A 53490-nucleotide genomic window follows, 5' to 3' on the forward strand; every position below is an offset into this window, starting at 1 on the left:
CGCTTTATCGTCGAGCTCGAAGGCCTGGCCGGCCACGCCGGCACGGTGCCGATGGACATGCGCCGCGACGCCGCCATGGCCGGGGCCGAGATCGGCCTGTATATCGAGAAGCGCTGCGGCGGCAAGCCGGGCCTGGTCGGCACGGTCGGCCAGTTCAATGTGCCCAATGGCGCCACCAACGTGGTGCCGGGCCACGCGGTGTTCTCCATCGACATTCGCTCGGGCATCGACGCCGAGCGCGAGGCCGCCGTCAACGACGTGCTGTCCGAGATCGAACGCGTGTGCGCGCGCCGCAACGTGCGCGTGCAAGTGCGCAAGACCCACGAGGCGAACAGCGTGCCGTGCGCCCAGTGGCTGCAAGAGCAATGGGCCGCCGCCATCGCCCGCCAGGGCGTGCCGGTGCGTCATCTGCCCTCCGGTGCCGGCCATGACGCCATGGCCATTGCCGCCATCGCCGACGTCGCCATGCTGTTTGTGCGCTGCGGCAACGGCGGCATCAGCCACCATCCCACCGAAATCATGACCGCCGAGGATGCCGCCCTGTCCGCGCGCGTGTTCAGCGATTTCGTCGAGCACTTCCGCCTGCCGCAGTAAGCCAGCGCAGATTCCCCGGAACCCACCCGCACCCTCCTCCGTAGTTAAGAGAACAAGTCATGACCGCACGAGACAATATGAACCCCACTGAAACCACGCTGACGCAATTCATCGACCAGCACCGTCCGGAACAGGAAGCCTTCCTGGCCGAACTGGTCAAGGTGCCCTCGGACAACCCCGCAGGCGACTGCGACGCCCATGGCAAGCGCGCCAAGGAACTGCTGGAGGGCCTGGGTTTCACGGTGGAGGCGCACCAAGTGCCGGACGAACTGGTGAAGGCAGCCGGCATGATCAGCGCCACCAACCTGATCGTGCGCAAGCAGTTCGGCACGGGCGGCCCGACCATCGCCATGAACGCCCACGGCGACGTGGTGCCCCCGGGCCTGGGCTGGACCAAGGACCCGTACGGCGGCGAAGTGGCAGACAGCGAGCACGGCCCGGTCATGTACGGCCGCGGCGTGGCGGTGTCCAAGTCGGACTTCGCCACCTACACCTACGCCGTGCTGGCGCTGATGGAAGCCGAGAAGCAGGGTGCGAAGATCAACGGCGCGGTCGAGCTGCAGTTCACCTATGACGAGGAAACCGGCGGCGACATCGGTCCCAAGTTCCTGCTCGATAACAACCTGAGCAAGGCCGACTACGCCATCTCGGCCGGCTTCTCGTACGGCATCACCTCGTCGCACAACGGCTGCCTGCACGTCGAAGTGACGGTCAAGGGCAAGCAGGGCCACGCCGCCATGCCGCACACCGGCGTGGACGCGATCGAAGCCGCCACCCACATCCTGCAGGCCATCTACGGCCTGCGTGCCGAGCTGGCCACGCGCAAGTCCAAGGTGCCTGGCATCGACACCGCCACGCTGAACGTGGGCCTGATCAAGGGCGGCATCAACACCAACGTGGTGCCTGACCTGGTGACCTTCCGCGTCGACCGCCGCATGATCCCCGAGGAAATCGGCTTCGACGCCGAAGGCGAGATCCGCGCGGTCGTGGAAAAGGCCGCCAAGGACCGTCCGGGCATCGAAGTTAAGGTCGAGCGCATCATCCTGGCCGAGCCGCTGTCGGAACTGCCGGGCGTGGAAAAGCTGATCGGCGCCCTGAAGAGCCGTGCCGAGTCGGTGTTCGGCGTGGAGATCCCGGTGCAAGGCGTGCCGCTCTACACCGACGCCCGCCACTACACCAAGCGCGGCATCCCGACCGTGCTGTACGGCGCCGGCCCGCGCACGCTGATGGAAGCCCGCGGCCATAACTCGGACGAGAACCTGCGCCTGAACGACCTGAACCGTGCGACCAAGGTGGTGGCGCTGGCGCTGTCGGACCTGATGAAGTAAGTCATCTCAATTGAGCCGGATCGCCAACAGGCGATTGGCCAATGCAAAAGTGCCACGGAGACCCCGTGGCACTTTGCTATTCTCGACCTGCCGTGCAGGTTGCCAACATCATGTTGCACCCCAGGAAGGACGCCGCGACGTGTGCGCGATCCCCACAATCCAGATCACGCCGTCGTTGAGTTCATAAATCAGTCTGTAGTGCTCGTGCGCCACGAATTCACGAGCGCTCGGCGAGCGGCCTGCCGTCCCAAGTTCAGGAAACTTCTGCAGCCGCGCAGCCGCCTCATTGAACCGCTTTTCCATCCAGACAGCGGCAACCGGATCATGCTGTGCGATGAAGCTCCGGATGGCTGTACGTTGTCGCAGTGCCTGTGGCGCCCATATAAGCCTCAAGCTTTCCGCAATATCGCTGAACACCACTCAGCGGACTCGGCTTCCACCTGCTCGTTTGGAATGCCGATGCCGGCACGCATTGAAGCCCTGCCTTCCTCAACCATCTGCTGGAAAAGGGCCTCGTCGTCGCGGGCTTGCTGGCGCCGCGCCAGATACTCGCGCATCAGCGCCTCAGCAACTTGCGAGGCGGTAAGGCCTTCAGCTGTGGCCTCGGCTATGAATGCGTCACGCAATTGCGGGTTCAGCGTGAGAATGAACGTGGTTTCTTCCGACCCAAGCATGTCCCAAGTCCTTGTAATGACAAAGTATAGGCATTGTCGATACCAGGACACCTTCGCGCCTATAAGACACGTCTGAACTTGCCGCAGCCGATTCCGCCTATGCCGGCAGCGTCCTCGCCCCCGCCCCAAGCATCCGCTGCATCAGCACTGTGTCGATCCACTGCCCGTGCTTGAGCCCCACCGCCTCCAGCCGGCCGACGGTGCGGAAGCCCAGCCGCTCATGCACGGCCAACGAACCGGCGCCTTCGCCGCCTGCGGTGCAGGCGATCACGGCGACCATCTGGCGCCACGGCCCGGTCTCGCAGCGGGCGACCAGTTCGGCCAGCAGGGCCTGGCCCAGGCCCTCGCCGACGCGGCGGTGGTCGATATAGATCGAGTCCTCGATGGCAAAGCGGTACGCGCTGCGCGCGCGGTAGGACGATGCATAGGCGTAGCCCAGCACCTCGCCGTCACGCACTGCGACCAGGTAGGGCAGGCCCTTGCCGTGCACTTCGGCAAAACGCAGCTGCATCTCGTCCAGGCTCGGCGGCGTTTCTTCGAACGAGGCGCGGCCGTGCAGCACATGGTGCGCGTAGATGGCGTGGATGGCGGGAACGTCGGCGGGCGTGGCGTCGCGCAGGGTGAAGGGTTTGCGCGCGCCGGCGGACGGCGTCGTGGCGGAAAGGATGGTGGAAGTCATCGGGAATGGCGCCCTGTGCAAGGACTTGGGGCAACGCAGGATGCGTGCCGGGCACATGCACCAGCCTGATGCTGCGCGAGGCCCGGTGTCTTGTATATAGTGCGGATTGATTTGCACCGCATTAGTGCCAACGCCCCGGGGCTGGGCACAGCAACGACAAGAAAGGACCCTGCCATGATCACCATCTACCACAACCCCCGCTGCTCCAAGTCGCGCGAAACGCTCGCCCTGGTCCAGGCCGCCAGCGAGCGGCTGGGCGAGCCTGTGGAAATCGTGGAATACCTGAAAGAGCCGCCGTCGCTGGCCACGCTGCGCCAGTTGCACACCATGCTGGGCGTGCCCGTGCGCGAGATGCTGCGCGACAACGAAGCGCCGTATGCCGAACTGGGGCTGGCCGATCCCGGCCTGACCGAGGCCGAGCTGCTGGCCGCCGTGGCCGACAACCCGATCCTGTTGCAGCGTCCGGTGGTGGTGCGCGACCGCCGCGCCGCGATCGGCCGCCCACCCGAGAACGTGGCGCCGCTGCTGGCCTGAGCCAGCCTGATACAGCGCCAAATAAAACCGGCCCCCACGGCTGTGGGGGCCGGCCGGTGCTTGAGGCAAACAGCTTCAGGCGGGTCGTCTAATGAACACCCAGCCAGTGCATGGCCTCCTGACCGAAAGCAATGGCCGCCAGCACGACCAGCAGCACCACCAGCGTCACCGTGCTGACGTATAGCGTGGCCTTGGCGACTTCGGCGTCCTCATCCGAGGTGTGTCGATGGGTAATGGGCGTGTCGCCCCGCGTGGCATGCGGCCAATGGATCCGGCCGGCCAGGTCTCTCAAGTGCAGGTCGGTATGAAAACGCATGATCGACACCTCCTCGGCAGGCGCCGCGCGATCCGGGCAACATGGCTCAAACGGCATATGGCGTGGCTGCGCAAGTGCGCCGGATGATCTGTGGCTCGTTTCGCCCGGTACGCCATATCCGCTTCTACTATAGGCGCGCTGGCGTCAGAAGCGAACGCAAGTCTGCAAGGGGCGTGCCGCCCCGATTGCCGCAATGCAGCAACCGGTTCAGGGTTGTCCGGACGGAGGTGAGGGCTCGCTAGCGTTCGTTGGCGCTTCGGGTGCCAGGCTGGCCAGTGCGGCCTCGCGCTCGCGCAGCGTAGCCAGCATGTTGCAGAACAGCGCACCCTGTTCGAGTGCATCGTCCAGCGCCACATGGGTATGCGGCAGCGGATCCATCCAGGCCGCCGGGAAGGCCGCCTTGACAGTCTTGCGATAGGGGCGCCCGGTCAGCGCAAAGCCCAGCGTCTTGATGTCGAGGGCGGCCCAGCCAAAGGGCGAGCGCCCGGCGAACCGCATCATGTACCAGAACATCCAGGTGAAATCGAAGCCGGCCGGGAAGGCCACGAAGACCGGCTTGCCGGGCAGGCTCTCGACCCATTCGACATAGCGGACCATGGCGTCCTCGGGGCGCTGCAGGTCGCGCCGGCAGGCGCTCCAGGCTTCGGGCTGGGTTTGCCACCACTGCATCTGTACCGGGTGGCCGGCGGCGCCGGGCAGGGTTTCGAGGTTGGCGGAGAACGTGCCCACCACGGTCTTGTCCGCCAGCATCGCCGCGGACGCGAAAGACAGCATCGAATGCGGGCCCGGGATCGGGCCGTCGGCCTCCACGTCGGTGCTGACGTAGATTTCCGGGCGGGTGTCGGGCGCCTGTCGCTTGGCCACGGCCTCAGCCCACGTCGATCAGGTGATCGGCCACGAACGGGTTGTTGCGGCGTTCCTCGCCGAAGGTGGAGACCGGGCCGTGCCCGGGGATGAAGGTCACGTCCTCGCCCAGCGGCCACAGCCGCGTGCGGATCGAGCGGATCAGGTCGGCGTGGTTGCCGCGCGGAAAGTCGGTGCGGCCGATCGAGCCGGCGAACAGCACGTCGCCCACCACGGCCAGCCGGCTGGCGCGCGAGAAGAACACCACGTGGCCGGGCGTGTGGCCGGGGCAGTGGTAGACCTCCAGGGTCTCGTTGCCGAACTGCACGGTGTCGCCGTTCTCCAGCCAGCGGTCTGGCTCGAAGCTCTCGGCGTGGCCGAAGCCGAAGCGGCGCGTCTGCTCGGGCAGCTGCTCGATCCAGAAGCGCTCGTCCTGCTGCGGGCCTTCGATCGGGATGCCCAGCTCGCGCGCGAGCGCCGCGGCGCCGGCGCAGTGATCGACATGGCCATGTGTCAGGAAGATCTTTTCCAGCGTGACGCCTTGCTCCCTGACTGCCTCGCGGATGCGATCCAGGTCGCCGCCGGGATCGCAGACGGCGGCGCGGCCGGTGCTTTCATCGATCAGCAGCGAACAGTTTTGCTGGAAGGGCGTGACAGGAATGAGCAGGGCTTTCATGGAAGATTTCTTGTGCGCCAGGCGCCTTCTGGCCGGGCGCCACGGACTGGCCCGCACGGACGCCGGGCAGTGCCCAGCATTGTAGCGCCGGGCGGCGATACACCGCCCCGATGCAAGTTGTGTGCATCATGCATTACCCGCACAAAAGCCCCGTCTCGGGCGGGAATCCCTTGCCACAAGCGGGATTCCGGGCAGATAGGCCACGATGGTGCGAAATCGTACAGATTTCGTAACAAAATGAAAGGGATAGTCGTATAGGGTCAATGTTAGACTGCCGCCCATGTTACGGATCTCCGCTCTCGTTAAGCGCTGGCAACGGCTGGCCAAGCTCGGCGCATGCACCGCGTGCGCCGTGGTGCTGGCTGCCTGTGCCACGCCCCCTGAAGGCGACCACGCAAGCAACGATAACGCTGGCGCCGTGCCCACGCGCGCGGCAAAGAACGGCAAGGCCGGCAAGACCGATCGCACCGACGCCGACAAGTCCGCGCGTGCCTCGGACAGCGGCAGCTGGAACCTGTTCGGCTATGACGCGGACGAAGGCCGCAGCGGCAGCTCGCTGGAGGGCCTGCGCGCAGACGTCGGCACGTTCGAGCAGCGCGGCGTCGCGTCCTGGTACGGCAAGGGATTCCACGGCCGCAAGACCGCCAACGGCGAACGCTTCGACATGCGCGCCATGACCGCCGCCCATCCTTCGCTGCCGCTCGACAGCTGGGTGCTGGTGCGCAACCTGCGCAATAACAAGGTAGCAGTGCTTCGCATCAATGACCGCGGGCCGTACCACGGCAACCGTGTACTGGACGTGTCCTTCGGCGCTGCACGCCGCCTCGGCTTTGTCGAACGCGGCGCGACGAACGTCGAAATCCGCCGCCTGACGCGCACTGAAGTGGCCGCGCTGGGTCCGCAGGTCGATGCCGGCGGCACCGAGGCCGGCGACGGCAGCGGCGACGACGACGTATCCGTGCCGGAACTGGCCAACTCGCTGGCGCCCGCCAAGGCGCGCAAGTCGACCAGGGCCAGCGGCAAGACCGTCAAGCGCACACGGCGCTGACAAGGGCAGCGCCGCCGCATGCCGCCGCGCGCTGACACCTCTGCTTCACCTTCCTCCTCCCAACCCCGGGACCATGCACGGGCCGCGTCAGTCCTCTGCCCGCCCCGCGCGCTGTGCCAGCGCCAGCTGGTAGAGCGCATCGGTGCCGGCCCCGGTAATCGCGGCCGCCAGCTTGGCGGCGCGCTTGGCCGGCAACTCCGCCAGCAGCAGCGCCAGCACGCGCTGGGCTTCGGCATCCGGCAAGCCATCCGCGGCAGTTGCCGCGCCAGCGCCTTCCACCACCAGCACGAATTCCCCCTTGGCCCGGTTCGGGTCGGCGGCCAGCCAGGCCGGCGCCTGCGCCACCGGCAGCACCGCGATGTCCTCGAACAGCTTGGTCAGTTCACGCCCGACCAGCAGCCGGCGCTCGCCTGGCAGGCCCGCGGCCAGCGCGGCCAGCGTGTCGGCGATGCGGTGCGGCGCCTCGTAGCAGACCCAGGCGTGGTCCAGCGCCGCCAGCCGGGCGATGGCCTCGGTGCGCGCCCTGGGCTTGCTGGGCAGGAAGCCGGCAAAGGTGAAGCGGCCCTCGCCGGCATCGAGCATGTCGCCCGCCACCGACAGCGCGGCCACCGCGGCACTGGGGCCGGGCAGCGGCACCACCGGATGGCCGGCGCCGCGCACCGCCTCGACCAGGCGCGCACCCGGGTCGGAGATGCCCGGCGTGCCGGCGTCCGAGACGTAGGCGATGCGCTCGCCGGCCGCCAGGCGCGCCGCGATGCGGCCCGCAGCCTCGCGCTCGTTGTGCTCGTGCACGGCCATCAGCGGCCGATGCAAGCCCACGCGCGACAGCAGCTGGCCGGTATTGCGGGTGTCTTCGCAGGCCACGGCGTCGGCCAGGCCGAGCACATGCAGCGCGCGCAGCGACAGGTCGGCGACGTTGCCGATGGGCGTGGCCACCACATAAAGGGTGCCGGCCGGGTAGGACTGGCTGGCCGCCAGGGAGATCCAGTCACTCATGCTTGAGAACTTCCGTTGATGCGATCATTCAAATCCACCACGCAGTTGCAAACCACACAGCTACGCGGTGCGCAGGCGGAGGACCGGGCCCTGGCATACCTGCGGCGCCAGGGCCTGGAGCCCGTGGTTCGCAATTATCGCTGCAAAGGCGGCGAGATCGACCTGGTCATGCGCGCGCCGGACGGCACGCTGGTGTTCGTGGAGGTGCGCCAGCGCAGCGGCCAGGGCTTCGGCGGCGCGGCCGCCAGCGTCACGCCGGCCAAGCAACGCCGCGTGCTGCTGGCGGCCGCGCACTACCTGGCCACGCTGGCGCAGGTGCCGCCATGCCGCTTCGACGTGGTGGCCCTGGAACCCGGCCGGCTGGACTGGCTGCAGCATGCCTTTGACCAGGATGCCGCCGGGGCTGGTTCATAATGCGCGGCAGACCCTAAGGTACGATCCGCGGATCGCAATGGCAACAACAAGGCCCCCAGAGCCATGAGTATCGACAGTATCCAGCAACAGTTTCTAGACAGCGCCGAAACCAAGCGACAGGCCGCGGCGGTGATGGCCCCTTATATCAACGCCGCCGTGGAACGCATGGTCGGCGCGCTGACCAGCGGCAACAAGATCCTGGCCTGCGGCAACGGCGGCTCCGCAGCCGATGCGCAGCACTTTGCCGCCGAACTGGTCGGGCGCTTCGAGCGCGAGCGCCCGGGCCTGGCCGCGATCGCACTGACCACCGACAGCTCGATCCTGACCGCGATCGGCAACGACTATGACTTCAGCAAGGTGTTTTCCAAGCAGGTCGAGGCGCTGGGCCAGCCCGGCGACATCCTGCTGGCGCTTTCCACCTCGGGCAATTCGGCCAACGTGATCGCCGCCATGGAAGCCGCGCGCCAGCGCGAGATGGCCGTGGTCGCGCTGACCGGCAAGGGCGGCGGCACCATCGCCGGCCTGCTCGATGAATTCGATATCCACCTGTGCGTGCCGAGCGAGCGCACCGCGCGCATCCAGGAAGTGCACCTGCTGACCCTGCACTGCCTGTGCGACGGCATCGACGAGGCACTGCTCGGGGAAGCCTGATCCTGCCCTTCCAACCATTCCCAACATCCAGCCACAGCAAGGACCGCATGACGAACCTGCCCACTACGCAAGCCCCCCGGAACGGCGCCGGCGCGCGCCATCCTTCCCGCACCGCCGGCCTTGGCCGCGCCAGCCTGGCCGCGGCGGCCGTGCTGGTCTGCGCCACCCAGCTGGCCGGCTGCTTCCCCGTGATCGCCGGCGCCATGGGGACCGGCGTGGCCATGGCCACCGACCGCCGCCCGGCCGCCACCCAGACCGTGGACCGCGGCCTGCAGCTCGAGGCCGAGAACACCATCAACTCGCGCTACAGTGGCCAGGCCCGCGTCAACGTGACCGTGTTCAACCGCAAGGTGCTGCTGACCGGCGAAGCCAGCAACGACACCGTCAAGCAGCAGGTCGAGCAGTATGTGCGCGGCCTGCAGAATGCGCGCGTGGTGATCAATGAGCTGGAGGTCGTCAACTCGCCGGGCTTCATGACCCAGAGCCAGGACGCCTACCTGACCAGCAAGGTCAAGACCCTGCTGATGACCGCCGAGGGCGTGCCGTCCAACTCGATCAAGGTCACCACCGAGAAGAGCGTGGTCTACCTGCTGGGCGTGGTCACCGCCGCCGAGGGCGACCGCGCCACCGACGTGGCGCGCAATGCCTCGGGCGTGACCAAGGTGGTCAAGGCCTTCGACTACGTCAACGACACCGAGCGCGCGCGCCTGGACTCAGCTTCCTCTTCGCAAAACCCGTCGTTCGACGGCAATGTCGGCACGCCGGCGCCGGTGCAGTCGGTGCCGGGCGTGGGCGGTCCGGTCGATGCGCCGGCCGGTGCCGCCGCTGGCACCACGGCGACCACCAGCCCGGTCGCCGCGCCGGTGACTGCGCCGGTGACGCTGCCGCCGGGGCGCAGCCTGCCCTGAGCCCGCGCCCCGTCCGGCGTCCGGGGTCGATCTCGACGGCGTCCGCTCATGCGGACGCCGTTTGTCCTTCTGCGGTTTTCAGCGCACACCGTCCCCGCCCGATGTGCTACGGTTGCCACGCCGGCCGCCCCCCAGCGGAATCCAGCGCCGGCCCCCACACGGAACGAGACCATGACAATCTTCCCCCGGCCCGCTGTGTTGCTGCGGCTGGCGCTGCTGGCCGCGGCGCTGTGCGGCGTCCAGCCGTCGCTGTCGGCAGACCGCGCCGCCCCTGCCACCGATGCCGCGCTGCGCGCGCGCAGCCAGGCCGCCGCCTGCACCAGCTGCCACGGCCCTGCCGGGCGTGCGCCGGCGGGCAGCACAATCCCGCCGCTGGCCGGCCGCCCGCAAGCGGAACTGGCCGGGCAGATGCAGGCCTTCAAGGCCGGCGCGCGGCCCGCCACGGTGATGCACCAGATTGCCAAGGGCTACAGCGACGACCAGATCGCGGCCATCACGGCGTGGTTCGCCGCGGTGCGCTGACAGCAGGGGACGACCAATGCAAAGACGAAGCTTCCTGGGCGCCGCGGGCGCCGCAGTACTGGGCTCGGTCGGGGTCAGGGCGGCACGCGCCGCGGCGCCGGCCAAGGTGGTGGTGGTGGGTGGCGGCTACGGCGGCGCCACCGCTGCGCGCTACCTGCGCGAGTGGAGCGGGCAGGCGATCGAGGTCACGCTGGTCGAACCCAATCCGGCCTTTATCTCCTGCCCGCTGTCGAACCTGGTGCTCGGCGGCAGCCGGCAGCTGGCGGACCTGACCTTGCCGTACGACGCCCTGGTGCGCCGCCACGGCGTGCGGCTGGTGCGCGATACCGCCGTGGCCATCGACCCGGCCAAACGGACCGTGCGCCTCGCGGGCGGCTCCACGCTGCCGTACGACCGCCTGCTGCTGTCGCCCGGCGTCGAAATGATGAGCGATGCGCTGCCCGGACTGACGCAGCCCGGCGGCGACCAGATCCTGCACGCCTGGAAGGCCGGCCCGCAGACCGTGGCGCTGCGCCGCCAGCTGGAGGCCATGCCGGACGGCGGCACCTATGCCATCAGCATCCCGCTGGCGCCGTACCGCTGCCCGCCGGGACCGTACGAGCGCGCCTGCCAGGTGGCGTACTACTTCAGGCAGCACAAGCCGCGCAGCAAGGTGCTGATCCTCGATGCCAACCCGGACATCACCTCCAAGGCCGGGCTGTTCCGCAAGGTGTGGGCGTCGCAGTACCCGGGCCTGGTGGAATACCGGCCGCAGTTCAACGCGGTGGATGTGGACCCCGCCACGCGCACGCTCAAGTTCGAGGTGCAGGACGACGAGCGCGCCGATGTGCTCAATGTGCTGCCGCCCCAGCGCGCCGGCGCGATCGCGGTATCGGCGGGGCTGGCCACGGCCAATGGCAAGTGGTGCGAAGTGGATTTCGTCACCTTCGAGTCGCGCGCCGCGTCCAATATCCACGTGATCGGCGATGCCATCCAGATCGCGCCGCTGATGCCCAAGTCGGGCCATATGGCCAACCAGCATGGCAAGGTCGCGGCCGCGGCCATGGTCGCGCTGCTGTCGGGCCGGGCACCCGACCCGCAGCCGCTCTACAACAACACCTGCTACAGCTTCACCTCCGACCGCGAGGCGGTGCACGTGGCCAGCGTGCATCGCTATGACGCGGCGCAGAAGACCATGGTCACGGTGCCGGGATCGGGCGGGCTGTCGGAGGCGCCGAACCAGCTCGAAGGCGACTACGCACTGGCGTGGGCAAAGGGCATCTGGGCGGAGATGCTGGGGTAGGGGCAGGACGGCTCGCCCCGCCGCGCGGCAGGGGCGAGCCTCGAAGGCCGCGGGCTGCTACCCTATGGGTTTCGTCCGGCACTCCGCCGGGCCGTCCCCCAGCCCCCTCATGCAAGCCAGAGACCGTCTCCTCGCCCTCGCCATTGTCTGTGTCTGGGGCGTCAACTTCGTCGTCATCAAAGTTGGCCTGGCGGGCGTGCCGCCGATGCTGCTGGGTGCGCTGCGCTTCCTGCTGGTGGCGTTTCCGGCGATCTTCTTCGTGCCACGCCCGCGCGTGCCGTGGCGGCTGCTGCTGGCCTACGGCGTCACCATCAGCCTGGGCCAGTTCGCCTTCCTGTTCTACGCCATGGCGGTCGGCATGCCGGCCGGACTGGCCTCGCTGGTGCTGCAGTCGCAGGCCTTCTTCACGCTGGCCATTGCGGCGATGTGGCTGGGCGAGCCGGTGCGCTGGCACAACATTGCGGGCATGGCGGTGGCGGCGGGCGGGCTCGCCTTGATCGGGGCCGGCGCCGGCAGCGCGGGCGGCATGAGCGTGGCGGGCTTTGTATTGACGCTGTGCGCGGCCTTTTGCTGGGCCAGCGGCAATATCGTCAGCAAGACGATCGGCCCGGTCGACCTGCTGGGGTTGGTGATCTGGGGCGCGCTGATCCCGATCGTGCCCTTCGCGCTGCTGTCGCTGTGGGTCGAGGGCCCGGCGCGCATCGCGCAGAGCCTCACCCACGTGTCGGGCATGGCCGTGTTTGCCGTGGCCTACCTGGCCTTTGCGGCGACGGTGTTTGGCTACACCATGTGGGGCCGGCTGCTGACGCGCTACCCGGCCAGCCAGGTGGCGCCGCTGACGCTGCTGGTGCCGGTGGTGGGGCTGGTGTCGGCGCATGTGCTGCTGGGCGAAGACCTTTCCGGCGCGCAGTGGGCGGGCGCGGCAGTGGTGATGGCCGGGCTGCTGGTCAATGTGTACGGCCAGCGCCTGTGGACGGGCAGGGCGCTGGCGCGCCGCTGATCCGACCGAACATCCATATGCTGTGCTGCATCAGTGGGTAAACACTATATGCGCATTCACGCATATACGAATATATTAGACGCCATGGAAGAGCTGGATCGCGTATTCGAAAAGGTATCGGGCTACTTCAGCCTGTTGGCGGAGCCGACGCGGCTGAAGATCCTGCACGCCTTGTGCGATGGCGAGAAACCGGTCAGCACGGTGGTCGAGACGGTGGGTTCGTCGCAGACCAATGTGTCGCGGCATCTCAACGCGATGTACCGCTCGGGCGTGCTGTCGCGCCGCAAGGAGGCGAACCTGGTGTTCTACGCCATTGCGGACGAAAGCGTGATCGAGCTGTGCCGCACGGTCTGCGTGCAGGTGGCGAGCCGGCTGGAGGACAGCGCCTTGTCCTCCGGCGTGGTCGACCGCTTCATGGCACAGCCGGCACCCGAAGCCCCGGCGCGCAGGCGGCGCACGGCAGGCTAGCTCAGCTCTTCCGGCAAACGGAACGCTGCCGCACCCGCTGCAGCGGCCCGACAACAGGCACGCCGACCGGTCCGGGGGACCGTGGCGAGCGCGCCGGAGGAGACCGATTTGCAGGAACGGAACCGGCCCGGGCGCATCGTGCCCGCGCCCGAGCACTTCGTCAGCGCATCGCTGCAGCAGGACATCGGCCGGCACGGCCTGGATGCGCCGCGGCGCGACTTCCTGCGCAAGAGCTTCCTGGGCGCGGCCGCGGGGATTGCCGCCGCCACGGCGGGCCGCCAGGCGTTGGCGGCCGACGGCGATCCTGCCATCCTGCAGCCGCAGCCATGGGCCACCTCGCTCGGCCAGCCGGTGGCGGCACGCCCGTACGGGCAGCCCTCCGTGCATGAGAAGAACCTGGTGCGGCGCGAGTCGCCGGGCCTGACGCGCGTCTCCGCTGCTTCGGTTGCCTTCGCGCCGCTGCAGGGCTTCTTCGGCATCATCACGCCCAACGGCCTGCATTTCGAGCGTCACCACCAGGGCTGGCACGATATCGACCCGGCTCGTCACCGCCTGATGCTCAATGGCCTGGTGCGCACGCCGCGGGTCTACACCATGGACGACCTGATGCGCCTGCCGGCGGTGTCGCGCATGCATTTCATCGAATGCGGCGCCAATACCGGCATGGAATGGGGCAACGTGGCCGTGCCCACCGTCCAGTACACCCACGGCATGCTGTCGTGCTGCGAGTTCACCGGCGTGCCGCTGCGGGTGCTGCTGGACGATGCCGGCGCCGACCTGCGCCGCGGCCGCTACCTGCTGGCCGAAGGCGGCGATGGCTCGTCGATGACGCGCACCATCCCGATGGAACTGGCCGACGAGATCCTCGTTGCCTGGGGCATGAACGGCGAGATGCTGCGCCCCGAGAACGGCTATCCGCTGCGGCTGGTGGTGCCGGGCGTGCAGGGGGTGTCGTGGGTCAAGTGGCTGCGCCGGCTCGAACTGGGCGACCAGCCCTGGAACGCCAAGGACGAGACCATCCACTACGTGGACATGATGCCGGACGGCAAGCTGCGCCAGTACACCTCGATCCAGGAGTGCAAGTCGGTCATCACCACGCCTTCGGGCGGGCAGCAACTGGTGGGCAAGGGCTTCTACAACATCAGCGGGCTGGCGTGGTCGGGGCGCGGGCGCATCAGGCGTGTCGATGTCTCGACCGACGGCGGGCGCAACTGGCGCAGCGCGCGGCTGGAGGCGCCGGTGCTGTCCAAGTGCCTGACGCGCTTCAACCTGGACTGGGTCTGGGACGGCGGCCCCGCCATCCTGCAAAGCCGCGCGATCGACGACACCGGCTACGTGCAGCCGAAGCTGGGGCAGCTGCGCGCGGTGCGCGGCACGCGCTCGATCTACCACAACAACGCGATCCAGAGCTGGCAGGTGGCGGCAGGCGGCGAGGTGTCCAATGTCCACGTGGGCTGAGCTCAGGACCGCCGCCGCCTTCATGCTGGCAGCCATCAGCGCCGCCCCGGCGTGGGCGGGCACGGCCGACGCGCGTGCGGCACTTGGCCGCACCGCGACGCCCGCGGAAGTCGCCGCGTGGGACATCGACGTGCGCCCGGACTTCCAGGGCCTGCCCAGGGGCAGCGGCACGGTGGCGCAGGGGCAGAAGGTCTGGGACGGCAAGTGCGCGTCGTGCCACGGCGACTTCGGCGAATCCAACGAGGTGTTCACGCCGCTGGTCGGCGGCACCACCGCCGAAGACATCAAGCGCGGCCGCGTGGCCGGCATGACCGGCAACCAGCCGTACCGCACCACGTTGATGAAGGTCAGCACCGTCAGCACGCTATGGGACTACATCCACCGCGCCATGCCGTGGAACGCGCCCAAGAGCCTGAGCCCTGACGACGTCTACGCGGTCACCGCCTACCTGCTCAACCTGGGCGAGATCGTCACGGCCGACTTCACGCTGTCTGACGCCAATATCGCCGAGGTCCAGCGGCGCATGCCCAACCGCGACGGCATGACCACCGGCCACGGTCTGTGGCCGGGGCGCGGCCGCCCGGACACGCGCAATACGGCCTGCATGAAGGACTGCGCCAGCAAGGTGGTGATTGCCTCGTCGATACCGGACTATGCCCGCGATGCCCATGGCGAGCTGGCGCAGCAGCAGCGGACCTTCGGCCCGGTGCGCGGCGTGGCCGCGGGCAATGCCGCATCAAAAAGGGCTGCATCAGCATCTTCCGGACCGGCCGCGCCAGGCGCGCGGCTCACCAGCCAGTACCAGTGCATGGCCTGCCACGCGATGGACCGCAAGCTGGTGGGGCCGTCCTTTGCCGACATCGCCGGCAAGTACAAGGGCCAGGACGCGCATGCCGCGCTGGCGCGCAAGGTCAAGGCGGGCGGGCAGGGCGCATGGGGCAGCGTGCCGATGCCGCCGCAGCCGCAGATCCCGGATTCGGACCTGCAGGCCATGGTGGGCTGGATTCTTGAGGCAAAATAGCGGACTGGCCACCGCAGTGCCCCCAGGCGGCGGCCAGTGTGTGCCGCGAGGCAGTTGCAGTTGTGCCCAGCGGCCTTTGCCGTCCCCACGGCTTTACAGAGTTTGGAGAGCTTAACAATGAAGCAGTTTGTCATCGCAGCGCTGATGCTCGGCGCCGCCGCATCGGCCCACGCGGTCGATGCCGCCAAGGCACAGGAGATCGCCAACAAGAACGCCTGCATGGGTTGCCACCAGGTCGACAAGAAGCTGGTTGGTCCTTCCTACAAGGACGTGGCCGCCAAGTACAAGGGCGACAAGAACGCCCTGGCGACCCTGACCAAGAAGGTCAAGAGCGGTGGCTCGGGCGTCTGGGGCCCGGTGCCGATGCCCGCCAACGCGGCGGTCAGCGACGCCGACCTGAAGACCGTGGTCGAGTGGGTGCTGGCTGGCGCCCCCGCCAAATAAGACCGACTGCCAGGGCGGGCAGTCCGCCGATGCACCGGGCCGGGCGGCGAACGCCGCGCGGCCTGGGACAATCAGCGGCCGGCCATGTACCGGTCGCATGCAACACCCCTGAAGCGGTCATCGACCGACTGGAACGGAGTAGCCGGAGAGCAGAAACATGAATTCCAAACGACGAGAAGTGCTGCGGGTCACCGCTGTCCTGTCCCTGATGGCCGCCACCGGCCTGATCAGCGAAGCGCAGGCGGCCGAGTGGAACAAGAACGCCTTTGACGGCAAGAGCGTTGCCGACGTGATCAAGGCGCTCGGCGGCAGCGGCACCGAGAAAAGCACCGCCATCACCTTCACCGCGCCCGATATCGCCGAGAACGGCGCCGTGGTGCCGGTGGCCGTGACCAGCACCATCCCGGATACCGAGCAGATCGCGATCCTGGTGGAAAAGAACCCCAACACGCTGGCCGCCGACTTCGTCATCCCGGCCGGCACCGAGCCGTTCGTCTCCACGCGCGTGAAGATGGGCCAGACCTCGGTCGTGCATGCCGCGGTCAAGGCCGGCGGCAAGTGGTACGTGGCATCGAAGGAAATCAAGGTCACGCTGGGCGGCTGCGGCGGCTGACGCCGCGCCCCGGATCGAGATTCCCAGACTGCAACAGGAGAAACACATGGCAGACCCGATGCGCGTACGCGCCACCGAAAACGGCGGCGTGGTTGACGTCAAGATTCTGATGAAGCACGACATGGAAACCGGCCAGCGCAAGGATACGTCCGGCAAGGTCGTCCCGGCCTGGCATATCCAGACCGTGACCGCACAGTGCAAGGGCAAGGAAGTGTTCCGCGCCCAGTTCGGCCCGGCGGTGTCGAAGGACCCGTTCCTGAACTTCAAGTTCAAGGGCGGCGCCAAGGGCGACAAGGTCGCCGTGACCTGGATCGACAACAAGGGCGACAAGCGCACCGACGAAGCGACCATCGCCTGACAGCCGTTCCGCGGCCGGCAGGCCACGCCGTCCTCTGCTAAGGTTCGGGACGGATGCCGGGACTGGCCCGGCGGGAAGGAACAACATGCGGCGAGCATTTATTCGAGCATCGGCGGCGCTGGCCGCCATCGGCCTGAGCGCCAGGGCGGCGGCGCAGGCTGCCCCGGCTGCTGGCAAGGGCGGGCGCGTGAAGGTGGTATACCAGCTGTCCGAAGGCATCGACCAGGCGGTGCGCGCGATGGGCAACCTGCGCAACCACCTGAGCGGCGCGCCGGGCACCAGGATCGTGGTGGTGGCGCTAGGCTACGGCATCGATTTCCTGGTCGAAGGCGCCAAGGATGGGCGCGGCAACACCTTTGACGGCCCGGTGGGCGCGCTGGCCTCGGCCGGGGTGGAGTTCCGCGTGTGCCGCAATACACTGACGGCGCGCAAGATATCGGAATCGAGCCTGTTGATGGACGCCAAGGTGGTACCGGCCGGCGTGGTCGAGATTGCGCGCCTGCAGGCCGAAGAAGGCTACGCGTATATCAAGCCCTGAGCCGGGCGGCGTAGCTTCCGGCAACAAAAGAGAGAACGGCCCGCCACGGTGCGAGGCCGCGAGGAGATGCCCCATGAACACCATCCGAAGCCTGGCCCGGCGCGCGGCGCTGGCCGCGGCGGCCACCGCTGCGGTGGCCTCCGCTGCCGCCGTGCATGCGCAGGGCAGCACCGCCGAAGAAATCGCCAAGTACCGCCAGATGCTGGCTGAAGGCAATCCCGCCGAGCTGTGGGAAGCCGCCGGGGAAGAACTGTGGAAGAAGCCGGCCGGCCCGAAGAACGCCTCGCTGGAACAGTGCGACCTGGGCAAGGGCCCGGGCGTGACCAAGGGCGCCTACGCCGAGCTGCCGCGCTACTTCAAGGACGCCAGCAAGGTGATGGACCTGGAGCAGCGGCTGGCTTACTGCCGCATGACGCTGCAGGGGCTGACCAAGGATGAGGCAACGAAGAACCCGTTCTCGTCGTCGGGCAAGCCGTCGGAGATCGAGCGCCTGGTGGCCTACCTGACCGGCGAGTCGCGCGGCGTGAAGATGAACGTGCAGCTCAGCCATCCCGAAGAAAAGCGCACCTATGCGCTGGGCGAGAAGATGTTCTTCTACCGCGGCGGCGCCTATGACTTTGCCTGCGCCACCTGCCATGCGGTGGACGGCCAGCGCATCCGCCTGCAGGACCTACCCAACCTGCTGACCGACAAGGGCGCGCAGGCGGCCTACACCACCTGGCCCGCCTACCGCGTCTCGCAGGGCGAAGTCCGCACCATGCAGCACCGGCTGTACGACTGCCTGCGCCAGCAGCGCTTTCCCGAACCCGCCTATGGCTCGGACGTGATCACCGCGCTGACCCTGTTCCTGGCGAAGAACGCCAACGGCGGGACCTACGACGGCCCGGCGATGAAGCGCTGACCAGTACGGGAGAGACAACATGCAACGACAACACCAGGCACTGGCCGTCGCGGCCCTGGCCACCCTGCTGGCAACCGGCGCCCACGCGCAGGACAGCACCAAGGCCCGCGCGCCCAAGGGCAAGCCCGCCGCCGTCAGCGGCGCCGACATGAAGCACCTGATTGAGGACTCGTTCTCGTCGCGCGGCCCGGTCACGGTCGAGGGCGTGCTGAACCAGGACGGCATGCAGCAGGCCTGCAGCCAGTACCCGGACCGCACCAGGGTGCCGGCGAAGGTGGCGAAGAAGATCGAGGCCGCCGAGCTCAAGCAGATCAAGTACCCGGCCGACGACAAATGGCTGGGCGACTGGAAGGAAGGCGAAAAGGTCGCCCAGAACGGGCGCGGCATGCAGTTCACCGACCAGGTCGGCGCCACCAACGGCGGCAACTGCTACGCCTGCCACCAGATGACCAAGGCCGAGATCTCGTTCGGCAATATCGGTCCGTCGCTGTACCAGTACGGCAAGCTGCGCGGCAATTCGCAGGACGTCATCAAATACACCTGGGGCAAGATCTGGGACTCCAGCGCCTATGCCGCCTGCTCCAACATGCCGCGCTTCGGCCACAAGGGCATCCTGACCGAGGCCCAGATCCGCGACGTGATGGCGCTGCTGCTCGACCCGGCCTCGCCGGTCAACCAGTAAGGCCGATGCGCGCGCCTGCCGTGCTGCTGCGCTGGCTGCTGGCCTTCAGCCTGGCCGGCGCTGCAGCCGGCGCGGCGGCGCTGGAGGTGGGCGACACCGTGCGCCTGCCCGCTGTGCGCACGCTCGACGGCCGCACACTCAGCGCGGCCGCGCTGGCCGGCAAGCCGCTGGTGGTCGAATACTGGGCTTCGTGGTGCCCGTTCTGCGCGATGCAGAACCCGCGCCTGCAGAAGCTTTATGAACGCACGCGCGGCACGCCGCTGCAGGTGCTGACCATCAGCGTCGACAAGGGCCCGCGGGAAGCCGCCGACTACATGCGCAAGCGCGGCTACGCCTTCCCGGCGACGATGGATTCGCCCGCGCTTCAGGCCGTGTTCGGCAAGCCCAAGGGACTGCCCGAGCTGTACGTGATCGACGCGCGCGGGCGCGTGGTGCAGAAGGAAGTGGGCGAAATGCTCGAAGACGAGGTGGCCGCGCTGGAGCGGTACGCGAAGCCATAGCCATGCGATGCCGGACGCCACGCGCCGACCGGCACGCACTTATCCACAGGTAGAGACATGAACCGACGCGAGTTCCTGCAGGTGCTGGCCATTGCCGGCGCCGGCGGCATGACGTTCCCCCATCAAGACGCGCACGCCGCGCAGGCCGCCGAGGCCATGTACGACCTGCCGCGCTTCGGCAACGTCCACCTGCTGCATTTCACCGACTGCCATGCGCAGCTGCGGCCGGTGTACTTCCGCGAACCCAATGTCAACCTCGGCATCGGCGACTATGCAGGCAAGCCCCCGCACCTGGTCGGCGACGCGCTGCTGCGCCACTACGGCATCCGCCCCGGCACGCCGCAGGCGCATGCGTTCACCTGCCTGGATTTCAACGAGGCCGCGCGCCGCTATGGCAAGGTCGGCGGGTTTGCGCACCTGGCCACGCTGGTGAAACGGCTGAAGGCGGGCCGGCCGGGGGCCTTGCTGCTCGATGGCGGGGATACGTGGCAGGGCTCGGCCACCGCGCTGTGGACCAAGGGCCAGGACATGGTCGATGCCGCGCTGGCGCTGGGCGTGGACGTGATGACGCCGCACTGGGAGATGACCCTGGGCGCGGACCGCGTCAAGGAGATCGTCGACAAGGACTTCAAGGGCAAGGTCGCCTTCCTGGCGCAGAACATCAAGACCAATGATTTCGGCGATCCGGTGTTCGATCCGTACGTGATCCGCGAGATCAACGGCGTGCCGGTGGCCATCATCGGCCAGGCCTTCCCGTACACGCCCATCGCCAACCCGCGCTATTTCGTGCCGGACTGGACCTTCGGCATCCAGGAAGAGAACCTGCAGCAGGTCATCGACGCAGCGCGCGGCAAGGGCGCGCAGGCGGTGGTGCTGCTGTCCCACAACGGCATGGATGTGGACCTGAAACTGGCCTCGCGCGTGCGCGGGCTCGACGCCATCCTGGGCGGCCATACCCATGACGGCATGCCTGCGCCGGTGCCGGTGAAGAATGCCGGCGGCACCACGCTGGTGACCAATGCCGGCTCCAACGGCAAGTTCCTCGGCGTGCTCGACTTTGACGTGAAGGGCGGCAAGGTAGCCGACTTCCGCTACCGGCTGCTGCCGGTGTTCGCCAACTACCTGCCGGCCGACCCGGCCATGGACGCGCTCATCAGGAAAGTCCGCGCGCCCTATGAGCAGAAGCTGGGCGAAGTGCTGGCCGTCAACCGCGGCCTGCTGTACCGCCGCGGCAATTTCAACGGCACCTTCGACCAGCTGATCCTGGATGGCCTGATGCAGGCCCAGGGCGCGCAGATCGCGTTCTCGCCGGGCTTCCGCTGGGGCACCACGCTGCTGCCGGGCGAGGCCATCACCATGGAACACCTGATGGACCAGACCGCCATCACCTACCCGTACACCACGGTGACGCAGATGAGCGGCGAGACCATCAAGACCATCCTGGAAGACGTGGCCGACAACCTGTTCAACCCCGACCCGTACTACCAGCAGGGCGGCGACATGGTGCGCGTGGGCGGGCTGCAGTACACCATCGATCCTGCCGCCGGCATGGGCAAGCGCATCAGCGACATGCGCCTGGCCGGCAAGCCGCTGGAAGCCGGCAAGACCTACAAGGTGGCGGGCTGGGCCCCGGTGGCCGAAGAGGCGCGCCAGGCCGGCGGCGCCCCGATCTGGGACGTGATGGCACAGTGGCTGCGCAGCACCAGGGAAGTCAGCGCCCGCCCGCTGAACCTGCCGCGCGTGCGCGGCATGGACGGCAATCCGGGCATGGCAGCCTGATGTTGCCCAGCCCCCTCATGCGCCGCCGCGAGGATTGAAGGGCGCTGCCGTATTACGCTACAATCAACCGCCACGGGCCGATAGCTCAGCTGGGAGAGCGCTGCGTTCGCAATGCAGAGGTCGGGAGTTCGATCCTCCTTCGGTCCACCAGATATCACCCGCAAAAGCCCCGGAAAGCCAACGCTTTCCGGGGCTTTTGTGTTTTTGCTGCCTGCGCCGGGCAAGGGCGGCCGCATGGTCCGCCATCTCGCGCTGGCAGCCGCCATACGCTATCGTTAAGCCCTCGGCCCAGGCGGGCGCGCCTTGTACCGCCGCCAACCCACACCCGCCGGGGCCTAGTTCTTCGACTCCTTGCAAGCCAACAGGTCGATGCGCCGGACAGCGCGGCGGCCGCTCGCGCCACGCCTGCCGCCGGCCAGCACCCCTGAATCTCAAGAGGCATCCATGAGCCACATCCTGCTGATCAACCCGAATACGTCGAGCGCCACCACGCAGATGATGGTCGAGATCGCGCGCGCCTGGTTCGCGCAGACCATGGCCGCGCCGCCGACCGTGGTCGGCGCGACGGTCACGCGCGGGGCGCCGATGATCATCGATGAAGACGACCTTGCCGTGGCCGCTGAGGCCATCTGCGATGCAGACATGCTGCGCCTGGCGGGCCGCGCCGACGGCGTGATCGTCGGCGCCTTCGGCGACCCCGGCATCGAGGCCCTGCGCGCGCACTTGTCGGTGCCGGTGGTGGGCATCGGCGAAGCCTCGATGCACGCGGCCGCGGCCGGGCGGCGGCGCTTCGGCATCGCCACCACCACGCCGCGGCTGGCGGCGTCGATCAGCGCCAGCGTGCGCCGGCACGGGTTGGGCGAGCTCTTCACGGGCGCGCGCTTCACCGAGGGCGATCCGCGCGCGCTGGGCGGCACGCCGCAGCAGCAGGAAGACCTGCTGGCGGGCGCGGTCGATACCTGCATCCGCGCCGATGGGGCGCAAGCCGTGATCATCGGCGGCGGCCCGCTGGGCGAGGCCGCCCGGGCGCTGGGCCTGCGCTTTCCGATCCCCGTCATCGGCCCGGTGCCGGCCGCGTGCGAAGCCATGGCGCAGGCGCTGCGCTATTGCCCGGCGGCGTGAGCCGGCCCGTGGGGACAACAAGGAGCGCGAGCGATCTGCCCGGCCGTGTGGATCGCGCCAGCGTGCAGGCGCGGGCAGGCTACGCCACCCGGGTCGGCCTGCGGGCCTTCATCGCCGAGGGCCGTACCTGTTGCAGCGCGCGCAGCGACTGCAGCGCGTCCTCGACCGCCTCGATGCCGTCGCGCAGGCGGCCGATGGCATAGCCAAGGCGGCTTTGTGCGTCGGCGTCAGCGGTGGAAAGGTTCTCTAATGCATCGACTTCCGCCTGCATCTGTCCGACCAGGCGGCGCAGCTGGGATGTGCTGTGCGAGGCAAGTGACCGAATCGCCATCGTTGGGTCCTCCTTGCAGTGTCCGGTGTGCCCGTCCTGTGTAACGGTAAAGGCGACACTAAAAGTTCGCCAGCGCTGTTACGAAATCGGCACGGCAGCGGCGCGATAGCCCGGTCCGCCCATCGCGGATGTTGGGCTATAGTCACCCGATGGAATCGGAACACAACCCTCTGCGGCCAGCATCCGCCGGCCTTCCGGACGACGCCACCGCCGCCAGCCCGGCCGAGGCCGACGCGCGCCACCGGGCCGGCCGGCGCAGTACGCTGGTCAGCGTGGCCGTCAATATCGGCCTGACCGCCGTGCAGGCGGTGGCCGGCGTCATCTCTGGCTCGCAGGCGCTGATCGCCGACGCCGCGCATTCCCTCTCAGACCTGCTCTCCGACTTCGTGGTGCTGCTGGCCGGCTGGCAGAGCCGCAAGGACCCGGACGCCGACCACCAGTACGGCCACCTGCGCTTCGAGACCGCGGCGTCGCTGGCACTCGGTGGGCTGCTGCTGGCGGTGGGGGCGGGCATGCTGTGGGCGTCGGTGGACAAATTGCAGCATCCGGCCAGCCTGCAGCCGGTGCAGCCGGTGGCCTTGTGGGTGGCGCTGGCCGCGCTGGTGTCCAAGGAGCTGCTGTTCCGCTACATGCTGGCGGTGGCGCGGCGCGTGCGCTCGGGCATGCTGGTTGCCAATGCGTGGCATGCGCGCTCGGATGCGGCCTCGTCGCTGGTGGTGGCGCTGGGCATTGGCGGCAACCTGCTGGGCTACCACATGCTCGATCCTGTAGCGGCCATCGTGGTCGGGCTGATGGTGGCGCGCATGGGCTTGCGTTTCGGCTGGGATGCGCTCGACGACCTGATGGACCGCGCGGCCGACGAGGAGACCGTCGCGGTGATCCGCGCGACCATGCTGGGCACGCCCGGCGTGCTGGGCCTGCACGACCTGCGCACCCGCAAGATGGGCGACCAGGTGCTGGTGGACGTGCACCTGGAGATCGATGCCGCGCTGACGGTGGCGCAGGGCCATGCCATCGCAGTCGAAGCCCGGCGCCGCACCCTGGAACATCATCACGTGCTCAACGTGATGACGCACGTCGACCCCGTATACATGAGCAGCCAGGCCAGCGCTGCCTGAGCCCGGCTGTGGACATCTTCGCCGGTTGCTGGGGATAACCGCCCGGACAAGCTGTGCCCCGCCTGGGGGTGCCTTGTGGGACGTATACGGATAACTGCGGCGCCTGCGTCGCCGACGTATACGTGACTGCCGGGCTATCCCGGCGATTCAGGGTTATCCCGCAGTGGTTATCTTTGCCGCAAGTCCCTGAGCCGAAAGGGAAAAGGTGACTTATCCACGGCCCGAAGCCCGGTTTACCTACTACTACTATGTTTACATACGTAAACAATATTAAAGACATAGGCAGGACCATTGCGCTGTTCGCGGTGGCCTGACGTTTACGCGGGCATCGCCGCGCCGGCATTTACCGTTGCCGCCAGCCGGCGCAGGCGGACGTATACCTGCATGCGCCAGGTATACGTCCGCGCAACGCTAGCGCGGCACCTTGAACACCTTGCGCGCAGCCAGCACCTCGGCACGGGTCGTGCAGCCTTCCTGGTGGTCATTGACCAGGCCCATCGCCTGCATCAGCGCGTACATGGTGGTGGGACCGACAAAGCGCCAGCCGCGCTTCTTCAGGTCCTTTGACAGCGCCGTGGATTCCGCCGAGATCGCCATGGTGCGCAGCACCTCCGGTGTCAGCACCTTGGGCCGGCTGGCCGGATCGGGCTCGAAGCGCCAGAAGTAGGCGGCCAGCGACGATTCCGTCTCCAGCAGTTCGCGGGCCCGCTGCGCATTGTTAATGGCTGCCTCGATCTTGCCGCGGTGGCGCACAATGCCGGCGTCGCCCAGCAGGCGCGCGATATCGCGCTCGCTGAAGCGCGCCACCTTTTCGATGTCGAAATTGGCGAACGCCTTGCGGAAGGCCTCGCGCTTGCGCAGTATGGTCAGCCAGCTCAGGCCGGACTGGAAGCCTTCCAGGCACAGCTTCTCGAACAGCCGGCGGTCTTCGGCGACCGGGAAGCCCCACTCGGTGTCGTGGTAGTGGCAATAGTCCTCCAGCGTGCCGCACCAGCCGCAGCGCACCGCGGCTTCCTTCTTGCTTGTCATGGGTACCAGTTCCTGTTGAAAGTCCCGGACGCGGGCCAGGCTCTCGCCGGCCGGCGCATTTGCTGCGATCATGCCCGCACCCGAGAGATTGCGGAAGGCTGAAAATGGACATGCGATTGACAACCCTGGACGAAGACGGATGGGAGCTCGACGACGCCGAGCCCATCGCCGCCGCCCATCCCGACACCTTCTGGATGCCGCCGCGCGAGGAACGTGATGCACTCGCACCCGGCCAGCTGGTCAAGCTGATCTTCCGCATCCTGGTCGCCGACGAGACGTGCAGCGAAGAGGTCCACGTCGAACGGATGTGGGTGATCGTCACCGGCCGGGAGGGCAGCCTTTACACCGGCGAACTCGACAACCAGCCGTATTGCACCGAGGAGATGAACCCGGGCATGCCGCTGTGCTTCGAGGCGCGGCATGTGATCAATATCCACCGGGATGAGGACGAAGCCGGCTAGGCGGCCTGTCAGCGGGCAACAAAAAAGCCAGCCTCGCAGCTGGCTTTTTTGCCTGGAACTGGCGCGGACTGCTCAGGCCAGCTTCTTGCCCGTGCGGTCGTGCATGAACACCAGCGCGATAAAACTCACCACGGCAGCGGCGATCACGTAGTAAGCCGGCGCCAGCTTGTTCTGCGTCGACTCGATCAGCCAGGTGACGATCAGCGGCGCAAAGCCGCCGAAGATGGTCACGGCGAAGTTGTAGGCCAGCGACAGCCCGGTGGAGCGCACCTCGGTCGGGAACTGCTCGGCCAGCACCGCCGGGGCCGGACCGGTGAAGGCCGCCAGCAGGATGCCCAGCACGATCTGCACTTGCAGCAGGGTCTGCGTGCTTGGCGACACATTGAGCCAGTGGAACAGCGGATAGGCCAGCACGCCGATCAGCAGCGCCACGATGCCCAGCATGCGCTTGCGGCCCATGCGGTCCGACAGCATGCCCATCAGCGGGCACAGCACCAGGATGATGGCGCCGCACAGCGCGGTCGACTTGAAGGTCGCGCCCAGCGGCAGGCCCAGCTGCTGCTTGGCGTATGACGGCATGTAGAACACCAGCACGTAGGTGCACACCGTCCACAGGATGGTCACGCCCAGGCCGGCCAGCACTTCGCGCGGGTGGTCGCGCAGCACCTGCGCGAGCGGCGAGAACTTGACCTTGGCGGCCTTGCGGGCGGCCTGGCGCGCTTCGAACTCGGGCGGCTCGTCCAGGTGCGAGCGGATATACATGCCGACCGGGCCGATCAGCAGGCCGAACAGGAACGGGATGCGCCAGCCCCAGGCATCGATCTGCTCGGGCGACAGGCCGTTGGTGACCAGCGCGCCCATGGCCGCGCCCAGCATGAAGGAGATGCCCTGGCTGGCCTGCTGCCAGCTGGCGTAGGCGCCGCGTTCGGCGTCGGGCGCGTGCTCGATCAGGAAGGCGGTGGCGCCGCCCACCTCGCCGCCGGCGGAGAAGCCCTGGATCAGGCGCGCCAGCACGATCAGCGCCGGTGCCCACAGGCCGATCTGGCCGTAGGTCGGGGCCAGGCCGATGATGGCCGTGCCCAGCGCCATCAGCAGGATGGTCAGCGTCAGCGCCGCCTTGCGGCCCACGCGGTCGGCGTAGACGCCGAGCACGATGGCGCCGACCGGGCGCATGAAGAAGCCCACGCCGAAGGTGGCGACGGTCAGCAGGAACGAGGTCAGGTCATTGCCGGTCGGGAAGAACAGCTTGGCGATGATGACGGCAAAGAAGCTGTAGACGGTGAAGTCAAACCATTCCAGGCCGTTGCCGATGGTGGCGGCGATGATCGCCTTTCGTCGGGTGGCGGCGGAAATGTCGGGGATTGGGGCGGTAGTCGCAGTCATGAAACGTCGGAAATGCAGGGAAACCGCAATGTTAAGCGATTCCTTAACTTCCGATCCGCCCCGGATCCGCTGCGAACGGGCTCAGAAGCTGGCCGCCAGCCCCAGCGAGACGCCCGACACGTTGTTGCCGAACACATAGCGCACCACCGCCCGGATCCGCGTGACGAAGACTTCGTGTGCGCTGGTGTCCAGTTCCAGCCCGGTGCCGAGCGTGGTCAGGTAATTGAAGCCGAGGATGCCGGCCTGGCTGCCAAGGTAGTGCGAATGTGATAGTTCAAGCACGTAACGTACCGGCCGGTCGAACGCATGCATCCCGGTTGGCGCCCGCCAGCGCGCCCACAGGTTGGCGGTCTGCGCCGTGGCCGTGCCGGTCACCGAGCTGGTGGTGCCGCCGAAGCTCTGCAGGTGGATATTGGTGTAGCGCAGTTCCACGTCGATCTCGTAGTCCTCGCGGTAGTGCTCCCAGTCCAGCATCACCGAGCCGCCCAGCCCGTAGGCGTTCAGGCTGCCGCCGTCGAGGAAGTTGATCTGGCGGTCGGTGACCTGCTCGACCACGGACTTGCCGACCGACAGGTCGCTGGAGACATTGCCCAGCGAGGCGTTGAAGATTGGCCGGAACACCAGTTCCTTGTTGGCCGTCAGCGGGAAGTCCCAGCCCACGCCGATGGTGCCGGAAAAGGTGTTCCAGCGGGTCGGGATGGCGCGGGAGTCGGCGCCATTGGTGGCAACGAAGGTGGGATCGTAGCGGCTGTAGGCGATGGCGCCTTCCAGGTAGAGCGGGAACGACTTGCTGATGGTGAAGCCGCCGCCCAGCTGCGACATGACGATGCCGGGATCGTCGGTGCTGGCGTTATTGATCGACAGCGAGCTGGAGGTAAGGTCCGGCACCACCGAGTACGCCATCAGCGACAGCACCGCGTTGGCGTGCCGCTGCACATTGGCCCCGGGCAGGCGCAGTCCGGGCGCGCCCTGGGCATGTGCCGCGCCGGCGGCCAGCAGCGCCGCCGCGCCCACGGCGGCCAGGGCCGCCCGCCAAAGGGGCCGCGCGCGATGGCTTGGCGCGGGGTGGAACCGGCGGTGTCGCTGGCGTGCGGACATGGACAATCTCTGTGCGGTCGGTGCCGGTGCCGGTGCGCGCTGCAGCGCGGCATGCGGCTCTCCCGCGCATTCTAGCGACGCAGGATAGGGTGGGAGCGTCGCGCGAAATCTTTCAGATCGGACTGTTGCCGCCTTATATCGGCGCGGCGGCGCCGGTCAGCCGGCCGGATGCCGCCGGGTCGACGGCCTGGAGGGCGAGGCGGGCGGGAAGGGCGGCGTAGCCGGCATGGCCGGATCGGTGGTCGCCGGCCGGCGGCGCGTGAGCCACAGCAGCAGGGCACTGGCGGCCCAGCCGGTCACGAACACGGTGTCGCCGGCATGGTTCAGCCAGGTTGCCGCCGCGGGCGTCCCGGCCAGGGATGCCAGCACGCCGGCCGGCAGGCGTGCCAGGATCCACAGGGCGACGGCGGGCACGCTGCCGTAGACGCCCGCTTGCCACCAGTGGGCCAGGAAGGGAGGGTGCCGCCCGGGGCGGCGCGGGATGCGCGGGACCACCGAAGTCTCCGGCCACGCATGGCGCGCGGGGCGTGCCGGTGGCATCAAGGCGTTGCAGACGCCTCGCCGGATGACACCGCCGGCGGGCTCACGGTTGCATCATAGGCTGATCGCCCCTGGCAACGGTGCCGGTTCCCGAGGCGCTGTGTGCGCCACGCCACGCTGCGCCCGGCGATTCAACTTTTTTGCACGATGTGTCCGCAAATTGCGCCCGTGCCCGGCGCGGATCTTTGCCAAACTGGATACAGGTACACAAACAGTTTGAAGGTGGTCCTGCCATGCTTCCCTCGCTTTATATTTCCCATGGTTCCCCGATGCTCGCCATCGATCCCGGCCCCACCGGCGCCGCCTTCGACGCGCTGGGCGGGCAGTTGCGCGCCCGGCGCCCGCGCGCGGTGCTGGTGATCTCGGCGCACTGGATCTACAGCACGCTGGCGGTCACCAGCCGCGAGCGCCAGGAAGCCTGGCACGACTTCGGCGGCTTCCCGCGCGAGCTGTACGCACTGCGCTATGACGCCCCGGGCTCGCCGGCGCTGGCCGAGCGGGTCAAGGCCCTGGTCGAGGCGGCAGCGGTCCCTGGCGCCGGGTTTGTCGGCCAGGACGATGAACGACCGCTGGACCACGGCGCCTGGATGCCGATGCGCCACTTCTTCCCGGATGCCGACGTGCCGGTGGTGCAGTTGGCGCTGAACCCCTATCTGCCGCCCGCCACGCAGATCGAGATCGGCCGCGCGCTGGCCCCGCTGCGCGACGAGGGCGTGCTGGTGCTGGCGTCCGGCAGCTTCACGCACAACCTGCAGGAAGTATTTGGCGGTGGCCGGCGCGACCAGCATGGGCCGCAGGCCGAGCCGTATGTGGAAGCCTTCCGCGGCTGGATGGCGGGTGCCCTGGACGAGGCCCTGGCCACCGGCGATACCGGCCGCATTGCCGATTACCGCGCCCAGGCGCCGTATGCGCGCCGCGCGCACCCGACCGACGAGCACCTGCTGCCGTTCTTCGTGGCGCTGGGTGCGGCGTTGGGGCCGCAGGCTGCCAGTGGCGCGGGAGCGGCGCCGGCCAGCGTGTCGCGGGTTGCCGATGAAGTGACCTATGGCGTGCTTGCCATGGACAGCTTCGTGTTCGAGGGCCTGGGCGCCGGCGCGCCGCTGCGCGCGGCCGCCTGACGCCTTACCGCTCGGCCGGGGCCTGCGCCGCCGGCGTGCCGGCGCGCGCCGGCAGGTAGCGCCGTGCCGAGTGCGCGCCCGCCAGTGCGATCCAGCCCATGGTCAGCGCCACCAGCGCCAGCCCGATGCGCAGGTTGGCCAGGTGCGCCAACCCGCCGATCAGCACCGGCCCCAGCAGCAGCCCCAGGTAGGCAAAGCGCGCCACGCGCGAAATCGCTTCGGCCGGCGCCACGCCCGGCAGGCGCGACGCGGCAACGAAGAAGATCGGCACCATATTGGCCGCGCCCAGCCCCATCAGCGTAAAGCCCGCCAGCGCGGCCAGCGGCAGCGGCACCAGCAGCGCCAGCGCGATGCCGCCAAAGCCCAGCCAGGCACTGCCAGTCAGCGTGGCGCCGTCGCCCAGGCGCGCGCGCAGGCGGTCGCCGCCGAAGCGTCCGCACGCCATTCCGCCCGAGAACGCGGCGTAGCCCAGGCTGATCCAGCCATCGGGCGCCTGCGCCACGTCGCGCATATAGACGCTGGTCCAGTCGTACATCGCGCCTTCGCCGACCAGGCCCAGGAACGCCAGCAGGCCCAGCAGCCACAGTGCGCGCACCGCGTGGTCGCGATGGTGGGCCGCCGACGGCAGCACCGGATGGTCCGCCAGCAGCCCGGGCAGCGTACCGAGCGCCACCGCTGCGGTCACGCCCGCCATCATCGCCGCATGCGCCAGCGGCGCCACACCCAGCGACAGCATCAGGCCGCCCGCGCCCGCACCCGCCATGCCGCCCAGGCTGAACATGCCGTGCAGCGCCGACATCACGGGCCGCGTGCGGCTGGCCTCGATCGTCGCGGCCTGCGCGTTCATGGCGACATCGAAGGCCGCATTGGCCATGCCGAACGCCACCAGCGCGGGCAGCAGCAGCCAGAACGACGGCATCGCCAGGATCGCCACCGTGGCCAGCGCGAACAGCAGCCCGCCCGTCATCGACGCCCGTGCGCTGCCCGCGCGCGCCACCCAGCGCCCGACCGGGCCCATCGCCAGGAGGGCACCGCCCGCCACGGCCAGCATCGCCAGCGACAGCATCGCGTCGGACAGGCCGAAGCGTGCCTTGATGGTGGGAATATGCACGCCCCACGTGGCAAAGGTGGCGCCATTGACGAAGAACAGCGCCATGGTGCCGCGCGTGGCGCGCGACACCGCGGCCGGCAAGGGCGTGGAGGCGGTCGGGGAATGCGGATCAGGCATGGGAGGGTGCGGCAGGCGGGGCAGCGGTGCCCCTGCAAAAGCCGTCATTGTCCCGCATCGGCGTGAGGCGGGTTATGACAGCACCGTACTAGCGGCTGGCGGCATCCACGCGCAGCAGCCCGCGCCGGTGCAGCGCGTAGCCGAAGGCCAGCAGCGCGCCCAGCGCCAGCGCCACCATCACCCACAGCATCAGCCAGTAGCCGCCGGCGGCACGCCACAGCAGCGCGCCCAGCCACGGCGCGGCGGCCTGCATCAGCAGCACCGGCGTCATCATCAGCCCGTTGAGCGTGGCGTAGTGATGGCGCGAGATCAGTTCCGGCATGGCCATCGCCCGCAGCATGGTGTTGACGCCGTTGGCGCAGCCGTACAGCACCGCGGCCACCATCAGCCAGGCACCATGCCCCAGCGCAAAGCACAGCAGCCCGGCGCCCATCAGCGCATAGACCGGCAGCGACAGCCGCACCGGGTGGCGCACGCCCGCGCGCATCATCAGCATGCGGCCCACCACCTGGGCCGGGCCGATCAGCGCTGCCACCACCAGTTGCTGCGCCACCGGCATGCCCTTCTCGGTCAGCATCGGGATCAGGTGCGCGCCCAGCAGCGAGGCCACCACCGCGGTCGCGGTAAAGGCCAGCACCACCGCCCAGAACACCGGCTGGCGCAGCGTGGCGCGGGCAATGTCGCGGCTGCCGGCCTGGCCGTCGGCGGGGGTCATGCCGGTGTAAGTGGGATGCAGCGCGTAGCGCATGCGCGCGTGCAGCGGCGCGCAGACCAGCAGGTTCAGCGCGGCAAAGCCGGTCAGCGTCGGGCGCCAGCCCAGATGGATCACCAGCCATTGCGCCAGCGGCACGAAGATCGTGCTGGCAAAGCCGGCCATCAGCGTGACCACCACGATCGGCTTCTGGTACTGGTCGCCATAGGCCTGGCGCAGCACCACGAAGGCGGGCTCATACAGCGTGGTCGCCATGGCCAGCCCGATCGGCACCCACATCAGCAGGAACACCGCCTGCGACGGCGTCCACGCCCACAGTAGCAGGCCCAGCCCGGCCAGCACCGAGCCCGCGCCCATCACCTTGCGCGCCGGCACGCGGTCCAGCAGCCGGCCCACCGCGAACGAGCACAGCGCCCATACCAGCAGCCCCAGCGAATAGCCGCCCGCCAGGAAGGGCTTGGACCAGCCCAGGCTGCGGATCATGGGGTCGATGAAGACAGTGAAGGCGAAGAACAGCGTGCCCCAGGAGATGGTCTCGGTCAGGCCGAGGATCCAGACCAGCCGGCGCGGCGGCGTGGCGGGGTGCGCGGGTCCGGCGCGTGCCGGGCTGGCGTCTGGATCTGTGCTGGCGGCGTCCGCGTCGGAGCTGGCTTCCAATGTTGTCATGGCGGGCCCGGCGGGGGTGGTCGCCATGGGTGGCGGCGCGTGGGGCCAGCAGGAAATTGTAGCGATCCCGGGCGCACCCTGCGCGCGGGATCGCGCGTTACTGTGCGGTCACCGGCGCGGGCGGTCCCTTGAGTTCGACCACGTTGCCGTCCGGATCGCTCACATAGAGCGACGGTCCCTTGCCTTCGGCGCCGAAGCGCTGCGCCAACTCGCCGGCCTGCACGCCATGCCGCGCCAGTTGCGCGCGCACCGCGTCGGCATCGAACGGGTCGATGCGCAGGCAGAAATGGTCCAGGTTGCGGCCCTCGGCACCCGGTCCCGCGCCGCCGGCACGGCCCAGCGGTCCGTCGAGCGCGACCAGGTCGATCAGCCCGCTGCCCGCGCGCAGCTGCGTCAGGCCCAGCTCGGTTTGCTCGCGCTCCACGCTGCAGCCGAGCACCTCGACATAGAAGCGCCGCAGCGCGTCCACGTCGGCGCTGCGCAGTACCAGGTGATCGATGCCCAGGATGCGGAACATGGCGGCCTCAGTGGTGCAGCCCGTCGTAGTCGATGACCTTCAGGCTGTCCAGGTCGACATTGTCCAGGCACCGCACATTGACCGCGGCCATCGGCTTGCCGTCCTTGTCCTGCCCGTCCGCATACGGGCCGCAGCCGCACACCGGGCAGAAGCGGTGCGCGATCTTCATGGTGTTGAAGCGGTAGGTGGAGGCATTGCTCTCCGGCGTTTCCAGCGTGAACGTCGCGCGCGGCACGAACCACAGCAGGTGGCCGCGCCGGCGGCAGATCGAGCAGTTGCAGCGGATCACGCTGGGGATGCTGTCGGCCTCCACTTCGAAGGCAATGGCGCCGCAGTGGCAGCTTCCGTGGAAAGTCATGTCGTCTCCTTGTTGTCGGTCCGGCGTGTCCACTAAATATCGGGAATCAGTCGTTTTCCCAGGCTGACCACCTCGTCGGGCGCGTAGCCCAGCTTGTCGTAGAAATCGATCACGGCGCGGTTGCCCGCGCGTACCAGCAAGTTGATCTTGGGACAGCCCCGCTCGATCAGCAGCTGTTCGGCATGCGCCATCAGCATGCGCCCGTACCCCTTGCCCTGCAGGCCGGGCTGTACCGCCAGGTAGTAGACCCACCCGCGATGCCCGTCGAACCCCACCATGGCAGTGGCGACGGGATGGCCGTCGATGTCGCCGACCAGGAACAGTTCAGGCTGCGCGGTCAGCTTGCGCGCGATATCGCGCTGCGGGTCGTTCCACGGACGGGTTAGGCCGCAGGCCTGCCACAAGGCAATGACGCAGGATTGGTCTTCCGGTCGGAAAGGACGGATCAGCATGCTTGGTGGTGCGCCGCAATATGCCGGCACATTGTTAGCTTTTTGACAGTGTAGCGCCGCTGCGGGTGCCACAATGCCTGCAAAACATGACGAGACAATGCGCGGCCATCGCGCACGCTGCCACACAAGGAGACCGCATGAGCGACACCCACGCGCCCGCACGCGCCACCTTCAGCCACATGGAACATGGCACCCGGGAAGACTGGGCCGCCATTTCCGCCGAGTTCATGCCGTTCGCGCGGGCGCTGCCGGATCGGGTGCTGGCGCACCTGCGCCTGCTGGATGGCGATTGCGGCGGCTTCCCCGTGGACCGGCTCACGCATTCGCTGCAGACCGCGACGCTGGCGCACCGCGACGGCCAGGACGAGGAATACGTGGTGTGCGCGCTGCTGCACGATATCGGCGATACGCTCGGCAGCTTCAATCATCCCGATATCGCCGCCGCCATCCTCAAGCCCTTTGTCAGCCCCGAGAACCTGTGGATGGTGGAAAAGCACGGCGTGTTCCAGGGCTACTACTTCTTCCATCACCTGGGCCTGGATCGCAACCTGCGCGAGCAGTACCGCAGCCAGCCCGAGCTGTTCGAACGCACCGCGGAGTTCTGCCGCAAGTACGACGGTGCCGCCTTCATGACGGACTACGACACGCTGCCGCTGTCGTTCTTCGAGCCGATGGTGCGGCGCGTGCTGGCGCAGCCGCGCAACTCGATGTATGTGAAGCCGGGCGAGGCCACGCTGGCCCAGCCCTGAAGGCACAACGGCCTCGCTTCATGCAAAGCGAGGCCGTGGTGTCATGCCATGGCCAGTCAGGCCGCGCGCTGCGCCGTCTCCGGATGGCGGAACTGCTCCAGCAGCTTCGCCCGGCGTCCGCGTACCGCCTTCAGGTTGTTTTCCTTCACATGCCCGAAGCCACGGATATCGTCCGGCAGGTTGGCCAGCGTCACCGCGGTGTCGTAGTTGGCGGCATTGAGGCCCGTCACCAGTTCATCCAGCAAGACACGGTACTCGCCAATCAGCGCGCGCTCGGTGCGGCGCTCTTCGGTCTTGCCGAAGATGTCGAAGGCACCGCCGCGCAGGCCCTTGAGCCTGGCCAGCACGCGGAACAGCTTCATCGTCGACGGACCGAACTTGCGCTTGACCAGGTGGCCCTTGTCGTCGCGCTTGGCGTTGATCGGCGGCGCCAGCCAGAAGTTGAGCTGGTAATCGCGGCCCGGTTCGCCTTCGAACTGCGCACGCAGCTTGTCCAGGAAGACAGGGTCGGTATAGAGCCGCGCCACCTCGTACTCGTCCTTGTATGCCATCAGCTTGGCCAGGTTGCGCGCCGCGGCCTCGGTCAGCGGCAAGGCCTTGCCGCTGCCAGCCAGTGTGATCTCGGCCACGCGCACGCGGTCGATGGCTTCGCGGTAGGTGCGCGCGTAGGCGGCATCCTGGTAGGCGGTCAGGTGTTCCATGCGGCGGGCGATCAGCTTCTCCAGCATCGCACCGCTCGAAGTCGGCATCTTGACCACTTCCGCGCCTTCCGCGGTGCTCTTCAGCTTGCCGGTCAGCGACAGCACGTGCTCGGGGTCGTGCGCCATATGGCGGCCCCAGTCGAACGCAGCCTTGTTCTTCTCGACTGCCACGCCGTTCAGTTCGATGGCGCGCTCCAGTGCCTGCAGCGTCAGCGGGATCCAGCCCTTCTGCCAGGCGTAGCCCAGCACCAGCGGGTTGGTGTAGATGGCGTCGCCCAGCAGCGCCACGGCCAGGCCGCTGGCGTTGATGAAGTCGCACTTCTCGCCCACGGCGTTGCGCACATCCTGTTCTGCGGACAGCCCCGGGAACTGCCACTTCGGGTTCTTGATGAAGTCGGCGGTCGGCGTCTGCGCGGTGTTGACCACGGCGCGGGTGCGGCCGGCCTGGGTCTTGGAGATGACTTCGTCGGTGGCCGACACGATCGCATCGCAGCCGATCACCAGGTCCGCCTCGCCCATCGCGATGCGGGTGGCATGCAGGTCGTCCGGGCGCGCGGCCAGCTGCACGTGCGACAGCACCGCGCCGCCCTTCTGCGCCAGGCCCGCCATGTCCAGCACGGTGACGCCCTTGTTCTCCAGGTGCGCGGCCATGCCGAGCAGGCCGCCGATGGTGACCACGCCGGTACCGCCCACGCCGGTCACGAGGATGCCGTAGGCGCGGCGGATCGCCGGCAGTTCGGGCTCAGGCAGCGCGGGCAGGTTGCCCATCGACACGCCGTGCTGCTCGGGCTTGCGCACCTGCGCGCCTTCGGCCGTGACAAAGCTCGGGCAAAAGCCGTTCACGCACGAGAAGTCCTTGTTGCACGACGACTGGTTGATCTGGCGCTTGGTGCCGAAATCGGTTTCCAGCGGCTCCACTGACAGGCAGTTGGACTTGACCGAGCAATCGCCGCAGCCTTCGCAGACCGCGTCGTTGATAAAGGCGCGGCGTTGCGGGTCCTCCATCGTGCCGCGCTTGCGGCGGCGGCGCTTTTCGGTGGCGCAGGTCTGGTCGTAGATCAGGATGGTGCAGCCCGGCACTTCGCGCAGTTCGCGCTGCACGCGGTCGAGCTGGTCGCGGTGATGGATGGCGGTGCCATCGGGCAGCTTGATCGCGCCGTTGTACTTCTCCGGCTGGTCGCTGACGATGACGATCTTCTTCGCGCCTTCGCTATGCACCTGCCAGGCGATGTCCCGCACCGACAGCTGGCCGTCCACCGGCTGGCCGCCGGTCATCGCCACCGCATCGTTGTACAGGATCTTGTAGGTGATGTTGACGCCCGCCGCGATCGACGCGCGGATCGCCAGCAGCCCGGAGTGGAAGTAGGTGCCGTCGCCCAGGTTGGCGAACACGTGCTTGTCGCCCGCGAACGGCGCCTGGCCGATCCACGCCACGCCTTCGCCGCCCATCTGGCTGAAGGTGCTGGTATTGCGGTCCATCCACACCGTCATGTAGTGGCAGCCGATGCCGGCCAGCGCGCGCGAGCCCTCGGGCACGTTGGTCGAGGTGTTGTGCGGGCAGCCGGAGCAGAACCAGGGCTTGCGCTCCGCCGTGACGCGCGGCGTGGCCAACGCCTTTTCCTTGGCCTCGATGATGGCCAGGCGCGCGGTGATGCGCGCGCGCACATCCACCGGCATGTCGAACTTGTCCAGGCGCGTGGCGATGGCCTTGGCGATGATCGCCGGCGACAGCTCATAGTGCGCCGGCAGCAGCCAGTTGCTCTGCGGGATCGACCATTCGCCGCCCGCGTTGTCCTTCTCGTCGAACTTGCCGTAGACCTTGGGGCGCACGTCGTCGCGCCAGTTGTACAGCTCTTCCTTGAGCGCGTACTCCATGATCTGGCGCTTTTCTTCGACCACCAGGATTTCCTGCAGGCCTTCAGCGAACGCGCGCGCGCCGTGCGCTTCCAGCGGCCACACGCAGCCCACCTTGTACAGGCGGATGCCGATCTGCGCGCAGGTGGCATCGTCCAGGCCCAGGTCGGCCAGCGCCTGGCGGGTGTCCAGGTAAGCCTTGCCGCCGGTCATGATGCCGAAGCGCGCGTGCGGCGAATCGATCTCGATGCGGTCGATCTTGTTGGCACGCACATAGGCCAGGCCCGCGTACCACTTGTAGTCGAGCAGGCGTGCTTCCTGCTCCAGCGGCGGATCCGGCCAGCGGATGTTCAGGCCGCCCTGCGGCATGATGAAATCGTCCGGCAGCACGATCTGCACGCGGTGCGGATCCAGCTCCACCGAGGCCGACGATTCCACCACGTCGGTCACGCACTTCATCGCCACCCATAGCCCGGAGTAGCGGCTCATGGCCCAGCCGTGCAGGCCGTAGTCCAGGTACTCCTGCACGTTCGACGGATACAGCACCGGCAGGCCGCAGGCCTTGAAGATGTGCTCGGACTGGTGCGCCAGGGTCGAGGACTTGGCCGAGTGGTCGTCGCCGGCCAGCACCAGCACGCCGCCGTGCTTCGACGATCCCGCCGAGTTGGCATGCTTGAACACGTCGCCAGTTCGGTCCACGCCCGGCCCCTTGCCGTACCACATGCCGAACACGCCATCGAACCTGGCATCCGGGTACATGTTGACCTGCTGCGAGCCCCACACCGAGGTCGCGGCGAGGTCTTCGTTCAGGCCGGCCTGGAACACGATATTGTGCGCGGCGAGGTGCTTCTTGGCCTTCCACAGCGACAGATCCAGCGCGCCCAGCGGCGAGCCCCGGTAGCCGGAGATAAAGCCGGCGGTGTTCAGCCCGGCGGCGCGGTCGCGCTCCTGCTGCAGCATCGGCAGGCGTACCAGGGCCTGCGTGCCGCTGATATAGATGCGGCCTCGCTCCAGCGTGTATTTGTCTTCGAGGGAAACGTTTTCGAGCGCGCGGCGGATGGCGTCGCTGACCGGGGAGGTCAGGGGGGCATTCATAGGTGCTCCTCTATGGGCGTGCTGTCGGGATCACCGACACCTACAGTTGTGGGCGACCGCCTCATGACCTCTTGTGAAGGTGTTGGACGGTCGTGTCTCTGCGCGGCATGGTAGCACCGCCACAAAACTGGCGGTACCTTGCAATGCAGCACGAAGCGTGCCCGTGGCGCCGGTGATTTCCCGTATGGACAGGGGTTCGCGTGTACACTGCGTTGCATCGCGAGATGGCCTGTGCCGCTGCCATGCCGTCTGCGATGCGCCACATCTGCACACCCAGCCTGGTGCAACCTGATTTCCGATTGCCCGTCCTGATGTACGCATGAGACGGGCAAACCAGTGACTACCTGAACATGACCAACTCCCCCCGCCAGGGCACCGCGACCCTGGCCGTGCTGATCGACGCCGACAACGCGGCGCCCGCCATCGTCGAAGGCCTGCTGGCCGAGGTCGCCAAGTACGGCGTGGCCGCCGTCAAGCGCATCTACGGCGACTGGACCCGGCCCAACCTGGCCGGCTGGAAGGAGCGCCTGCTGTCGCATTCGATCCAGCCGATCCAGCAGTTCCGCTATACCGTGGGCAAGAACGCCACCGACAGCGCCATGATCATCGACGCCATGGACCTGCTGTACACCGGGCGCTTCGATGGCTTCTGCATCGTCTCCAGCGACAGCGACTTCACCCGCCTGGCCTCGCGCATCCGCGAGCAGGGGCTGACCGTCTATGGCTTCGGCGAGCGCAAGACCCCCAAGCCCTTTGTCACCGCCTGCGACAAGTTCATCTACTCCGACGTGCTGCGCGCCGACGCGGAAACGGAGGGGGCCGAAGGCGTCGACGGGGCTGTCGCGCCCACGCGCAAGCGCAGCACCGGCGAGCTGCGCCAGGATTCGCGCCTGGTGCGCCTGCTGCAGAACGCGGCGCAGGCCGTGTCGGACGAAGATGGCTGGCTGACGCTGGGCAGCATGGGCAACCATATCGCCAAGCAGGCACCGGAATTCGACTCGCGCAACTACGGCTACGGCAAGCTTTCCGAGCTGGTGCAGGCCACCGGCCTGTTCGAGGTAGAGACCCGCAACGGCGGCAACAACAAGACCATCTGGGTGCGCCTGAAGAAGCGCGCCAGGGGCGGTGGCGAGGGCGATGGCCGCAGCCAGCAGACGCCGCAACAGCAGCCGCAACAGCAGCTGCGCCCGGCCCAGCAGGCCCCGGCGCAGCCTGAAGCACGCCGCCAGCCGGCACCGGCGCCCGTGCCCGCGGATCCGCCTGCGCCGGCCGTGGCCCAGCCGGAGGCGGCACCGGAGCCGGTGCCTGCCCGCGATCCCGAGGTTGAGCTGGAGGTCGTTGGCGCCGAGGCGGTGGCGTCCGAGCCGGCCGCAGATCCTGTTGCCGAGGCCGCCCCGCAGCCCGAGCCCAGCCCCAAGGGCCGCCCCGCACGCAAGCGCGCCACGCGCCGCCCCGACGTGACGCTGAGCGAAACCCCGTGGCCAATCGACCAGTCGATCTTTGCCGCGCCGGGCACGACGGTGCTGTCGGCGCAGGTTGAACCGCAGCCAGAGGTCCAGCCCCAGCCTGAGGCAGCCGCTGCCGAGGCGGTGCCCGCCCGGGCACCGCTCAGGAAGACGCGCAAGCGCCCGGCCAAGAAAGCGGAGTGATGTGGCCGGCCGGCGTAATGCCGACCCGCCGGCCCCACCCGCCAAAGAAAAACGCCGGCTTCGCGCCGGCGTTTTCTCTTGCAGGGGCCTTTACCGCACCAGCTGATTGATTTCGATGATCGGCATCAGCACTGCCAGCACGATCAGCAGCACCACCACGCCCATGGTCAGGATCAGCAGCGGTTCCAGCAGGCTGGTCAGGAACAGCGTGCGGCGTTCCAGCTCCTGCGCCTCGCCCTGGGCGGCGCGGTCCAGCATCACCGGCAGGTTGCCGGTGGCTTCGCCGGAGCGGATCAGGTGCACCAGCACCGGCGGGAACTGGTTCTGCGCCGCCAGCGCGCGCGCCAGCGAGGCGCCTTCGCGCACGCGCGTGTTGGCGTCTTCCACGTTGGCGCGCAGCGCCTCGTTGGTCAGCGTCTCGCCCGCGGCCTGCAGGCTGCGCAGGATCGGCACCCCGGCCGACACCAGGATGGCCAGCGTGCCGGCAAAGCGCGCGGTGTTGTAGCCGCGGATCAGTTTGCCCAGCAGCGGCGCGGTCAGCAGCCAGCGGTGCCATTCCAGCCGCACCGCGGGCTGGCGCAGCAGGCGGCGGATGCTCAATGCCGCCACCGCGATCACCGCCAGCGCCGCCCACCACCAGTTGCGCACGAAGTCCGACAGCGCCAGCATGATGATGGTCAGCATCGGCAGCTTCTGCTTGGTGTTGGCGAACACGCTCACCACCTGCGGCACCACATACGACAGCAGGAAGATCACGATGGCAAACGCCACCACCGTGACGATGGCCGGGTAGGTGAAGGCCAGCCGGATCTTTGCGCTCAGCGTGTTGCGCGATTCGATATAGCCGGCCAGCCGCTCCAGCACCAGCCCCAGGTGGCCGGAGTGCTCGCCGGCCGAGACCAGCGCGCGGTAGATGTCGGGGAAGTCGCGCGGGTGTTGCGCCAGTGCCACCGACAGCGAACTGCCGCCCATCACCTCGGCGCGGATGCCGGCCAGCAGCTCGTGCACATAGGCGCGCTCGGCCTGGTCGGCCAGTGCCCCCAGGGCCTCGTCCAGCGGCAGCCCGGCCACGATCAGGCTGGCCAGCTGGCGCGTGAACAGCGCCTGCTCCTGGGTCGACAGCTTGCGCGCAAACAGCTGGCTGCCGCTGCGCGGCGCCAGGCCGGCGCCGGCCAGCGGGTCGACGGTCAGCGGTGTCAGCCCGCGCGCGCGCAGCTGCGAACGCGCCTGGCGCGGGCTGTCGGCCTCGATCACGCCGCGATCGGTCTTGCCGGCGGCGTCGGCGGCTTCATAGCGGAAGGCTGGCATCCGGGCGGCTCCGCCTTAGTCGCGCGTCACGCGCAGCACTTCCTCAAGCGAGGTCGCGCCGCTGTCGACCCAGCGCTGCGCGTCGCCGCGCATGGTGTGCATGCCGTGCGCCAGCGCCACCTGCTTGATCTCGGACTCCGGCGCCTGCCGGTGGATCATGGTGCGGATCTCGTCACCGACGGTCAGCAGCTCATACACGCCCATGCGCCCCTGGTACCCGGACTGCCCGCACTTGTCGCAGCCCACCGGGTGCCACACGGTCTGCAGCGGCTTGCCCTGCGCGTGCAGCACCTCGGCCCCGGCCGCGGCAACGTCAATCACCTCCTCGCGCTTGCAGTGCGGGCACAGGCGGCGTACCAGCCGCTGCGCCAGCACCCCCAGCAGCGACGACGACAGCAGGAACGGCTCGATCCCCATGTCGACCAGCCGCGTCACTGCCGAGGCCGAGTCGTTGGTGTGCAGCGTGGCCAGCACCAGGTGGCCGGTCAGCGAGGCCTGCACCGCGATCTGCGCGGTTTCCAGGTCGCGGATTTCGCCGATCATGACCACGTCCGGGTCCTGGCGCAGGATCGCGCGCAAGGCCTTGCCGAAGGTCATGTCGATGCGCGCGTTGACCTGGGTCTGGCCGATGCCGTCCAGGTCGTACTCGATCGGGTCTTCCACGGTCATGATGTTGGTGGTGCGCGCATCCAGCCGCGACAGTGCCGCATACAGCGTGGTGGTCTTGCCCGAGCCGGTCGGCCCGGTCACCAGCACGATGCCGTGCGGCTGGCGGATCAGGTGGTCGAAGCCGCGCAGCGTGCCGGGCGCCATGCCCAGCCTGGCCAGGTCGAGCCGGCCCGCTTCCTTGTCCAGCAGGCGCAGCACCGCGCGCTCGCCGTGGCCGGTGGGCAGGGTCGAGACCCGCACGTCGACCGGGCGCCCGCCCACGCGCAGCGTGATGCGGCCGTCCTGCGGCAGCCGTTTCTCGGCGATATCGAGCTGCGCCATGATCTTGATGCGCGAGATCAGCGCGCCGTGCAGCGCCTTTTTCGGCCGCACCACGTCGCGCAGCGTGCCGTCCACGCGGAAGCGCACCACCGACGACGACTCGAACGGCTCGATATGGATATCCGAGGCCCCTTCGCGCGCGGCCTGCGTCAGCAGCGCATTGATCATGCGGATGATCGGCGCGTCGTCCTCGGATTCAAGCAGGTCCTCCACCGCCGGGATGTCCTGCATCAGGCGCGACAGGTCCACCTCGCCTTCGACCTCGCCGACCACCTGCGCGGCGCTGCCGTCCTGGCGGTGGTAGGCGTCGGTCATGGCGCGCTCCAGCGCGTCGGGCTCCAGCACGCGCAGGCGCAGCGCGCCGTGCACGCGCGCGACCTCGGCCAGCGCGGTCGCAGACGTGGCGCGGGTCACCCAGACTTCCAGGCCGTCAGGGCGCTGGTGCGCGACCAGCAGCGGCGCCTCGCGCGCAAAGCCGTACGAGACCAGCCGCGCCGCCATCGGCGAGGGCGGCTCCAGGGTCTCGCCCGGCGCGTTCGTGCCGGCGGGCAGGGCAGTTTGGACTTCGCTAGCCATGTCGGGGCCTAGTTCTGGAGCGCAGACTCGCCGCGCAGGCTCAGCGGCTGGGGTGCGTTCGCCGGTGGTTGCGGCAGCTGCTGCGGTGCCGGCTGCATGGGCTGTGGCTGGCCCGGCACGCCGGGCTGCGGGGCATTCTGCGGAAGGGACTGCTGCAGGGGCAGCGGGGCGGCAACCGGGCCGTTTGCACGCGGATCGACGAACGGCGTGGACGGTGCGTCGGCCGGCGGCAGCAACGGCGTGTTGGTATCACGCACCATGATGTTAGGCGAAACAAAGCCCTGCTGCTGCGCGCGCATATAGTCGTAGCGGTCCTGCGTCAGGCGGTCGGCGGCGCCGGCCGTGCGCATCACATAGGGGCGCAGGAACACCAGCAGGTTGGTCTTGGAGCGGTTCTTGTTCTCGTAGCGGAACAGGCCGCCGATCCATGGGATGTCGCCCAGCAGCGGCACCTTCTGTACGCCGTCGCCATACGAGTCCTCGATCAGCCCCCCCAGCACGATGATCTGGCCGTCGTCGATCAGCACGTTGGTCTCGATCGAGCGCACGTTGGTGGTCGGGCCCTGGACCAGGCCGAGCGTGCCCGGCACCACCGACGACGATTCCTGGAAGATCTGCATCTTCACCAGCCCGCCGTCGGTGATCTGCGGCTTCACGCGCAGCGTGATGCCCACGTCCTTGCGGTCGAAGGTCTGGAACGGCGTGACCGAGGCCGCGCCACCGGTCTGGGCATAGGAGCCGGTGGTGATCGGGATGTTCTGGCCGATCAGGATCTTGGCTTCCTCGTTCTCCAGCGTGATCAGGTTCGGCGTGGACAACAGGTTGACGCTGCCGTTGGTGCCCAGCGCGCGCAGCAGCGCGCCCAGCCCCAGGGCCTTGTTGACGATGCCCAGGTTCAGGCCGCCGATGTCGGGAACCAGTTGCTGCGCAGCGACGATGCCGGCGGAGCGGTTGCTGTCGGCCAGCGCCCCGGCCAGGGTCAGGTTCAGGATGTTCTGTCCGCCGGTGCCGAAGTTGGTGCCGGCAAACACATTGTTGTTGCCGCCTGGCGAGCTGATCAGGCCCTGCCACTGGATGCCGAGCTGGCTCGCCTGCGTGGCGGTCACCTCAACGATCATCGACTCGATATAGACCTGCGCGCGGCGCGCGTCGAGGTCGTCGATCACGCCGCGCAGGTTCCGGTAGACCGGTTCGCTGGCGGTGATGATGAGCGAGTTGGTGGACTGGTCGGCCTGGATGATGCCGCCGGTGGCCGGCTGGGTACTGGCGCCGAACGATGCGGCGAAGGCCGAGTTGCCATAGGCGCCGCCGGAGCCGCCCGCCGCGCCGGTGCCGCCCCGCATGCTGGCCTGGGTGCCGGTGGCGCCGCCGGTGAACTGCCCGCCGGCCGGCGTCGAGACATTGGTCATGCCCGCCGCGCCGCCGATGCCGCCGGCCTGCCCGCCGGGCTGGGTGGCGCTGGCAAAGCTGCTGTCGGCGGCGACGATGGCGCGCAGCGTGGCCGCCAGCTTGACCGCATCGGCGTTCTTCAGCGGCACCACCCAGATATTGCCGGGGCGCGCATAGGGCTGGTCGAGCTTTTCGATCAGCTGGCGCGCCTGCTGCAGCCGCGCGCGGCTGGTGGCGCGGATCATCAGCGAATTGCTGCGCGGCTCCGCCACCACCGAGGTGCGCAGGCTGGCGTCGACGCCCGGTGCGGCGCCGCCGGTGGCGCCCGCGGCGCCGGGGTCGAGCAGCTTCTGCAGCACCGCCGCGGTATCGCTGGCCAGGGCGTGCCTGAGCGGCACCAGCTCGACCTCGCCCGAGGCCGGCGCATCGACCGCGGCGATGATGCGCGCCAGCCGGCGCAGGTTGTCGGCGTAGTCAGTGATGACCAGCGTGTTGTTGGCCGGGTAGGCGGTGATGGTGTTGTTGGGCGCGATCATCGGCCGCAGCACCGGCACCAGGTTGTTGGCCGATTCATAGTTCAGCCGGAACACCTGCGTCACCACCTGGTCGCCGCGGCTGGGGCTGGCGCCGACCACCGTGGGCGAGCCCTGCAGCTTGGCGTCGGCCTCGGGCACGACCTTGGTGAAGCCGTTGCTCTCGACCATGGCATAGCCCTGCATGCGCAGCACCGAGCCCAGCGTCTGCAGCGCCTGCGCGCGCGAGACCGGTTGTTCGGTGACCAGGTTGACCGTGCCCTTCACGCGCGGATCAATCACAAAGTTCTTGCCGGTGGCCTGGCCGACCGCCTTGATCACGGAATCAAGGTCGGCATTGACGAAGTTCAGCACCACCTGGTCGCGGTTGGACGGCGTGATGTCGGGCGGCGCGGGCGGGGTGCCGGTGCGCGCGCCGGGCTGGGCCCACAGCGGCGCGGGCGCCAGCAGCGAGAGCCCGCACAGCAGGGCCACGGCGCGGGCGCAGGCGGTATGGAAAACAGGTCGGATGGCGTGGGTTTTCATAGTCATTTCCGGGCGCTCCTGGATTGGCCTGGCATCAGAAGCGCAGCCTTGTCACATGGTTGTCTCGTCGTCCCAGCAGGCTCAGCAGGCTGGTCAGTTGCGTTGCCGCTTCGGGCTCGGCGTGCGCGGTGCCCTCGAAGCGCGCCTGCCGCCCTAGCGTGCCGCTGCCCTCCAGGTGCAGCGGCCCGGCGATGGTGCTCAGCTGCAGCTTGCCGCCACCCTCGCCGGTCCAGTCGAGCTCGGCGCGGTAGCTGCCCAGCGGGCGCACCCGGCTCACGGCCGACGACACCTGTTCGATGCGCAGCGTCATATGGCCGCTCATGCCCTGGCCCGAAAAGCGCCCCTGCAGCGTGGACCAGTCCACACGCATCAGGCCGTCCGGGCGCAGCGTATTGAATGGCGCGCCGATGCCTTCGAGCAGCGCCGCGGGCAGCCGGATGGCGCCTGCCTGCGCGCTCCAGCCGCCGGGCATCACGGTGATGGCGACCGGCGCGGCCATGGCCTCGGAGTGGCTCACCACCAGGCGCGCGCTGCCGCCCAGCAGCGGCCAGAACGCCAGCGTCCATTGCAGCCGGCCGGGCAGCACAGTCGCGGTCTGGCTGCCGGCGCCGGCCGACAGCGCCAGCGTGGCGCTGCCATGCCAGAGCGAGCCGCTGGCATCGGCCAGCAGTACCCGTCCCTGCGTCTGCGTGGCCACGCGCGCGGCGATCCATGCCGCCGGCAGCATCGCCACCACGGTCACCGCGGCGCTCGCCAGGCCAAGCCCCAGCCAGCGCAGGCGCCGCCATGCGGCCGGCTGGCGCAGCTTGCGGCGCGGCAGGCGCAGCGTTTCCAGCCGTACCATCAGCTGCGGCCGCCCGGACCCTGCAGGGTCGCGCTGACGTTCACCAGCGCCGTGGCGCCGACATAGACGATGCGGGCGTCGATCACCTTCATGCGCTGCTGCTGGCGCACGTCCTGCAGCCAGCCGCTGACCGCGCCGAAGGGCACCTTGTCCAGCTGCACCTGCACGCTGTTGTCGGCGCCGGCGGCCAGCCGGGTCGCCTTCAGGCCGTGCTGGCCCAGGCTGTCCTGCAGCGCCTGCGTGAGCGCGTCGCCGCGCAACGACGGCGCCGGCGTTGCCTTCAGGCCGCGGGCTTCCTGCGCCAGGGTTTCCATTTCGGCCAGGTCCGCGCGCAGCTTGGGCAGGTTGCGCGCCAGGCGCTCGCGGCCGTCAGCGGCCGGCTCCCACAGCACCAGGTAGCCGATCACCAGCGCCAGCACGGCGCCGCCGCCGGCCAGGATGGCCTGTTCGCGCGGGTTGCGCGCCGACCAGAAGGCGTTGAAGCGCTCCTGCCACGCCTGTGGCACGGACGGGCGCAGCCGCGCCAGGCGCGTGCGCAGCGCAGAGGTCGCGCCTGGCCGGCTGGCGCGTGGCGACTGGCTTCGGGCTGTGTCTTTCATGGGGTTCATGCTTGCTGGTGGGCCCGCTTACAGGCCGGGCCTGACGGTCCAGCGCGAGCCGGGCGTCACCGTGGTGCCTGCGCTGCTGCTGGTACTGCCAGCGGCACCACCGGCCTTGTCTTCTTCCATTTGCAGCCCGGCCTGGCGCGCGGCGCTGCGCAGCCCGGCCGTGTCCGTGCCCGGCTTGAGCGTCACCACCAGCATGCGGCCGCGGTACTCCAGCGCCTGCAGCGCGTCGGGCGGCAGCCTGCGCGCGGCCTGGCCAAAGCGGTCGGCCAGCGGCAGGAAGTCTTCCGGCGTGCTGCGGCCGCTGGCGGTGCGCAGCTGCTCGACCTGCCGCCGCATCTGCAGGGGCGCGTCGAGCACGGTCTGGATCTGCGGGAAGGCGCCGTGCAGCGCCTGCAGCTGCGCGGCTTCCAGCCGCTGCTGCTCGCGCCGCAGCAGCAGCCAGTGCGTGTTCATGCCGATGACCTGCACCAGCACGATGCCCGCCAGCAATGCCAGCGGCACGCGCCATGCCACCAGGTTCCAGCGGTCGGCGCGGCCCTGCGCGAATTCAAACTGCGCCAGGTCCAGCGCCGGCTCGCGCAGGCAGCCCTGCGCGCCTTCGATCCACAGCTGCCAGCTGGTGCGGGCGGCCTGGCGCAGGTCGGGCACCGGCGCCGCGGCGGCAGCGTCGGCATCGGCATACCAGGTGCCGGCGGGCGCAAGCGCCTGCCAAGCGGCCAGGGCATCGTCGCCCAGCAGCAACCCGTAGCCGGCGTGCGCGCCGGTGCGCACGGTCAGTTGCCACTGGCGCGCGGCATCGGCGGCGGTGCCGGGCAGTTCGCCGCTCAACTCATCGCTCAACTCGCCGCTCTGGGCCAGGGCGCTGGCGGCGGCTTCGACTACCAGCGCGGCCGTCGGCGCCGGCGCGTCGGCGTTCGCCAGTGACGGCTCGGTGCCGTCTTGCTCGGCGCGGGCCAGCGGCACGCACAACTGCGCGGCCAGCACATGTCGGCGCCGGTGGCGGTGTTCGGCAAAAGCGTCGAGCACGGCGCGCAGCCAGGCGCGGTCGGCCACCATCAGCAGCCGCTGGCGCGGTCCGCGCGCGGCGCTGCCGTCCAGGGCAGGGCCCACGCCGATATGGCACGGCTGCGCATCGGTCGCGAGCGCGTCCTCGACCAGGTTGGGCAGCGCCTGTTTCAAACGGGCGGGCGGCAGCGGCGGCACGCTGGCGGTGGTCAGCAGTACGTCGCTGGCGGCGAGGATCAGCACCAGGCGCTCGGCCGCGGGCAGGTCAGCGATGCGGGCGTGGCCTTCGCGCAACACTTCCGGCGCCGCACGGGTCTGGCCGCGCCGCGCCGTGTCGGCCGTGGCCGTGCGCACCAGCGCGAACGGCAGGGTGCCGAACTGCCACGGTTGCGGCTGGTCATGCGGCCGGTGTGGCAGGCGGACGTACAGGGTGGTGCTCAAGGTTTCCTTGCTTTGGCGTCAATGGAACGGCTCGGGCAGGCGCATGGCCGGTTGGGATGCGCCCTGGAGCGCCCCGGAGTCAGAAACTTGCCGGGGCGCGGGGATGCCGGCGGGCGGCCAGGAAGGCCGGACGGCGGCGGGTGGGCTGGTGCCACGCTCGCGCCAGCGCCGCAGCATACCTTGCCTGTGTGACTAAACCGCGTCAATACCATTCTCCCCGGTTGCTCCCGCGTGCAAATTCGGCCTGTCGCCTGGCCTGGTGGGCGCCGCTCAGCGCAGCTCCGGCAGCCGGTCCGCATCCTGGATCCAGACCACGCGGGTGGTGTTGGCCGTGCCCAGCGGCTCGCCGCGGAAGATCAGCGACACCTGCAGCCGGGTGGCGCGCTCGTGCCGCACCAGTCCGTAGACCAGGAAGTAGTGCGTGCGCACGTCGAGCAGGTTGCCGAGGTTGGCGGCATCCGCCTGCGGCGCCAGCGCGGCCAGCTGGGTCTGCAGGTTGCCCAGGTTGTTGAAGTAGGCGCGGTCGCGCTGGCGCACCAGTTCGCGCGCGCGCTCCAGCGGCAGCTTGTCGATGACCGCGGCCAGCACCTCGGCCTCGGCGGTGTTGGCGTTGACCAGCGTGCGCTCGGGCAGCACGGTGACAAAGGGCTCCAGCACCGCCACCATCTCCGGCGTGTAGCCGGGCAGCGCCATCAGCCCCTGCACGCTGTCCAGCGGGCGCGGCGCCGGCTGGCCGCTGGCATTGCCGCCCTGCGCGGCCTGCAGCATATAGCGCGCCGTGGTCTCGGCCAGCGACGGGTTCAGGCCTACCGTCTGCAGCAGGCGGCGGTATGCGGCCTGTGCCGCCGGGTCGACCGAGGCCGCGCGGCCTGGCTGGCCGCCTTCGCCGCCAGTGGCGGTCCACACCACCAGGTTGGCCAGGTTCAGGCGCGCCTGCGCATCCAGGATGCGGCCCGACAGGAACGAGGTCTCGCCCGCGACGTCGGTGCGCAGTGCCGCGCCGAGGAAGTCCGACAGCCGCGTCTCGGCAATCGGTACCGCCCACGGCTCGCCCAGTTCGTCGACATTGGTGCGGCGCTGGTCGTCGCGCAGGATCAGCCGCGCCCAGTCCACGGCGGCGCGCTCGATCCAGGTGGCCTGGGCCAGCAGCCGCTGGTTCTCGATGGCGCGGATCTGCACCTGCTGGCGCCACAGCATGCCGGACACCACCACCACGGCCAGCGTGACCATCAGCAGCGCGGTGACCACGGCCGCACCGCGCGGGCGGCGGCGCAACGGCGCCAGGCGAGACGGGCGGCTGGCTTGCCTCATAGCCCGGTCATGCAGATTTTCTGGAACTGCCGCGGCGCATCGCCGTCGCCCATGCGGGCGAAGATGGTCAGTTCCACCGCGCGCACCGCGGTGTTGGGCAGCGCGGCGCCGGGCGCGGAGGCGGCCACGGCGCTGGCCGCGTTGCCCGCGAACAACACGTTGCGGATGCGCCCGCTGTCGGCCTGCCAGCCGGCGGGCTCCACCCATGCGCGCGTGCTCATGCCATCCACGTCGGCCAGCACGCGCCGCACCTGCGCGGTATTGCTGCCGCCCTGGCGCAGCGCCAGCAGCGCCGACTGCAGGCCGGCGCGGCTGTCCACTGGCGGCGCGGCTACGCGCACCAGGGTATTGCCGTCGAGCTGGTACGACAGCGCCTGCCAGGTCGGCGGCTGGCCTTCATCGCGCCGGTCGCGCACCAGCAGCAGCCGGTTCTGGCCGATCTCGACCGGGCTGGCCTGCAGCAGCGTGGGGTTGGCCAGGTGCTCGCAGTCGGCCTGGAGCTGGCCGTAAAGCACCTTCAGCGCGTCCAGGCGCGCATCGTGGTCGGTGAGGCGCTCGCGGCTGCGCGTCAGGCTGTCCAGCGCGCGCCAGCCGATCACCGCCATCACCGCCAGCAGCGTGATGGCGACCAGCATTTCCAGCAGCGTGAAGCCGCGGGGCTGGCGCAGACGGCGCTCAGAGCACGTTGCGGGTTTCATTGGGGACAATGGTGACCAGCCACGCCAGGCGTACGGACTTGTCCGTGGCGGACGGGTAGACCGCGATCTCGACGCGGCGGAAAACGGGATTGGGCGTGCCCGAGACGGATTGCTCGCAATACAGCGGCGTGCCGCCCTGCGGGCAGGCATAGCCGCTGACGCCGGGCTCGGGCCAGGTCTTGGCCAGGCGCAGCGCGGCCAGGTGGTTCTCGGCACTCCACTCGGCCAGCATGCGCGCCTGCAGCGACGCGCTGGCATCGACCATCGAGCCCATCGCGCGCATCGCCGCGGTCAGCGCGACCGCCAGGATGGTCAGCGCCACCAGCACTTCGATCAGCGTGAAGCCGGCGTTGCGCCCGTGCCGGGCCGGCCGGGACAAAGCGCGAGGGCAGGTATTCATGGCGTGCTGGCGAAATAGCGGCCGCTGCCGTCGCCGGCAACGTCCACGCGGATATCGCCGCGTACCAGGATCAGCCGCTGCGGGGCATCGATCAGCTCGCGCCCGAAGATCAGCCGGGGCGGGCTGCTGGTCCCGGTGCTGCGGCCCCCTTCGGCGACGATGACCTGGTCCAGCGCCAGGCGCCAGTGGCCCGGGGCAAATACGTCGGTACGCAGGGGGATCCAGCCGTTGGGGGTCGATTCCAGGAAGCGCCAGCCGCTGGCATCGCCCTCCCAGGCGATCGGGCGGGCGCCAAGCTGCGCCTCTTCCTGCGCCAGCTCGAACAGCCGCGCGATGCGCTGGCCGTCGTCGAGCACGCGGCCCCGTTCATTGGGCGAGGCGTTGACCGCCACCAGCGAGATCACGATGCCCGCGATCACCATGACCACCAGCAGCTCGAGCAGCGTAAAGCCGCGGCGCCGGGGGCCGGATGCGCGGCAGCGCGGCGCCGTGGTCATGGTTGCAGGGGGAGGTGGCGGGGCTGTGCTTATTCCCAGTTGCCGATGTCGGCGTCGTTGCCGTTGCCGCCGGCCTGGCCGTCGGCGCCGAAGCTGAACACGTCGATCTCGCCGCGCACGCCCGGGTTCAGGTACTGGTACGGATGGCCCCAGGGATCCTTGGGCAGCTTCTCCAGGTAGCCGCCGCCCTTCCAGTTGTTGGGCACGGGCTCGGTGGTGGGCTTGGCCACCAGCGCGGCCAGGCCCTGCTCGGTGGTGGGGTAGCGGCTGTTGTCCAGGCGATACAGCTTGAGCGCCTGCATGATCGACGAGATGTCCTGGCGCGCGGCCACGATGCGGGCCTCGTCCGGCCGGCTCATGATCTTGGGCACCACCAGCGCCGCCAGCACGCCAAGGATCACGATCACGACCATGATCTCGATCAGGGTGAAGCCGCGCGCACGGCGGGCACGCACGGAACTGGCGGGGCTGGCAATCTGGGGAGTGAATCTGCGCATCGTCAGTGGACCTCTTTGGCTTGAATGGCTGGGCCCGCAGCGGTGGGGCTGCGGCGGGCCGGGTTCGCCAGTCAGTATAACCGGCGCCACATGACTGTTTTATGGGCGGCCCCTTCGGCACCTCAGCAATGTCTGATCCGAATCACAGTTCCTGAAGACGGGCATCCGGCAGGGAAATAACTTGCATCCTGGATACATCTTTTTTAAGATGGCGGCACGATGCAACTGACCCGCTTTTCCGACTATGCGTTGCGGCTGCTGATGTACGTCGCCCGTGGCGACGGCAGCCGGCCGATCACCATTGCCGAGGTGGGGCAGCAGTTCGACATCTCGCACAACCACCTCGTCAAGGTGGCGGCGCGGCTGTCGAAGCTGGGCTGGATCAGTGCCACGCGCGGCCGCCACGGCGGGCTGCAGCTGGGCCCCGGCGCCGAGCGGCTGACCATCGGCACCATCCTGCGCGAGCTGGAAGGGCACAAGGCGGTGATCGACTGCGACAACCCGCCCTGTGCGCTGAACGGCAACTGCCGCCTGAAGCGCGCGCTGGACGTGGCCGAGCAGGCTTTCTACCGCGCGCTGGACGACGTCACGCTGGCCGATGTCACCGGCAGCCAGACGGCCGAGTCGATCATCCGCCTGCATCGCGATTTCCTGAACCGGCGTTCGGCCTGAGCGGATCCTGTCCGCGCGGGCCGGCGAGGGCCGGTTTTATTTTGAGCAAAAACATGCATCTTATTTGCATGATTTAAAACGGAGTGTTTCCTGATGCTGTCCGCCGCTTCCCGCCCCTATATCGATGCAAGCGTCCCCGTGCTGCGTGAGCACGGCCTGGCCATCACCACGCATTTCTACCGCGAGATGTTCGCGGACCGGCCCGAGCTGACGCAGATGTTCAACATGGGCAACCAGGCCAACGGCAGCCAGCAGCAGTCGCTGGCCTCGGCCGTGTTCGCCTATGCGGCCAATATCGATAACGCAGCGGCGCTGGGGCCGGTGCTCGAGCGCATCGTCCACAAGCATGCTGCCGTGGGCCTGACGCCCGCGCACTACCCGATCGTCGGCCGCCACTTGCTGGGCGCCATCTCCGCGGTGCTGGGCGAGGCCGCCGCGCCACCGCTGCTGGCCGCCTGGGACGAGGCCTACTGGCTGCTCGCCGGCGAGCTGATCGCCGCCGAGGCGCGCCTGTACCAGCGCACCGGCGTGGCCGCCGGCGAGCTGACGCCGGTGCGCGTGGTGCGGCGCGAGGCGCAGGGCGACCAGGTGGCCGCGCTGACCCTGGCTGCCGCCGACGGCCAGCCGCTGCGTGGGTTCCGCCCGGGCCAGTACATCAGCGTCGAGGCGCGCCTGGACGATGGCGAGCGCCAGCTGCGCCAGTATTCGCTGTCGGCCGAAAGCGGGCTGCCGACCTGGCGCATCTCGGTCAAGCGCGAGGCGGGCGACCGCGCCACCCCGGCCGGCGCGGTGTCCAACTGGCTGCACGCCAACGCGCAGGAGGGTACTGAACTCAAGGTGAGCGCGCCGTTCGGCGAGTTCACGCCGGCACTCGACGGGCGCCGTCCGCTGGTGCTGCTGTCGGCCGGCATCGGCATCACGCCGATGCTGTCGGTGCTGCGCACGCTGGCCGCGCAGGGATCGCAGCGCCAGGTGCTGTTTGCCCATGCCGCGCGCGATGGCCGCCACCACGCCCATCGCGCCGACCTGCAATGGGCGCGCGAACGCCTGCCGCAGCTGGTCACGCATATCAGCTATGAAACCCCGGGAGCGGCCGACGTCGCCGGTCGCGACTACGACCACGCCGGCACCATGCCGGTGGCCGAACTGCTGCGCCAGCCCGACCTGCAGCGGTTTGTCGACGGCAGCTTCTACCTGTGCGGACCGCTCGGCTTCATGCAGGCGCAGCGCCATGCGCTGGTCAGCGCGGGCGTGCCGGTGGCGCATATCGAGCGCGAGGTGTTCGGGCCGGACCTGCTGGACGACCTGCTCTAAGGGTTGGCGGCGCGCCCCCGGCGCGGCAGACAGCGTCATGGGGCTCTGGTACGCTTGGTCGCGTCCGCGCTTGCGCGCCATTGCCCGCCTTGTGGGTACCCAGAGTCCCGATCCCATGCAACTGTCGCTCCGGCCTTCGCTCCGCTTTGATGCCTCCGCGCCCTGGCTGCCGCGCCTGGCCAGCCTGGTGCTGTTTATCGCGCTGTGTGCGCTTGCCACCTACTGGGTGCTGACCTTCAGCGCGATGCGTACCATCCCGGTTCCGCAGAGCGCGCGCGTGGCCCAGACCGAGGCGGTCGAGACCGGCGCGGTCGCGACGCTGTTCGGCGGCTCGGCGCAGGGCGGCCCGCGCGACGTGCAGCTGATCGGCGTAGTGGCCGAGGTGGATGGCGGCGCGGGCGCGGCCATCGTGTCGATCGATGGCGGCCCGCCCAAGGCGGTGCGCGCCGGCGCCGAGCTGTCGCCGCAGATCCG

General features: G+C 69.0%; 59 protein-coding genes and 1 tRNA gene (2 of these 60 running past the window's edge). 31 read left to right on the top strand and 29 right to left on the bottom strand.

Going from position 1 to position 53490, the window contains the following annotated elements; genetic code table 11:
• A protein-coding gene (locus tag A3A5_RS0108345) for an allantoate amidohydrolase (protein ID WP_018310143.1) crosses the window boundary here: on the top strand, positions 1 to 594 show its final stretch. 663 nt of this gene lie to the left of the window's left edge; the window shows 594 of its 1257 coding nt (coding positions 664-1257); the start codon falls outside the window, past its left edge; it ends in the stop codon at positions 592 to 594.
• 59 nt (positions 595 to 653) lie between these two features.
• Positions 654 to 1922, top strand: a complete 1269-nt coding sequence (locus A3A5_RS0108350) for a M20/M25/M40 family metallo-hydrolase (RefSeq protein ID WP_026200578.1) — start codon at positions 654 to 656, stop codon at positions 1920 to 1922.
• 108 nt (positions 1923 to 2030) lie between these two features.
• Here A3A5_RS0108350 and A3A5_RS40990 read toward each other — a convergent pair whose 3' ends face one another.
• From A3A5_RS40990 to A3A5_RS0108360, 3 genes are all read right to left on the bottom strand, one after another.
• Complete coding sequence (locus A3A5_RS40990) at positions 2031 to 2342, bottom strand: type II toxin-antitoxin system RelE/ParE family toxin (protein ID WP_085958708.1); 312 nt, start codon at positions 2340 to 2342, stop codon at positions 2031 to 2033.
• Complete coding sequence (locus A3A5_RS0108355; protein ID WP_018310145.1) at positions 2312 to 2596, bottom strand: antitoxin; 285 nt, start codon at positions 2594 to 2596, stop codon at positions 2312 to 2314. The genes A3A5_RS40990 and A3A5_RS0108355 overlap by 31 nt, the downstream gene beginning before the upstream one ends.
• Positions 2597 to 2693: 97 nt before the next feature.
• Complete coding sequence (locus tag A3A5_RS0108360) at positions 2694 to 3275, bottom strand: GNAT family N-acetyltransferase (RefSeq protein ID WP_018310146.1); 582 nt, start codon at positions 3273 to 3275, stop codon at positions 2694 to 2696.
• A 174-nt stretch (positions 3276 to 3449) separates the two neighbouring features.
• Here A3A5_RS0108360 and arsC point away from each other — a divergent pair, with 174 nt between their 5' ends.
• Complete coding sequence (gene arsC / locus A3A5_RS0108365; protein WP_018310147.1) at positions 3450 to 3809, top strand: arsenate reductase (glutaredoxin); 360 nt, start codon at positions 3450 to 3452, stop codon at positions 3807 to 3809.
• Between the two features lie 88 nt (positions 3810 to 3897).
• Here arsC and A3A5_RS0108370 read toward each other — a convergent pair whose 3' ends face one another.
• The 3 genes from A3A5_RS0108370 to A3A5_RS0108380 form a co-directional block, all read right to left on the bottom strand.
• Positions 3898 to 4125, bottom strand: a complete 228-nt coding sequence (locus tag A3A5_RS0108370) for a hypothetical protein (RefSeq protein ID WP_018310148.1) — start codon at positions 4123 to 4125, stop codon at positions 3898 to 3900.
• A gap of 207 nt (positions 4126 to 4332) precedes the next feature.
• The gene (locus A3A5_RS0108375) at positions 4333 to 4989 is read right to left on the bottom strand and encodes an exonuclease (protein WP_018310149.1); all 657 of its coding nucleotides are present in this window, start codon (positions 4987 to 4989) and stop codon (positions 4333 to 4335) included.
• Positions 4990 to 4993: 4 nt separating this feature from the next.
• Entirely contained in the window at positions 4994 to 5644 is a 651-nt protein-coding gene (locus tag A3A5_RS0108380; protein WP_018310150.1) for an MBL fold metallo-hydrolase, read from the bottom strand.
• Between the two features lie 280 nt (positions 5645 to 5924).
• Here A3A5_RS0108380 and A3A5_RS0108385 point away from each other — a divergent pair, with 280 nt between their 5' ends.
• Positions 5925 to 6692, top strand: coding sequence for a septal ring lytic transglycosylase RlpA family protein (locus A3A5_RS0108385; RefSeq protein ID WP_026200579.1), 768 nt, complete (start codon positions 5925 to 5927; stop codon positions 6690 to 6692).
• Positions 6693 to 6779: 87 nt separating this feature from the next.
• Here A3A5_RS0108385 and rsmI read toward each other — a convergent pair whose 3' ends face one another.
• Complete coding sequence (gene rsmI / locus A3A5_RS0108390) at positions 6780 to 7688, bottom strand: 16S rRNA (cytidine(1402)-2'-O)-methyltransferase (RefSeq protein ID WP_018310152.1); 909 nt, start codon at positions 7686 to 7688, stop codon at positions 6780 to 6782.
• An 18-nt stretch (positions 7689 to 7706) separates the two neighbouring features.
• Here rsmI and A3A5_RS0108395 point away from each other — a divergent pair, with 18 nt between their 5' ends.
• From A3A5_RS0108395 to A3A5_RS0108485, 19 genes are all read left to right on the top strand, one after another.
• Positions 7707 to 8102, top strand: coding sequence for a YraN family protein (locus A3A5_RS0108395; protein ID WP_018310153.1), 396 nt, complete (start codon positions 7707 to 7709; stop codon positions 8100 to 8102).
• Positions 8103 to 8165: 63 nt separating this feature from the next.
• A complete protein-coding gene (locus A3A5_RS0108400; protein WP_018310154.1) occupies positions 8166 to 8753 on the top strand; it encodes a phosphoheptose isomerase in 588 nt (195 codons plus the stop codon).
• Positions 8754 to 8800: 47 nt separating this feature from the next.
• Positions 8801 to 9661, top strand: a complete 861-nt coding sequence (locus A3A5_RS0108405; RefSeq protein ID WP_018310155.1) for a BON domain-containing protein — start codon at positions 8801 to 8803, stop codon at positions 9659 to 9661.
• A gap of 171 nt (positions 9662 to 9832) precedes the next feature.
• Entirely contained in the window at positions 9833 to 10183 is a 351-nt protein-coding gene (locus A3A5_RS0108410; RefSeq protein ID WP_026200580.1) for a c-type cytochrome, read from the top strand.
• Between the two features lie 16 nt (positions 10184 to 10199).
• On the top strand, positions 10200 to 11465 hold the full coding sequence (locus A3A5_RS0108415; protein WP_018310157.1) for an NAD(P)/FAD-dependent oxidoreductase: 1266 nt from the start codon (positions 10200 to 10202) through the stop codon (positions 11463 to 11465).
• Between the two features lie 109 nt (positions 11466 to 11574).
• Positions 11575 to 12465 (top strand): EamA family transporter, encoded by an 891-nt coding sequence (locus A3A5_RS0108420; protein WP_026200581.1) that lies wholly within the window; start codon positions 11575 to 11577, stop codon positions 12463 to 12465.
• A gap of 48 nt (positions 12466 to 12513) precedes the next feature.
• Positions 12514 to 12933 (top strand): metalloregulator ArsR/SmtB family transcription factor, encoded by a 420-nt coding sequence (locus A3A5_RS0108425; RefSeq protein WP_013958323.1) that lies wholly within the window; start codon positions 12514 to 12516, stop codon positions 12931 to 12933.
• Positions 12934 to 13041: 108 nt separating this feature from the next.
• Positions 13042 to 14391, top strand: coding sequence for a sulfite dehydrogenase (gene soxC / locus A3A5_RS0108430; RefSeq protein WP_018310160.1), 1350 nt, complete (start codon positions 13042 to 13044; stop codon positions 14389 to 14391).
• Positions 14375 to 15412, top strand: coding sequence for a c-type cytochrome (locus A3A5_RS0108435; protein WP_018310161.1), 1038 nt, complete (start codon positions 14375 to 14377; stop codon positions 15410 to 15412). Before soxC ends, A3A5_RS0108435 begins: the two co-directional genes overlap by 17 nt.
• A gap of 117 nt (positions 15413 to 15529) precedes the next feature.
• Positions 15530 to 15856, top strand: coding sequence for a c-type cytochrome (locus A3A5_RS0108440; protein WP_013958320.1), 327 nt, complete (start codon positions 15530 to 15532; stop codon positions 15854 to 15856).
• Positions 15857 to 16013: 157 nt separating this feature from the next.
• The gene (gene soxY, locus A3A5_RS0108445) at positions 16014 to 16469 is read left to right on the top strand and encodes a thiosulfate oxidation carrier protein SoxY (protein WP_013958319.1); all 456 of its coding nucleotides are present in this window, start codon (positions 16014 to 16016) and stop codon (positions 16467 to 16469) included.
• Between the two features lie 46 nt (positions 16470 to 16515).
• Positions 16516 to 16827, top strand: coding sequence for a thiosulfate oxidation carrier complex protein SoxZ (gene soxZ / locus A3A5_RS0108450; protein ID WP_018310163.1), 312 nt, complete (start codon positions 16516 to 16518; stop codon positions 16825 to 16827).
• A gap of 85 nt (positions 16828 to 16912) precedes the next feature.
• Positions 16913 to 17365, top strand: coding sequence for a DsrE family protein (locus tag A3A5_RS0108455; RefSeq protein WP_018310164.1), 453 nt, complete (start codon positions 16913 to 16915; stop codon positions 17363 to 17365).
• Positions 17366 to 17438: 73 nt separating this feature from the next.
• On the top strand, positions 17439 to 18266 hold the full coding sequence (soxA, locus tag A3A5_RS0108460; RefSeq protein ID WP_018310165.1) for a sulfur oxidation c-type cytochrome SoxA: 828 nt from the start codon (positions 17439 to 17441) through the stop codon (positions 18264 to 18266).
• A gap of 19 nt (positions 18267 to 18285) precedes the next feature.
• The gene (gene soxX / locus A3A5_RS0108465) at positions 18286 to 18948 is read left to right on the top strand and encodes a sulfur oxidation c-type cytochrome SoxX (protein ID WP_018310166.1); all 663 of its coding nucleotides are present in this window, start codon (positions 18286 to 18288) and stop codon (positions 18946 to 18948) included.
• A 5-nt stretch (positions 18949 to 18953) separates the two neighbouring features.
• Positions 18954 to 19448, top strand: a complete 495-nt coding sequence (locus tag A3A5_RS0108470) for a TlpA disulfide reductase family protein (RefSeq protein ID WP_018310167.1) — start codon at positions 18954 to 18956, stop codon at positions 19446 to 19448.
• 57 nt (positions 19449 to 19505) lie between these two features.
• A complete protein-coding gene (soxB, locus tag A3A5_RS0108475) occupies positions 19506 to 21227 on the top strand; it encodes a thiosulfohydrolase SoxB (RefSeq protein WP_018310168.1) in 1722 nt (573 codons plus the stop codon).
• A 74-nt stretch (positions 21228 to 21301) separates the two neighbouring features.
• Positions 21302 to 21377: transfer RNA gene (locus A3A5_RS0108480), tRNA-Ala, on the top strand.
• A gap of 294 nt (positions 21378 to 21671) precedes the next feature.
• Entirely contained in the window at positions 21672 to 22349 is a 678-nt protein-coding gene (locus tag A3A5_RS0108485; protein ID WP_018310169.1) for an aspartate/glutamate racemase family protein, read from the top strand.
• A 79-nt stretch (positions 22350 to 22428) separates the two neighbouring features.
• Here A3A5_RS0108485 and A3A5_RS0108490 read toward each other — a convergent pair whose 3' ends face one another.
• Complete coding sequence (locus A3A5_RS0108490; protein ID WP_018310170.1) at positions 22429 to 22680, bottom strand: hypothetical protein; 252 nt, start codon at positions 22678 to 22680, stop codon at positions 22429 to 22431.
• A gap of 149 nt (positions 22681 to 22829) precedes the next feature.
• Here A3A5_RS0108490 and A3A5_RS0108495 point away from each other — a divergent pair, with 149 nt between their 5' ends.
• Positions 22830 to 23798, top strand: coding sequence for a cation diffusion facilitator family transporter (locus A3A5_RS0108495; protein WP_018310171.1), 969 nt, complete (start codon positions 22830 to 22832; stop codon positions 23796 to 23798).
• Positions 23799 to 24209: 411 nt separating this feature from the next.
• On the opposite strand, the gene A3A5_RS0108500 is transcribed toward A3A5_RS0108495, so the two are convergent.
• Positions 24210 to 24827: a DNA-3-methyladenine glycosylase I gene (locus A3A5_RS0108500; protein WP_026200582.1), complete on the bottom strand. Its 618-nt coding sequence runs from the start codon at positions 24825 to 24827 to the stop codon at positions 24210 to 24212.
• 104 nt (positions 24828 to 24931) lie between these two features.
• On the opposite strand from A3A5_RS0108500, the gene A3A5_RS0108505 reads away from it, so the two are divergent.
• The gene (locus A3A5_RS0108505) at positions 24932 to 25288 is read left to right on the top strand and encodes a hypothetical protein (protein WP_018310173.1); all 357 of its coding nucleotides are present in this window, start codon (positions 24932 to 24934) and stop codon (positions 25286 to 25288) included.
• A 72-nt stretch (positions 25289 to 25360) separates the two neighbouring features.
• Here A3A5_RS0108505 and A3A5_RS0108510 read toward each other — a convergent pair whose 3' ends face one another.
• The 3 genes from A3A5_RS0108510 to A3A5_RS0108520 all read right to left on the bottom strand — a co-directional run bounded on the left by A3A5_RS0108510 (position 25361) and on the right by A3A5_RS0108520 (position 28309).
• Positions 25361 to 26671 carry an MFS transporter gene (locus A3A5_RS0108510; protein WP_018310174.1) on the bottom strand — a complete coding sequence of 437 codons (1311 nt, stop codon included), beginning with the start codon at positions 26669 to 26671 and terminating at the stop codon, positions 25361 to 25363.
• An 81-nt stretch (positions 26672 to 26752) separates the two neighbouring features.
• Positions 26753 to 27769 carry a hypothetical protein gene (locus tag A3A5_RS0108515; protein WP_198293115.1) on the bottom strand — a complete coding sequence of 339 codons (1017 nt, stop codon included), beginning with the start codon at positions 27767 to 27769 and terminating at the stop codon, positions 26753 to 26755.
• Between the two features lie 156 nt (positions 27770 to 27925).
• Complete coding sequence (locus A3A5_RS0108520; RefSeq protein ID WP_018310176.1) at positions 27926 to 28309, bottom strand: hypothetical protein; 384 nt, start codon at positions 28307 to 28309, stop codon at positions 27926 to 27928.
• A gap of 233 nt (positions 28310 to 28542) precedes the next feature.
• On the opposite strand from A3A5_RS0108520, the gene A3A5_RS0108525 reads away from it, so the two are divergent.
• A complete protein-coding gene (locus A3A5_RS0108525) occupies positions 28543 to 29427 on the top strand; it encodes a class III extradiol ring-cleavage dioxygenase (protein ID WP_026200583.1) in 885 nt (294 codons plus the stop codon).
• A 4-nt stretch (positions 29428 to 29431) separates the two neighbouring features.
• Here A3A5_RS0108525 and A3A5_RS0108530 read toward each other — a convergent pair whose 3' ends face one another.
• The 5 genes from A3A5_RS0108530 to A3A5_RS0108550 form a co-directional block, all read right to left on the bottom strand.
• Positions 29432 to 30655: an MFS transporter gene (locus A3A5_RS0108530; protein WP_018310178.1), complete on the bottom strand. Its 1224-nt coding sequence runs from the start codon at positions 30653 to 30655 to the stop codon at positions 29432 to 29434.
• A gap of 88 nt (positions 30656 to 30743) precedes the next feature.
• Positions 30744 to 32060: an MFS transporter gene (locus A3A5_RS0108535; protein ID WP_026200585.1), complete on the bottom strand. Its 1317-nt coding sequence runs from the start codon at positions 32058 to 32060 to the stop codon at positions 30744 to 30746.
• A gap of 70 nt (positions 32061 to 32130) precedes the next feature.
• On the bottom strand, positions 32131 to 32550 hold the full coding sequence (locus A3A5_RS0108540) for a VOC family protein (RefSeq protein WP_018310180.1): 420 nt from the start codon (positions 32548 to 32550) through the stop codon (positions 32131 to 32133).
• 7 nt (positions 32551 to 32557) lie between these two features.
• Complete coding sequence (locus tag A3A5_RS0108545; RefSeq protein ID WP_018310181.1) at positions 32558 to 32908, bottom strand: GFA family protein; 351 nt, start codon at positions 32906 to 32908, stop codon at positions 32558 to 32560.
• Positions 32909 to 32940: 32 nt separating this feature from the next.
• Positions 32941 to 33360 (bottom strand): GNAT family acetyltransferase, encoded by a 420-nt coding sequence (locus A3A5_RS0108550; RefSeq protein ID WP_018310182.1) that lies wholly within the window; start codon positions 33358 to 33360, stop codon positions 32941 to 32943.
• 137 nt (positions 33361 to 33497) lie between these two features.
• Between A3A5_RS0108550 and A3A5_RS0108555 the strand changes: the two genes are divergently transcribed.
• A complete protein-coding gene (locus tag A3A5_RS0108555) occupies positions 33498 to 34109 on the top strand; it encodes an HD domain-containing protein (RefSeq protein ID WP_010813442.1) in 612 nt (203 codons plus the stop codon).
• Between the two features lie 56 nt (positions 34110 to 34165).
• Here the strand turns inward: A3A5_RS0108555 and A3A5_RS0108560 are convergent, their stop codons facing one another.
• Positions 34166 to 37759, bottom strand: coding sequence for an indolepyruvate ferredoxin oxidoreductase family protein (locus A3A5_RS0108560; RefSeq protein ID WP_018310183.1), 3594 nt, complete (start codon positions 37757 to 37759; stop codon positions 34166 to 34168).
• 350 nt (positions 37760 to 38109) lie between these two features.
• Here A3A5_RS0108560 and A3A5_RS0108565 point away from each other — a divergent pair, with 350 nt between their 5' ends.
• Positions 38110 to 39408, top strand: coding sequence for an NYN domain-containing protein (locus tag A3A5_RS0108565; protein WP_018310184.1), 1299 nt, complete (start codon positions 38110 to 38112; stop codon positions 39406 to 39408).
• Between the two features lie 90 nt (positions 39409 to 39498).
• Here A3A5_RS0108565 and gspF read toward each other — a convergent pair whose 3' ends face one another.
• The 11 genes from gspF to gspG all read right to left on the bottom strand — a co-directional run bounded on the left by gspF (position 39499) and on the right by gspG (position 51030).
• A complete protein-coding gene (gspF, locus tag A3A5_RS0108570; RefSeq protein WP_018310185.1) occupies positions 39499 to 40716 on the bottom strand; it encodes a type II secretion system inner membrane protein GspF in 1218 nt (405 codons plus the stop codon).
• Positions 40717 to 40731: 15 nt separating this feature from the next.
• Positions 40732 to 42282, bottom strand: coding sequence for a type II secretion system ATPase GspE (gspE, locus tag A3A5_RS0108575; RefSeq protein ID WP_018310186.1), 1551 nt, complete (start codon positions 42280 to 42282; stop codon positions 40732 to 40734).
• Positions 42283 to 42290: 8 nt separating this feature from the next.
• Positions 42291 to 44729, bottom strand: coding sequence for a type II secretion system secretin GspD (gene gspD, locus A3A5_RS0108580; RefSeq protein WP_018310187.1), 2439 nt, complete (start codon positions 44727 to 44729; stop codon positions 42291 to 42293).
• A 34-nt stretch (positions 44730 to 44763) separates the two neighbouring features.
• Complete coding sequence (locus tag A3A5_RS0108585) at positions 44764 to 45573, bottom strand: type II secretion system protein N (RefSeq protein ID WP_018310188.1); 810 nt, start codon at positions 45571 to 45573, stop codon at positions 44764 to 44766.
• A complete protein-coding gene (locus tag A3A5_RS0108590) occupies positions 45573 to 46181 on the bottom strand; it encodes a type II secretion system protein M (protein ID WP_026200587.1) in 609 nt (202 codons plus the stop codon). The genes A3A5_RS0108585 and A3A5_RS0108590 overlap by 1 nt, the downstream gene beginning before the upstream one ends.
• Positions 46182 to 46199: 18 nt before the next feature.
• Positions 46200 to 47627 carry a type II secretion system protein GspL gene (gspL, locus tag A3A5_RS0108595; protein ID WP_018310190.1) on the bottom strand — a complete coding sequence of 476 codons (1428 nt, stop codon included), beginning with the start codon at positions 47625 to 47627 and terminating at the stop codon, positions 46200 to 46202.
• Positions 47628 to 47897: 270 nt separating this feature from the next.
• The gene (gene gspK, locus A3A5_RS0108600) at positions 47898 to 48938 is read right to left on the bottom strand and encodes a type II secretion system minor pseudopilin GspK (RefSeq protein ID WP_026200588.1); all 1041 of its coding nucleotides are present in this window, start codon (positions 48936 to 48938) and stop codon (positions 47898 to 47900) included.
• Positions 48935 to 49636 carry a type II secretion system protein J gene (locus A3A5_RS0108605; protein WP_018310192.1) on the bottom strand — a complete coding sequence of 234 codons (702 nt, stop codon included), beginning with the start codon at positions 49634 to 49636 and terminating at the stop codon, positions 48935 to 48937. The genes gspK and A3A5_RS0108605 overlap by 4 nt, the downstream gene beginning before the upstream one ends.
• Positions 49614 to 50036 (bottom strand): type II secretion system minor pseudopilin GspI, encoded by a 423-nt coding sequence (gspI, locus tag A3A5_RS0108610; protein WP_026200589.1) that lies wholly within the window; start codon positions 50034 to 50036, stop codon positions 49614 to 49616. Before gspI ends, A3A5_RS0108605 begins: the two co-directional genes overlap by 23 nt.
• A complete protein-coding gene (locus A3A5_RS0108615; protein ID WP_018310194.1) occupies positions 50033 to 50533 on the bottom strand; it encodes a GspH/FimT family pseudopilin in 501 nt (166 codons plus the stop codon). The genes gspI and A3A5_RS0108615 overlap by 4 nt, the downstream gene beginning before the upstream one ends.
• Before the next feature lie 29 nt (positions 50534 to 50562).
• Complete coding sequence (gene gspG / locus A3A5_RS0108620) at positions 50563 to 51030, bottom strand: type II secretion system major pseudopilin GspG (protein WP_026200590.1); 468 nt, start codon at positions 51028 to 51030, stop codon at positions 50563 to 50565.
• A gap of 219 nt (positions 51031 to 51249) precedes the next feature.
• Between gspG and A3A5_RS0108625 the strand changes: the two genes are divergently transcribed.
• From A3A5_RS0108625 to A3A5_RS0108635, 3 genes are all read left to right on the top strand, one after another.
• Positions 51250 to 51702, top strand: coding sequence for an Rrf2 family transcriptional regulator (locus tag A3A5_RS0108625; protein ID WP_018310196.1), 453 nt, complete (start codon positions 51250 to 51252; stop codon positions 51700 to 51702).
• Between the two features lie 93 nt (positions 51703 to 51795).
• Positions 51796 to 53016 (top strand): globin domain-containing protein, encoded by a 1221-nt coding sequence (locus A3A5_RS0108630; protein ID WP_018310197.1) that lies wholly within the window; start codon positions 51796 to 51798, stop codon positions 53014 to 53016.
• 115 nt (positions 53017 to 53131) lie between these two features.
• Positions 53132 to 53490, top strand: the 5' portion of a protein-coding gene (locus A3A5_RS0108635) for a type II secretion system protein N (RefSeq protein WP_018310198.1). Its footprint extends 343 nt past the window's final position; only the first 359 of its 702 coding nucleotides appear in the window; it begins with the start codon at positions 53132 to 53134; its stop codon lies off the right edge, out of view.

This window comes from Cupriavidus sp. UYPR2.512, assembly GCF_000379565.1.
Taxonomy (GTDB): Bacteria; Pseudomonadota; Gammaproteobacteria; order Burkholderiales; family Burkholderiaceae; genus Cupriavidus.

Bases quoted from the DNA above. Each gene is read 5' to 3' on its own strand.
- A3A5_RS0108490 (WP_018310170.1), bottom strand. From the start codon at position 22,680: ATGGCGATTCGGTCACTTGCCTCGCACAGCACATCCCAGCTGCGCCGC.
- A3A5_RS0108630 (WP_018310197.1), top strand. From the start codon at position 51,796: ATGCTGTCCGCCGCTTCCCGCCCCTATATCGATGCAAGCGTCCCCGTG.
- gspK (WP_026200588.1), bottom strand. From the start codon at position 48,938: ATGAGGCAAGCCAGCCGCCCGTCTCGCCTGGCGCCGTTGCGCCGCCGC.
- soxZ (WP_018310163.1), top strand. From the start codon at position 16,516: ATGGCAGACCCGATGCGCGTACGCGCCACCGAAAACGGCGGCGTGGTT.
- A3A5_RS0108550 (WP_018310182.1), bottom strand. From the start codon at position 33,360: ATGCTGATCCGTCCTTTCCGACCGGAAGACCAATCCTGCGTCATTGCC.
- A3A5_RS0108615 (WP_018310194.1), bottom strand. From the start codon at position 50,533: ATGACCACGGCGCCGCGCTGCCGCGCATCCGGCCCCCGGCGCCGCGGC.
- A3A5_RS0108555 (WP_010813442.1), top strand. From the start codon at position 33,498: ATGAGCGACACCCACGCGCCCGCACGCGCCACCTTCAGCCACATGGAA.
- gspI (WP_026200589.1), bottom strand. From the start codon at position 50,036: ATGAATACCTGCCCTCGCGCTTTGTCCCGGCCGGCCCGGCACGGGCGC.
- A3A5_RS0108565 (WP_018310184.1), top strand. From the start codon at position 38,110: ATGACCAACTCCCCCCGCCAGGGCACCGCGACCCTGGCCGTGCTGATC.
- A3A5_RS0108355 (WP_018310145.1), bottom strand. From the start codon at position 2,596: ATGCTTGGGTCGGAAGAAACCACGTTCATTCTCACGCTGAACCCGCAA.
- A3A5_RS0108590 (WP_026200587.1), bottom strand. From the start codon at position 46,181: ATGAACCCCATGAAAGACACAGCCCGAAGCCAGTCGCCACGCGCCAGC.
- A3A5_RS0108535 (WP_026200585.1), bottom strand. From the start codon at position 32,060: ATGGCGACCACCCCCGCCGGGCCCGCCATGACAACATTGGAAGCCAGC.
- gspF (WP_018310185.1), bottom strand. From the start codon at position 40,716: ATGCCAGCCTTCCGCTATGAAGCCGCCGACGCCGCCGGCAAGACCGAT.
- gspD (WP_018310187.1), bottom strand. From the start codon at position 44,729: ATGAAAACCCACGCCATCCGACCTGTTTTCCATACCGCCTGCGCCCGC.
- A3A5_RS0108435 (WP_018310161.1), top strand. From the start codon at position 14,375: ATGTCCACGTGGGCTGAGCTCAGGACCGCCGCCGCCTTCATGCTGGCA.
- A3A5_RS0108500 (WP_026200582.1), bottom strand. From the start codon at position 24,827: ATGACAAGCAAGAAGGAAGCCGCGGTGCGCTGCGGCTGGTGCGGCACG.
- A3A5_RS0108440 (WP_013958320.1), top strand. From the start codon at position 15,530: ATGAAGCAGTTTGTCATCGCAGCGCTGATGCTCGGCGCCGCCGCATCG.
- A3A5_RS0108425 (WP_013958323.1), top strand. From the start codon at position 12,514: ATGCGCATTCACGCATATACGAATATATTAGACGCCATGGAAGAGCTG.
- rsmI (WP_018310152.1), bottom strand. From the start codon at position 7,688: ATGAGTGACTGGATCTCCCTGGCGGCCAGCCAGTCCTACCCGGCCGGC.
- gspG (WP_026200590.1), bottom strand. From the start codon at position 51,030: ATGCGCAGATTCACTCCCCAGATTGCCAGCCCCGCCAGTTCCGTGCGT.
- A3A5_RS0108510 (WP_018310174.1), bottom strand. From the start codon at position 26,671: ATGACTGCGACTACCGCCCCAATCCCCGACATTTCCGCCGCCACCCGA.
- A3A5_RS0108585 (WP_018310188.1), bottom strand. From the start codon at position 45,573: ATGGTACGGCTGGAAACGCTGCGCCTGCCGCGCCGCAAGCTGCGCCAG.
- A3A5_RS0108505 (WP_018310173.1), top strand. From the start codon at position 24,932: ATGGACATGCGATTGACAACCCTGGACGAAGACGGATGGGAGCTCGAC.
- A3A5_RS0108530 (WP_018310178.1), bottom strand. From the start codon at position 30,655: ATGCCTGATCCGCATTCCCCGACCGCCTCCACGCCCTTGCCGGCCGCG.
- A3A5_RS0108560 (WP_018310183.1), bottom strand. From the start codon at position 37,759: ATGAATGCCCCCCTGACCTCCCCGGTCAGCGACGCCATCCGCCGCGCG.
- A3A5_RS0108415 (WP_018310157.1), top strand. From the start codon at position 10,200: ATGCAAAGACGAAGCTTCCTGGGCGCCGCGGGCGCCGCAGTACTGGGC.
- gspE (WP_018310186.1), bottom strand. From the start codon at position 42,282: ATGGCTAGCGAAGTCCAAACTGCCCTGCCCGCCGGCACGAACGCGCCG.
- soxX (WP_018310166.1), top strand. From the start codon at position 18,286: ATGCAACGACAACACCAGGCACTGGCCGTCGCGGCCCTGGCCACCCTG.
- A3A5_RS0108545 (WP_018310181.1), bottom strand. From the start codon at position 32,908: ATGACTTTCCACGGAAGCTGCCACTGCGGCGCCATTGCCTTCGAAGTG.
- A3A5_RS0108380 (WP_018310150.1), bottom strand. From the start codon at position 5,644: ATGAAAGCCCTGCTCATTCCTGTCACGCCCTTCCAGCAAAACTGTTCG.
- A3A5_RS0108525 (WP_026200583.1), top strand. From the start codon at position 28,543: ATGCTTCCCTCGCTTTATATTTCCCATGGTTCCCCGATGCTCGCCATC.
- soxB (WP_018310168.1), top strand. From the start codon at position 19,506: ATGAACCGACGCGAGTTCCTGCAGGTGCTGGCCATTGCCGGCGCCGGC.
- A3A5_RS0108420 (WP_026200581.1), top strand. From the start codon at position 11,575: ATGCAAGCCAGAGACCGTCTCCTCGCCCTCGCCATTGTCTGTGTCTGG.
- A3A5_RS0108515 (WP_198293115.1), bottom strand. From the start codon at position 27,769: ATGTCCGCACGCCAGCGACACCGCCGGTTCCACCCCGCGCCAAGCCAT.
- arsC (WP_018310147.1), top strand. From the start codon at position 3,450: ATGATCACCATCTACCACAACCCCCGCTGCTCCAAGTCGCGCGAAACG.
- A3A5_RS0108405 (WP_018310155.1), top strand. From the start codon at position 8,801: ATGACGAACCTGCCCACTACGCAAGCCCCCCGGAACGGCGCCGGCGCG.
- soxY (WP_013958319.1), top strand. From the start codon at position 16,014: ATGAATTCCAAACGACGAGAAGTGCTGCGGGTCACCGCTGTCCTGTCC.
- A3A5_RS0108605 (WP_018310192.1), bottom strand. From the start codon at position 49,636: ATGAAACCCGCAACGTGCTCTGAGCGCCGTCTGCGCCAGCCCCGCGGC.
- A3A5_RS0108455 (WP_018310164.1), top strand. From the start codon at position 16,913: ATGCGGCGAGCATTTATTCGAGCATCGGCGGCGCTGGCCGCCATCGGC.
- A3A5_RS0108470 (WP_018310167.1), top strand. From the start codon at position 18,954: ATGCGCGCGCCTGCCGTGCTGCTGCGCTGGCTGCTGGCCTTCAGCCTG.
- A3A5_RS0108485 (WP_018310169.1), top strand. From the start codon at position 21,672: ATGAGCCACATCCTGCTGATCAACCCGAATACGTCGAGCGCCACCACG.
- A3A5_RS0108385 (WP_026200579.1), top strand. From the start codon at position 5,925: ATGTTACGGATCTCCGCTCTCGTTAAGCGCTGGCAACGGCTGGCCAAG.
- A3A5_RS0108410 (WP_026200580.1), top strand. From the start codon at position 9,833: ATGACAATCTTCCCCCGGCCCGCTGTGTTGCTGCGGCTGGCGCTGCTG.
- A3A5_RS0108370 (WP_018310148.1), bottom strand. From the start codon at position 4,125: ATGCGTTTTCATACCGACCTGCACTTGAGAGACCTGGCCGGCCGGATC.
- A3A5_RS0108520 (WP_018310176.1), bottom strand. From the start codon at position 28,309: ATGCCACCGGCACGCCCCGCGCGCCATGCGTGGCCGGAGACTTCGGTG.
- A3A5_RS0108395 (WP_018310153.1), top strand. From the start codon at position 7,707: ATGCGATCATTCAAATCCACCACGCAGTTGCAAACCACACAGCTACGC.
- A3A5_RS0108625 (WP_018310196.1), top strand. From the start codon at position 51,250: ATGCAACTGACCCGCTTTTCCGACTATGCGTTGCGGCTGCTGATGTAC.
- A3A5_RS0108495 (WP_018310171.1), top strand. From the start codon at position 22,830: ATGGAATCGGAACACAACCCTCTGCGGCCAGCATCCGCCGGCCTTCCG.
- A3A5_RS0108360 (WP_018310146.1), bottom strand. From the start codon at position 3,275: ATGACTTCCACCATCCTTTCCGCCACGACGCCGTCCGCCGGCGCGCGC.
- A3A5_RS0108540 (WP_018310180.1), bottom strand. From the start codon at position 32,550: ATGTTCCGCATCCTGGGCATCGATCACCTGGTACTGCGCAGCGCCGAC.
- A3A5_RS0108400 (WP_018310154.1), top strand. From the start codon at position 8,166: ATGAGTATCGACAGTATCCAGCAACAGTTTCTAGACAGCGCCGAAACC.
- soxA (WP_018310165.1), top strand. From the start codon at position 17,439: ATGAACACCATCCGAAGCCTGGCCCGGCGCGCGGCGCTGGCCGCGGCG.
- A3A5_RS0108350 (WP_026200578.1), top strand. From the start codon at position 654: ATGACCGCACGAGACAATATGAACCCCACTGAAACCACGCTGACGCAA.